The 57,671-nt window shown below is 66.3% G+C and carries 42 protein-coding genes (2 of these 42 cut by a window edge); 23 read left to right on the forward strand and 19 right to left on the reverse strand.

Annotated features, from left to right (window positions below):
- From AC5FRV_RS18900 to glmS, 3 genes are all read right to left on the reverse strand, one after another.
- On the reverse strand, positions 1–94 hold the beginning of the coding sequence (locus AC5FRV_RS18900; RefSeq protein WP_493562644.1) for a helix-turn-helix transcriptional regulator. The gene continues 1,664 nt to the left of window position 1, outside the view; only the first 94 of its 1,758 coding nucleotides appear in the window; its start codon is at positions 92–94; its stop codon lies off the left edge, out of view.
- Positions 95–522: 428 nt separating this feature from the next.
- Positions 523–2,268 (reverse strand): asparagine synthase-related protein, encoded by a 1,746-nt coding sequence (locus AC5FRV_RS18905; RefSeq protein ID WP_493562645.1) that lies wholly within the window; start codon positions 2,266–2,268, stop codon positions 523–525.
- Between the two features lie 12 nt (positions 2,269–2,280).
- The gene (gene glmS, locus AC5FRV_RS18910; RefSeq protein WP_493562646.1) at positions 2,281–4,098 is read right to left on the reverse strand and encodes a glutamine--fructose-6-phosphate transaminase (isomerizing); all 1,818 of its coding nucleotides are present in this window, start codon (positions 4,096–4,098) and stop codon (positions 2,281–2,283) included.
- Positions 4,099–4,730: 632 nt separating this feature from the next.
- Between glmS and AC5FRV_RS18915 the strand changes: the two genes are divergently transcribed.
- The 4 genes from AC5FRV_RS18915 to AC5FRV_RS18930 are packed head-to-tail and all read left to right on the forward strand — an operon-like array spanning position 4,731 to position 8,922.
- Positions 4,731–6,086, forward strand: a complete 1,356-nt coding sequence (locus AC5FRV_RS18915) for a nucleotide sugar dehydrogenase (protein ID WP_493562647.1) — start codon at positions 4,731–4,733, stop codon at positions 6,084–6,086.
- Positions 6,087–6,926, forward strand: a complete 840-nt coding sequence (locus AC5FRV_RS18920) for a glycosyltransferase family 2 protein (RefSeq protein ID WP_493562648.1) — start codon at positions 6,087–6,089, stop codon at positions 6,924–6,926. It abuts the gene before it with no gap.
- Positions 6,923–7,963 carry a DUF354 domain-containing protein gene (locus AC5FRV_RS18925; protein ID WP_493562649.1) on the forward strand — a complete coding sequence of 347 codons (1,041 nt, stop codon included), beginning with the start codon at positions 6,923–6,925 and terminating at the stop codon, positions 7,961–7,963. Before AC5FRV_RS18920 ends, AC5FRV_RS18925 begins: the two co-directional genes overlap by 4 nt.
- On the forward strand, positions 7,960–8,922 hold the full coding sequence (locus AC5FRV_RS18930) for a glycosyltransferase family 4 protein (RefSeq protein ID WP_493562650.1): 963 nt from the start codon (positions 7,960–7,962) through the stop codon (positions 8,920–8,922). Before AC5FRV_RS18925 ends, AC5FRV_RS18930 begins: the two co-directional genes overlap by 4 nt.
- 24 nt (positions 8,923–8,946) lie before the next feature.
- On the opposite strand, the gene AC5FRV_RS18935 is transcribed toward AC5FRV_RS18930, so the two are convergent.
- Complete coding sequence (locus AC5FRV_RS18935) at positions 8,947–10,410, reverse strand: hypothetical protein (protein WP_493562651.1); 1,464 nt, start codon at positions 10,408–10,410, stop codon at positions 8,947–8,949.
- Positions 10,411–11,479: 1,069 nt separating this feature from the next.
- Here AC5FRV_RS18935 and AC5FRV_RS18940 point away from each other — a divergent pair.
- Entirely contained in the window at positions 11,480–13,465 is a 1,986-nt protein-coding gene (locus tag AC5FRV_RS18940) for a hypothetical protein (RefSeq protein WP_493562652.1), read from the forward strand.
- Between the two features lie 10 nt (positions 13,466–13,475).
- Here AC5FRV_RS18940 and AC5FRV_RS18945 read toward each other — a convergent pair whose 3' ends face one another.
- The 4 genes from AC5FRV_RS18945 to AC5FRV_RS18960 form a co-directional block, all read right to left on the reverse strand.
- Complete coding sequence (locus tag AC5FRV_RS18945) at positions 13,476–14,045, reverse strand: metal-dependent hydrolase (RefSeq protein ID WP_493562653.1); 570 nt, start codon at positions 14,043–14,045, stop codon at positions 13,476–13,478.
- A gap of 5 nt (positions 14,046–14,050) precedes the next feature.
- Entirely contained in the window at positions 14,051–15,082 is a 1,032-nt protein-coding gene (locus AC5FRV_RS18950) for a DUF1616 domain-containing protein (protein WP_493562654.1), read from the reverse strand.
- A gap of 61 nt (positions 15,083–15,143) precedes the next feature.
- On the reverse strand, positions 15,144–16,124 hold the full coding sequence (locus AC5FRV_RS18955) for a glycosyltransferase family 2 protein (protein WP_493562655.1): 981 nt from the start codon (positions 16,122–16,124) through the stop codon (positions 15,144–15,146).
- 93 nt (positions 16,125–16,217) lie between these two features.
- Positions 16,218–18,620 (reverse strand): lipopolysaccharide biosynthesis protein, encoded by a 2,403-nt coding sequence (locus tag AC5FRV_RS18960; RefSeq protein WP_493562656.1) that lies wholly within the window; start codon positions 18,618–18,620, stop codon positions 16,218–16,220.
- Between the two features lie 472 nt (positions 18,621–19,092).
- On the opposite strand from AC5FRV_RS18960, the gene AC5FRV_RS18965 reads away from it, so the two are divergent.
- Positions 19,093–20,019, forward strand: coding sequence for a polysaccharide deacetylase family protein (locus AC5FRV_RS18965; RefSeq protein WP_493562657.1), 927 nt, complete (start codon positions 19,093–19,095; stop codon positions 20,017–20,019).
- 42 nt (positions 20,020–20,061) lie between these two features.
- On the opposite strand, the gene AC5FRV_RS18970 is transcribed toward AC5FRV_RS18965, so the two are convergent.
- The 4 genes from AC5FRV_RS18970 to AC5FRV_RS18985 all read right to left on the reverse strand — a co-directional run bounded on the left by AC5FRV_RS18970 (position 20,062) and on the right by AC5FRV_RS18985 (position 25,729).
- The gene (locus AC5FRV_RS18970) at positions 20,062–21,525 is read right to left on the reverse strand and encodes a right-handed parallel beta-helix repeat-containing protein (RefSeq protein WP_493562658.1); all 1,464 of its coding nucleotides are present in this window, start codon (positions 21,523–21,525) and stop codon (positions 20,062–20,064) included.
- 566 nt (positions 21,526–22,091) lie between these two features.
- Positions 22,092–22,874 carry a helix-turn-helix domain-containing protein gene (locus AC5FRV_RS18975; protein WP_493562659.1) on the reverse strand — a complete coding sequence of 261 codons (783 nt, stop codon included), beginning with the start codon at positions 22,872–22,874 and terminating at the stop codon, positions 22,092–22,094.
- A 102-nt stretch (positions 22,875–22,976) separates the two neighbouring features.
- Complete coding sequence (locus AC5FRV_RS18980; RefSeq protein ID WP_493562660.1) at positions 22,977–24,668, reverse strand: bacterio-opsin activator domain-containing protein; 1,692 nt, start codon at positions 24,666–24,668, stop codon at positions 22,977–22,979.
- 62 nt (positions 24,669–24,730) lie between these two features.
- Entirely contained in the window at positions 24,731–25,729 is a 999-nt protein-coding gene (locus tag AC5FRV_RS18985) for a hypothetical protein (RefSeq protein ID WP_493562661.1), read from the reverse strand.
- 247 nt (positions 25,730–25,976) lie between these two features.
- Here AC5FRV_RS18985 and AC5FRV_RS18990 point away from each other — a divergent pair, with 247 nt between their 5' ends.
- The 4 genes from AC5FRV_RS18990 to AC5FRV_RS19005 are packed head-to-tail and all read left to right on the forward strand — an operon-like array spanning position 25,977 to position 29,444.
- Positions 25,977–26,852, forward strand: coding sequence for a DUF4129 domain-containing protein (locus AC5FRV_RS18990; RefSeq protein ID WP_493562662.1), 876 nt, complete (start codon positions 25,977–25,979; stop codon positions 26,850–26,852).
- Positions 26,849–27,505, forward strand: coding sequence for a DUF7269 family protein (locus AC5FRV_RS18995; protein ID WP_493562663.1), 657 nt, complete (start codon positions 26,849–26,851; stop codon positions 27,503–27,505). Before AC5FRV_RS18990 ends, AC5FRV_RS18995 begins: the two co-directional genes overlap by 4 nt.
- Complete coding sequence (locus AC5FRV_RS19000) at positions 27,502–28,758, forward strand: DUF58 domain-containing protein (protein ID WP_493562664.1); 1,257 nt, start codon at positions 27,502–27,504, stop codon at positions 28,756–28,758. The genes AC5FRV_RS18995 and AC5FRV_RS19000 overlap by 4 nt, the downstream gene beginning before the upstream one ends.
- Complete coding sequence (locus AC5FRV_RS19005; RefSeq protein ID WP_493562665.1) at positions 28,755–29,444, forward strand: DUF7519 family protein; 690 nt, start codon at positions 28,755–28,757, stop codon at positions 29,442–29,444. The genes AC5FRV_RS19000 and AC5FRV_RS19005 overlap by 4 nt, the downstream gene beginning before the upstream one ends.
- A 39-nt stretch (positions 29,445–29,483) precedes the next feature.
- On the opposite strand, the gene AC5FRV_RS19010 is transcribed toward AC5FRV_RS19005, so the two are convergent.
- On the reverse strand, positions 29,484–30,452 hold the full coding sequence (locus AC5FRV_RS19010) for an AAA family ATPase (protein WP_493562666.1): 969 nt from the start codon (positions 30,450–30,452) through the stop codon (positions 29,484–29,486).
- Positions 30,453–30,786: 334 nt separating this feature from the next.
- On the opposite strand from AC5FRV_RS19010, the gene AC5FRV_RS19015 reads away from it, so the two are divergent.
- From AC5FRV_RS19015 to AC5FRV_RS19050, 8 genes are all read left to right on the forward strand, one after another.
- Positions 30,787–31,686, forward strand: a complete 900-nt coding sequence (locus AC5FRV_RS19015) for a hypothetical protein (protein ID WP_493562667.1) — start codon at positions 30,787–30,789, stop codon at positions 31,684–31,686.
- 3,234 nt (positions 31,687–34,920) lie between these two features.
- On the forward strand, positions 34,921–35,466 hold the full coding sequence (locus tag AC5FRV_RS19020) for a gluconate 2-dehydrogenase subunit 3 family protein (protein ID WP_493562668.1): 546 nt from the start codon (positions 34,921–34,923) through the stop codon (positions 35,464–35,466).
- Positions 35,459–37,126 carry a GMC family oxidoreductase gene (locus AC5FRV_RS19025; RefSeq protein WP_493562669.1) on the forward strand — a complete coding sequence of 556 codons (1,668 nt, stop codon included), beginning with the start codon at positions 35,459–35,461 and terminating at the stop codon, positions 37,124–37,126. Before AC5FRV_RS19020 ends, AC5FRV_RS19025 begins: the two co-directional genes overlap by 8 nt.
- Before the next feature lie 65 nt (positions 37,127–37,191).
- The gene (locus AC5FRV_RS19030) at positions 37,192–38,376 is read left to right on the forward strand and encodes an alpha-1 4-glucan-protein synthase (RefSeq protein ID WP_493562670.1); all 1,185 of its coding nucleotides are present in this window, start codon (positions 37,192–37,194) and stop codon (positions 38,374–38,376) included.
- Positions 38,369–39,799 (forward strand): extracellular solute-binding protein, encoded by a 1,431-nt coding sequence (locus AC5FRV_RS19035; RefSeq protein WP_493562671.1) that lies wholly within the window; start codon positions 38,369–38,371, stop codon positions 39,797–39,799. Before AC5FRV_RS19030 ends, AC5FRV_RS19035 begins: the two co-directional genes overlap by 8 nt.
- The gene (locus AC5FRV_RS19040) at positions 39,799–41,430 is read left to right on the forward strand and encodes an ABC transporter permease (RefSeq protein WP_493562672.1); all 1,632 of its coding nucleotides are present in this window, start codon (positions 39,799–39,801) and stop codon (positions 41,428–41,430) included. Before AC5FRV_RS19035 ends, AC5FRV_RS19040 begins: the two co-directional genes overlap by 1 nt.
- A complete protein-coding gene (locus tag AC5FRV_RS19045) occupies positions 41,423–42,568 on the forward strand; it encodes an ABC transporter ATP-binding protein (protein WP_493562673.1) in 1,146 nt (381 codons plus the stop codon). The genes AC5FRV_RS19040 and AC5FRV_RS19045 overlap by 8 nt, the downstream gene beginning before the upstream one ends.
- Positions 42,565–44,658, forward strand: a complete 2,094-nt coding sequence (locus AC5FRV_RS19050) for a DUF7846 domain-containing protein (protein ID WP_493562674.1) — start codon at positions 42,565–42,567, stop codon at positions 44,656–44,658. The genes AC5FRV_RS19045 and AC5FRV_RS19050 overlap by 4 nt, the downstream gene beginning before the upstream one ends.
- A 27-nt stretch (positions 44,659–44,685) precedes the next feature.
- Here the strand turns inward: AC5FRV_RS19050 and AC5FRV_RS19055 are convergent, their stop codons facing one another.
- The 3 genes from AC5FRV_RS19055 to uvrB all read right to left on the reverse strand — a co-directional run bounded on the left by AC5FRV_RS19055 (position 44,686) and on the right by uvrB (position 50,752).
- The gene (locus AC5FRV_RS19055; protein WP_493562675.1) at positions 44,686–45,384 is read right to left on the reverse strand and encodes a dolichyl-phosphate hexose transferase; all 699 of its coding nucleotides are present in this window, start codon (positions 45,382–45,384) and stop codon (positions 44,686–44,688) included.
- A 1,001-nt stretch (positions 45,385–46,385) separates the two neighbouring features.
- A complete protein-coding gene (locus AC5FRV_RS19060; RefSeq protein WP_493562676.1) occupies positions 46,386–47,165 on the reverse strand; it encodes a hypothetical protein in 780 nt (259 codons plus the stop codon).
- 1,529 nt (positions 47,166–48,694) lie between these two features.
- On the reverse strand, positions 48,695–50,752 hold the full coding sequence (gene uvrB / locus AC5FRV_RS19065; RefSeq protein ID WP_493562677.1) for an excinuclease ABC subunit UvrB: 2,058 nt from the start codon (positions 50,750–50,752) through the stop codon (positions 48,695–48,697).
- A 409-nt stretch (positions 50,753–51,161) separates the two neighbouring features.
- Here uvrB and AC5FRV_RS19070 point away from each other — a divergent pair, with 409 nt between their 5' ends.
- Positions 51,162–51,515, forward strand: a complete 354-nt coding sequence (locus AC5FRV_RS19070; RefSeq protein WP_493562678.1) for a hypothetical protein — start codon at positions 51,162–51,164, stop codon at positions 51,513–51,515.
- 39 nt (positions 51,516–51,554) lie between these two features.
- Here AC5FRV_RS19070 and AC5FRV_RS19075 read toward each other — a convergent pair whose 3' ends face one another.
- On the reverse strand, positions 51,555–52,439 hold the full coding sequence (locus AC5FRV_RS19075; protein ID WP_493562679.1) for a DUF106 domain-containing protein: 885 nt from the start codon (positions 52,437–52,439) through the stop codon (positions 51,555–51,557).
- Between the two features lie 110 nt (positions 52,440–52,549).
- On the opposite strand from AC5FRV_RS19075, the gene AC5FRV_RS19080 reads away from it, so the two are divergent.
- Entirely contained in the window at positions 52,550–52,732 is a 183-nt protein-coding gene (locus AC5FRV_RS19080; protein WP_493562680.1) for a hypothetical protein, read from the forward strand.
- Between the two features lie 41 nt (positions 52,733–52,773).
- Here the strand turns inward: AC5FRV_RS19080 and AC5FRV_RS19085 are convergent, their stop codons facing one another.
- Entirely contained in the window at positions 52,774–53,370 is a 597-nt protein-coding gene (locus AC5FRV_RS19085; RefSeq protein ID WP_493562681.1) for a rubrerythrin family protein, read from the reverse strand.
- A 327-nt stretch (positions 53,371–53,697) separates the two neighbouring features.
- Between AC5FRV_RS19085 and AC5FRV_RS19090 the strand changes: the two genes are divergently transcribed.
- The 3 genes from AC5FRV_RS19090 to AC5FRV_RS19100 all read left to right on the forward strand — a co-directional run bounded on the left by AC5FRV_RS19090 (position 53,698) and on the right by AC5FRV_RS19100 (position 57,086).
- Positions 53,698–54,669, forward strand: a complete 972-nt coding sequence (locus AC5FRV_RS19090) for an aldo/keto reductase (protein WP_493562682.1) — start codon at positions 53,698–53,700, stop codon at positions 54,667–54,669.
- A gap of 106 nt (positions 54,670–54,775) precedes the next feature.
- On the forward strand, positions 54,776–55,816 hold the full coding sequence (locus tag AC5FRV_RS19095) for a zinc-binding dehydrogenase (RefSeq protein ID WP_493562683.1): 1,041 nt from the start codon (positions 54,776–54,778) through the stop codon (positions 55,814–55,816).
- A gap of 49 nt (positions 55,817–55,865) precedes the next feature.
- Positions 55,866–57,086, forward strand: a complete 1,221-nt coding sequence (locus AC5FRV_RS19100; protein ID WP_493562684.1) for an FAD-dependent oxidoreductase — start codon at positions 55,866–55,868, stop codon at positions 57,084–57,086.
- Here AC5FRV_RS19100 and AC5FRV_RS19105 read toward each other — a convergent pair.
- Positions 57,083–57,671: the 3' portion of a lipopolysaccharide biosynthesis protein gene (locus AC5FRV_RS19105; RefSeq protein ID WP_493562685.1), read on the reverse strand. It continues 962 nt past the right edge of the window; the window shows 589 of its 1,551 coding nt (coding positions 963–1,551); its start codon lies off the right edge, out of view; its stop codon occupies positions 57,083–57,085. The two genes, AC5FRV_RS19100 and AC5FRV_RS19105, sit on opposite strands and share 4 nt — an antisense overlap.

Raw genomic sequence — 57,671 nt, forward strand, 5'->3', positions numbered from 1 at the left:
CCGTCTGTTCCCCGTGACCCGTATCGGTGACTGAGCCCCCCTGATGTACACCTGCTGCTGCGGCCGCAGTGAACGGCACGATGCTGACCCCCATCAGCACCAGTAGCAGCAGCGGGAATACAGGGTTCATCACCCCCCTTGGTATTCTCATCGGTCTCAGGTATCAGCACATCACCACATAATATATAGCTTTTTACTCCGTAATCTGATATTAAACCCAGGAGAGTGTTATTAGTACCAACATACGTCCCAGATAGTCCATCGCCGGCTCTTACAGAGTAGCTCCGGCGTTTTTCGCCCAGATTACGCGATCCGAAGATCCAGGAAAATGAGCGAAAAATGCCGAATCGTCGTATATTAATGTTTGGACCGTTTCGCCGAATTGAGTTGAGTTTCGTATCTGATCGCTTATACAACGGCGATTAATACGATATTGTCAGCCGGGCGTCTGACGGATCGGCGCGCCGACCGGGTCAGGAGTCACCGACGAGGACGACCGTACACCGCAACGGCTGACAGCAATCAGCCGGTCAACCAGCCAGTCAGTTCGTGTTCGTCCCGCTTGCCGTCGAGGAGTTCGACCGGACGGACCGGGCAGTGGGCCGTCGCCGAATCGAGCCACGTCGTGATGTCGTTGATCCGGAGCTTCAGCCGCCACGGGAGCTTCTGGACCACCGGGTCCTCGCCGAAGTTCACGCGGTCCAGATCCGTCTGGTCGTAGAGGGCGCCCCGATCCGGCCATGGCCCCTCGTAACCGGAGACGAACGGGAGCTTTCGGCGAACGAAGTTGGTGATCTGGTTGATGGTGAACGAGTCGGTGGGCCTGTCCGGCGGGCGGTGCCGCAACATGTCCTCGTCGAGTTTTCGAAGCGCCCGCAGAAACGTCCGCGTGTTCCGATGCTCGGGGGGCGTCGCGAGGTGCCACTCGATCAGTTCCGCGTCGAGCATGACGCAGGATTCGACGAAGTGGTCAGCGAGGTGGTAGCGAAACGACCTGGTCGGCTGGTTCTGGACGCCGATCAGTGCCATTCCGTTGTAGGGGTTGTCGAATCGATCGCCCCACTCTTCGTAGAGTTCGCGTATGCGGCGCCGGACGAGCGATTCCCTGGATTCGTCGTACCGGTCGTTCGTCGCCGCCAGGTGCCGACACTCCCCGAGGAACCCGAACGTCTCGATCAGATGGTCGACCACGTTCGGGTCCTGTGTCAGGCGATAGGGCGGGAACGTGTGGTCGAGGAGGTCGATGCCGTCGACCGGTAGAAAGTGGCCGTGGAGGAGTGAATCGGCCATGGCGCCGTGGTAAATCGTCGTGACGTCCATCTGGTCGACGTAACTTGCGTGGTGGGCGTGAAGGGACTCTACTATCCCGTAGCCGTACTGGATGTCGTCGATGTCCGTGTTCAGGTACGACTCGTCTGGAACGAGCGTCGCGTGAGAGACGTCGTACTGGTCAGCCAGCGCCGCCGCGACGCCGACCTCCGCGTCGTCCCGCCCCCCGAGGGTGAACGCCGATTCGATGTCGGGGATCCCGGCCAGAACCGCTCGCGAGTCGTACCCGGCACTCAGGAGCATCCCCTTCCGCCCGGGAAGACGAGCGCGTCTTTCGAACGCCCGCTCCAGCCTGTTCGCCAGTTCGCTCACGTAGTCGAACTCGCGTGGTTGATAGACGAACCGCTGGAGCGTCTCGGTCGACGTTGCCGTGATATAACCGTCGAAGGGGACCCGCGACAGGCCGTCGAGGGTCGTTCGGTTCTCGAAGACGAAGCCGAGAGCGAGAAACTCGTCCAGGGGCTCGGCGGCCACCTCCGGTGACGGGATCGTTCGCGCGACCGTCGCCGCGTCGGTCCCGAAACAGCGCGTGGCGGACGCGTCCGCGTAGTAACACTCCCAGCTCCGGACGGGATCGGTCCCGACGATCGCCTCACGGTCGACGTGGTCGACGACGGCCAGAAAGGAGCCGTTGAGACCGGCGAGCGCGTCCGTCCCGCGACGGCCGAATGCGTCGAGCAACCACGCGGCGGGGTCGGTCTGGTCGGTGTTCCGGAGGTACACCTCGCCCCAGATGACGCAGACGCCGTCTTCGTCCTCGACGGCCGCCGAGCGCCCGTACATCCCGAGCGCCGGGTCGCGAATGCCGACCGTCACGCTCGGCCCCTCGAGTACCCGGTCGAATGCCGACGGCTGCCGGTGTCGCTCGAACGTCGACCGGGGGCCGAACGTCCCGAACAGCTCCTTGTTCGGGCGCGTGGACCCCTGCGAGTGAGACATTACAGACACACCTCACTCGACGGTGACACTCTTCGCCAGGTTGCGAGGTTTGTCGATCGAACGACCGAACCTGTCGGCCGTGTGATAGGCCACGAGCTGGAGCTGGACGTTCGCGAGCAGCCCCTGGCAGACGGGATGGGTATCCGGAACAGTGAGATGTGCGTCGGAGATCTGCACGCCCGCACTGTCCGGGGGCCCGACGGCGATGATCTCCGCACCCCGGGTCTGGGCCTCCTGGGCGTTCGTCACCGTCTTCTCCGTCTCCTCGCCGGTGAACAGCGCGAAGATGGGCGTCTCGGGAGTGACGAGCGCGAGCGGGCCGTGTTTGAGCTGACCCGAAGCGAAGCCCTCCGCGTGCTCGTAGGTGATCTCCTTGAACTTGAGCGCCCCTTCGAGGGCGACGGAGCGCGCCAGGCCCCGGCCGATGAAGAAGTACGACTCGTAGTCGATGATTCGGTCGGCGAGCCGTTCGGCCTGGTCCAGTTCCATCACTTGCTCGACGTCCTCTGGAAGCCGTTCGAGAGCGGCGAGCAGGTCGGCGAGGTCCTCGCGCGGCGAGGCGCCGTCGATCTCACCGGCCACGACCTGGGAGAGGAGCGTCAGCGTGACCGCCTGCGAGGTGAACGTCTTCGTCGCGGCGACCCCGATCTCGGGACCGGCTCTGATGTACAGCGTCTCGTCGGCCTCGCGTGCTGCAGTCGACCCGACGACGTTCGTCACGGCCACCGTCGGTGCGCCGTGAGCGCTGGCCTCTCTGAGCGCCGAGAGCGTGTCCGCGGTCTCGCCGCTCTGGGTCACCGCGACGGTCAGCGTCCCGCCGGCGATCGGACCCGCCGATTCGACGTACTCGCTGGCACGGATCGCTCGCGACGGCACGCCCGCCTCGTTCAGCAGTCGGGACGCGTAGAGGGCAGCGTGGTACGACGTCCCGCAGGCGACGAAGTGGACCTGCGTGACCGGGTCGAGGACGTCGAGGTCGAACTCCTCGAACGTGATCGCCCCGTTACGGGCGTCGACGCGGCCCCGGATGGCGTTCGCGAGCGAGGTCGGCTGTTCGTGGATCTCCTTGAGCATGTAGTGGTCGTAGGCGCCCTTTCCGGCCTCTTCGGGGTCCCACTCGACCGTCTCGACGTCGCGCGAGACCGGCTCACCGTCGGTGTCGGTCATCGCGACGCTGGTCGGCGTCAGGACCACGACGTCGCCGTCCTCGAGGTAGACGACACGGTCGGTGTGCTCGAGGAAGGCGGGGATGTCGCTGGCGAGGAAGTACTGCTCGTCGCCGACGCCGAGCACGAGCGGGGAGCCCTTCCTGGTCGCGTACACGGCGTCCTCGCCCTCGAACATCGCGGCGATGGCGTAACTCCCCTCGAGTTCGTCGACCGCCCGTCGGAACGCGGCCTCCGGGTCGGCGACTTCGTCGCGGTAGTAGTCGATCAGGTGGGGGACCACTTCCGTGTCGGTCTCGCTCGTGAACTGGTGGCCCGCATCGACGAGCCGGTCCCGGATCGCCCGGTGGTTCTCGATGACGCCGTTGTGGACGACGGCGACGTCACCGGAATGGCTCGTGTGCGGGTGCGCGTTCTCGTCCGTCGGCGGGCCGTGCGTGCTCCAGCGGGTGTGGCCGATCCCGACCTCACCGGTCGGTGCAGCGGACTGGATCTCCGATTTGACCGCCGAGATCTCGCCCGCCTGCTTGTGGACCGACAGGCCGGATCCGTTCTGGATAGCGAGCCCAGCCGAATCGTACCCGCGGTATTCGAGCCGTTCGAGGCCCGTGACGAGGTGGCCGACAGCGTCGTCGTGGCCGACGCGGGCGATGATCCCACACATCAGCCCGACACCTCCACGCACCGAGTCGGTACGCGCCCCGTCGCTATCGATCGCCTGGCCGTCCGTTCGGCTGCAATAGTATTCTTCGCGCGCGCACGCGAAAGAAATTCCGATTCGCAGTCGCCGTGGTGGATATGTGTGGTGGCCATTGGTCTCTCAGTGTCGCCGCAAGGGCGGCAGTGTCACAGTTAACATCGTACCGAACCATACCTAATGACGGTCTAATCGGACGATACACGCCGTCGGCGGTGACGGAGTCAGCCCAGTTCGGGACGTACTGGTCCAGGCACCGGTGCCGCCAGAGGGCGCCCGCCCGGGAATCCAAACGGCGAACGTACCGGGTGGCAACCGACCATCGATCGGTCGGTGAAACGGTCTTAACAGCGTGTTAAACCCGGGATCAACTGTTTCTCGGGCACGCGACCGTTCGCGAGACGGACGAATGCCGCAAAAATTGGTGTATAGCACCCCCTTCGCCGGAAATTCTGGCTTATCCGCTGTATAGGAATGGGTCGGTACGCCTCAGGAAGTAACGAGTTCGGCCCGGCCGCGGACTGCCACAGCCGCAACCCAGGCGACGACCGGCGCGGCGACGTGGTCGTGTCCCAGCCGGCCGACGAAGACCAGACACCATGAACTCCCTCTCAGAACCGGACGACGGACTCGAAGGCATCGAAACGGAACGCGAGAACCAGTTGCTCGACCCGACGGCGACCACAGTCGCCGTCGTCGGTCTCGGCTACGTCGGCCTCCCACTGGCGGTGGGCTTCGACGACACCGGTTTCGACGTCGTCGGCTACGACGTCAGTCAGGAGACCATCGCTGCACTGGAAGCGGGGACGGACACGACGGGCGACCTCGGTGACGAGGCCATCGTGGAGAGCGAGGTGTCGTTCACGACGAGCCCGGACGCCATCTCACGCGCCGAATACGTCGTCGTCACGGTTCCGACGCCGGTCGACGACGACGACCGCCCGAGCATGGAGTACGTCGTCGCGGCGGGCGAGGAGGTCGGACAGCACATGACCCGCGGGACGACCGTCGTCCTCGAATCGACGGTGTATCCCGGTGCGACGCGCCAGGAGTTCGCGCCGGCGATCGAACGCGGCTCGGGGATGACCTGTGGTGAGGACTTCTTCGTCGGCTACTCACCCGAGCGGGCCAATCCCGGCGACGAGGAACACGGCCTCTCGAACGTCATCAAGGTCGTCAGCGGCCAGGACGAGACCGTCAGAGAGGACGTGGCGGCACTGTACGACCTGCTCGTCGACGCCGGCGTCCACCGGGCACCCTCGATGGAGGTGGCCGAATCCGCGAAAGTCATCGAGAACGTCCAGCGGGACCTCAACATCGCGCTGGTCAACGAACTCGCGACCGTGTTCGAGGAACTCGACGTCGACACGCGCGCCGTCCTCGAAGCCGCGGGGACCAAGTGGAACTTCCACGAGTACGAACCCGGACTGGTCGGTGGCCACTGCATCCCCGTCGATCCGCACTTCCTCGCGTACCGCGCTCGCCAGGCGGGAGCCGAGCCCGAACTGATCCAGACCGCCCGCGCGGTCAACGAGTCGATGCCCCACCACGTCGCCGACCTGATGGTGAAGGCGCTGAGTGAGGCGGGACACCCCCTCGGCGAGAGCCGCGTGCTCGTGCTCGGGCTCTCGTACAAACCCAACGTGGGCGACCTGCGAAGTTCGAAAGTCGCCGACGTCATCGCCGCGCTCGAGGAGTACGGGATCGACGTCGTCGGCCACGACCCCTACGCCGACGACGAGGCGATCGAGGCGCAGTTCGACGTCGAAGCACAGGCGACCCTGTCGCTGGAGGGATTCGACGGCCTCCTCCTGGCGACGCCCCACGAGGAGTTCCGCGACGTGGACCCGCGCGTCCTGGCCGACCGACTCGACGACGACCCGGCCATCGTCGACGTCGACGGGACGGTCGACCGGTCGCTCCTCCCCGAGTCTGTCAGTTACCGGAGGGTGTAGATGTACCGCGACCACACCGTCGGGGTGGTCGTTCCAGCGTACAACGAGGTCGAACACGTCGGAACGGTCATCGAGAAGGTGCCGTCGTTCGTCGACCGGGTCTACGCCGTCGACGACTGCTCGACGGACGGGACCTGGGAGGTCATCTGTGACCACGCGACCTGTGAACCGACGGCCGAAACTGCGTCGTCCGCGGCGACGGCGACCAGAGCGACGCCCGTGGCCGACGGAGGGACGTTGGGTACGACCGTTGTCCCCATCCGCCACGACCAGAACGCGGGCGCCGGCGGCGCCCTGAAGACCGGCTATCGCCACGCGCTGCTCGACGGGATGGACGTCACCGTCAGCATCGACGCCGACGACCAGATGGATCTCTCCCGGATGGATCGGCTCCTCGACCCGGTCGTCGAGGGAATGGCCGGGTTCGCAAAGGGGAACCGGCTCGCAGACGCGAGCACCCGCGAGGAGATGCCGACCTTCCGCCTCGTCGGGAACGTGATCCTGACAGGCCTCACCAAGATTTCGAGCGGGTACTGGCGGATGCGGGACCCCCAGAACGGCTACACCGCCATCTCCTACGACGCCCTCGCCGCGATCGACCTCGATTCGGTCCCGGACGGCTGGGGATACCTCAACGACCTGCTCGCGCGGCTGAACGTCGCCGGCGTGGCCGTCGCCGACGTCAGGATGCCCGCACGGTACGGGGACGAGGAGAGTACTATCGACTTCTGGCAGTACGTTCGGTACACGTCGCTGTCGCTGCTCCGGATGTACCTCTGGCGCCTGCGAGAGACGTACGTGCGACGCGGCGGTGACTCGACGGAGGGCGAATACGGATGAGAGTCGTCGTCACGATACAGCACGCGGGCCACGTCCACTTTTTCAAACACGCGATCGCGGCCCTCGAGGACGAAGGGCACGACGTGTTCGTCTTCGCCCGCGAGAACGCCATGTCGACCGCACTGCTCGAGCGCTGTGACATCGACTACGAACTACTGGCCGGCGAGTCCGATTCGATCGTCTCGCTGGCGCGGGCCCAGTTCGTCTACGAGGCCCGGCTACTCGGTCGCGCACGCGAGATTCAGCCGGACGTGATGACGGCGGTCGGCGGGGTGGCCGTCTCCCACGTCGCCTCGCTCGTCGGCGCGCGGAGCGTCGTCTTCTACGACACCGAGCACGCCTCGATCATCCGGAACCTCTCCTTCCCGTTCGCGGACGTCATCTGCACCCCCGAGTGCTTCGAGGCGGACCTGGGCGACAACCACCACCGCTACCCGGGCTACCACGAACTCGCTTACCTCCACCCAGACCGGTTCACGCCGGACCCGGACGTGCGCGGGGCCGTCGACGTCGCGCCCGACGACCAGCTCGTCGTCCTCCGGCTCGGCGACTGGGGAGCGTCCCACGACGTCGGCGAGGGCGGCTTCGACGACCATCGATCCGTCGTCGAGCGACTGGAGGCCGCCGGGGCGACGGTCCGCATCACCGCCGAGGGGGACCTCGACGACGACCTGACGGACTACGAGCTATCGGTCCAGCCCGAACGCCTCCACGACCTGCTCGCCGCCGCCGACCTCTACGTCGGCGAGGGCGCGACGACCGCGGCCGAATGCGCCGTCCTCGGGACGCCGGCCATCTACGTGAACTCGCTCCCGCTCGGCTACCTCACCGAACTCGAAGCGGAGTACGGACTCGTCCACGCGTTCACCGACGACGACCGACACGTCCGTGCGGTCAATCGGGCCACGGCGATTCTGCAGGAAGGCGGAGAAGGCGAGCCGTGGCAGCACCGGCGCGAGCGCCTGCTCGCCGAGAAGTGCGACGTGACGGACGTCGTTCTGGACCAGATCGGTACCGCGGCACCAGTCGAACCATGAAGGTGCTACAGCTGACGACGACGCCGCGATCGTTCTTCGAGAACCAGGTGACAGCGCTCGAACGACAGGGAGTCGACTGCACGACGCTGGCCATTCCCGGCAGCCATCGCCCGGACTCGCCGCGAAGCGTCGGCGACTACCTGAAGTACGCGCCCGCGGTCCTCGGCCACTCGCTCGACGGATACGACGTCGTCCACGCCAACTACGGACTGACACTCCCGTTCGCGCTCGCGCAACCGACGCGTCCCGTCGTGTGCACGCTCTGGGGGACCGACCTGATGAGCGACCGCCGGTGGCTCACGGCACTCAGTCGGTTCGGTGCTCGGCGCGCCGACGGGGTCGTGGTGCCCAGCGACGCGATGACCGGCGAGCTGTCCGTCAACAACGCCGTCGTCCCGTTCGGCATCGACGCGGATATGTTCCGACCGATTCCCAGGGACGAAGCCCGTGAGCGCGTCGGGTGGGACCTCGACGGAACCTACGTCCTCTTCCCGTACGAGTCGACGCGCCCGGAGAAGGACTACCCGCGGGCCAGGCGGATCGTAGAAGGGTGCACCGCGGACGCGGAGTTGAAGCAGGTCAGCGGCGTCGACTACGAGGAGATGCCATACTACATGAACGCGAGCGACGCCCTGCTCGTCACCTCGCGACGCGAGAGCGGCCCGATGGTGGTCAAGGAGGCGGCGGCCTGTAACGTCCCCATCGTCTCGACCGACGTGGGGTTCGTCGAGCGAACGCTCACCGACGTCGACAACTCGTTCGTCGCCGACTCGGACGCGGCGCTCACTTCCTCCCTCGACGACGTACTCGCGAGCGACGCGCGCTCGAACGGCCGTGAGGTGCTCGACGGACTCGGCCTCGACGCCATGGGCGAGCAGTTGCTCGGTGTCTACGAGCGAGTGCTCGACGAGCGAGGGGAACGGGCCTCGCTGCCGTCACCGCGATCGGTCACGCGGTAGCGGTGCGTCGGCGGGGAGCCGCTCTCAGTACTCGGTACCCGTCTCGACGACGTTCGTCGCTCCCCAGTCGCTGACGCCGTCCGGGAACGTATTGTTCTTGAGCCGGACGTCGTTGGCCGTGTCGTACAGCCGAATCGAGTTCACGTCGCGCGTGGAGTTGGAGTAACAGTCCTGGATCCAGACTTCGTCACCCTTGACAGTTATGCCGCGACCAGACGTCTGGATGTCGCAGTCGTACACCAGGCTATCCTGGCCGAGCAACGCGATGCCGCGGCGTTGCTCGCCGGCCGTCTGGTCGATCGTGACCGAGCGAAACGACGCGTTGTTGCGTTCACACCGTATCGCGTGGCGCATCAGATTACCCTCAGCGTCGCCGGTGATAGAGACGTTCTCGACGCCAATTTCGCCGGCGTCGTCGCCTTCGGCCAGGATGGCACAGTTGCTGTCGTTCATCTCGAACTCGGTGTTGACGATGTAGGTCGGCCCGGCACTGGGATTGATCTCGACACCCAGGAACGCCGGCGTCTCCATTCGTATCGACGAGTTCTTGATGGTCGTCCCGTCGACGTCGTTCTGAACGTGGATCGCTTCGCCGTGGGGCTGGTCCATCTCGATAGTGACGCCGTCCACGATGTGCCAGTCGCCGTACTCCAGCCGGATCCCCTCCTGGTTGATGTCCCAGGGCTGATCGTCGACGAAGACCGTCGCGTTCCTGACGTCACCCCGGCTCGCACCGATACGGATCGACGCGGTTCCGCTATTGTAGTAGCGGCCGCCTTCGACGATGACGCGACCCGTTCCGCCCGACGCGTAGAGCCCGTTGTCCGGAAACGCGCCGAGTTCGCAGTCTACGAACCGTATCGTTCCCGCGTGGCCCTGGTTACAGAGGATGCCGTTCGGGCCGACGTACCCGTCCCCGGGCGAGTTCTCGACGAGTGTCCCGCCACCGTGTGCGCGGAAGTCCTTGACGAGCCCGTCGCCGTCGGGGTCCGTGACGACGAACAGTCCGGGCCCCCACGTCCCGCTGTCGTGTCGCCCGACGACGTTGATATTGCGGACTTCCAGGGTGTCCGAGGCGTACGTCTCGAACGCGCGGATACCGGTGTCCTCGGCCGTCTGGTCGACGGTGAAGTGTCCGATGCGGAGGTGCTTTCCGGGAGCGTAGTGCGTACCGAGGCGGAAGAGCCGGTACTGCGGCCCCTCGAAGTCGTACCAGTTCGCCGGTACCAGTGTGGCGTCGTTCCCCCGGAGGCCCAGGTTGTCGAAGTCCGTGAAGCGGACCTGTTCGTCCATGTAGTACCGGCCCGGCGGGAACTGGAGCAGCGTGTCGTCCTCGATGACGTCCCTGATGACTGGCGTGATGGACTCGTTGCCCTCGTTGTCCGCTCCGGCGTCTACCACGTCGACGACGGATCCGTAGTGGTCGGTGCTGACGTCGGCTGCGGCGGTCCCCGTCGTCGCCACCGACGCCGCTGCCGTGGCAGTCACCCCACCTGCGAGCGACGTTAGATACTTCCGTCTGCGAATCCCCCGTGTTGCCTCCTGCTTTGCCATAGTTGAAGCTAACCCCCTGGGGCATATACTATACGGGCCGTAGTCGGAGATATTTCGATATTAAGTTCTGGAAAGGCCGGCTATCGAGTCGGCGAGAAGTCGCTGGTCCGACGGGACTGGTCGTCTGCGTGAGAGCGAATCCGCGACAGTCCAGATTCCAGCCGCTTCGAAACGCGTTCCGTGACTGTCGATCTATCCGACACTCCGGTGCGTACACGAGTCACGGGCCCAATCAGAACCCAGTGCCTCGGGAGCGGCCGTTCACACTGACGGGCCCCCTTTCCCGGCTCATCTTGGGTTGGCAGGATATCGTGTCGGCCATGGTCTCGCTACACACGGGCTGCGGTGACCGCCGAGACTGCGCGCGAAATTCACCCGTGAGCACACAACTCGTCGAGCGCGTCGCCCCGGTCGGCCACGGTGACGACAGTGTCAGTATATTCGATCGATCCCCGAGAAATCGTCCTCGTCGCTGTTCGTCTCACGACGGACCCAATCGAACGCCGCCCAGTCGGAGCCGAACGTCGCCCCGTCGTTCGTCGAACTCGCCGACGAGGGTCGAAGCTGCGCGCAGCGTCCGAGGAACGTGCACGAATGGCCCGTATTCGTTCAGTGAGCGGAATCGGAGCGTGTTTAGCAATGTCATAAGCCCGCAATCGGCCGCCGGAGAGCGGTCCCGTCGCCGGCCCGAACGGGTGGTTAGCAGCTGTGTAGTAAGGGAAACGCAGAGCGTGAATCCCGTATCCCCAGCCGCGCCCATGACGAAGACGACACGACGGCCGTCACGGTCGTCCAGGCGTGGTGCACCAGCGGGCCCAACTGCCTCGACGATCTGTCGTCTCTCTCGTCTGAGGACGTACGCCCGATGGCGAACACGGAGGAGACTTCCACGTGAACAAGGATCATCTGCGACCGACGACGCGCATCGACGGGCCAACCCAGCTGCGGTCGGTTCAGGGACCAGCGCACCGACTGGCAACACGCGGCCGCTGGAGGGGCACCGATGAGTAGCGCGCTCCGTCACCGGGTCGCGACGGCGCGATTCGACATCGTCGCCGCGGCCGTCGGACTCCTGATCGCACTCGCCCTGTTCCCGCTTCGCTTCTTCGCCTCGCAGATATACATCCGGACGATACCGATCGTCCTCGGCAGTTCGTGTATCATCTACCTGCTGGCGACGTATCGATCGTCCCCCCGCATTCAGGAGTTGCCGACCCTCTCGAAGGGGTTCAGGCGAGCGCTCCCGTCACTGGTGTTTCTGTGCCTCGCCGTTCTCGTCGCGCTGGCGGTCCAGGACGGCCAGCGTTCGCCCCGGTTCCTGGTCGTCGCTGGACTGACCGGGACGCTGATCTTCCTGCAGATAGCGTTCGTTCGCTCCGAGGGGTTCAACAGGACGCGCGTGCTGGTACAGATCGTCGCACTGGCGGCCGTCGTCAGGTTCGCCGCGCTGTACACGACACCGGGACTGATCGGTATCGACATCTGGACGCACATCACCGGGCTGGCGGGGGACGTCTTCGCTGCCGAATCCCTGGAAGCGATCAGCGACAACAAACACTACACCTCACCGCTGTACCACCTGCTCGTCGTCGCGACGGCGCTACTCGGAGACGTCTCGCTTCGCCTCGGCCTCTACCTGTCACTCGGAGTCGTGATGCCGGTCTCCGTGCTCCTCGTCTTCGCGTCGGCGAACCTGCTCGTCGACGAGCGGTGGGCCGCCTTCGCCGCGATGCTGTACTCCGTGGGCGATTACGTCATCGAGTGGGGGATCCACCTCATCCCGACGAGCATGGGGCTGGTGCTGTTTCTCGGGCTCTGTTACTGGCTCGTCCGGACGATGCGGACGGGTCAGGACAGAGTCGCACTGTCGTTCATGTTCGTCCTCAGCATCGCCATCATCCTGACCCACCAGGTGTCCTCGTTCATCACGCTCGTGATGCTCGGCGGCGCGTTCCTCGCGTACCTCTTCATGGGACTGGACGTGTTCCGGCCCTCTATCCTCGACCCAGACGTGTTCCGCATCAACCAGCCGGTCAACATCGCCGGCCTCATCGCGTTCGACCTCGGCTTCAGTACGTTCCTCTGGTCGATGACCCCCTACAAGGGAGATACGTTCCTCCTGACGCTACTGAGCTACCTCCGGCAGACGCTGATCTCGAGCGCGGGCGTGTTGAACCTCGCTGGCCCGAGCTCCGCGGACGGCGCAGCCTCCGAGGGTGCCGACCCGACGCTGATCGACGTCCTCGTTCCGTACATCGACACGCTCGGCTTCCTGCTCCTCCTCTTCGGGACCTTCCTCGGCTGTCTCTACGTCGTCAACCGAACGCGGGCCCGCCAGTCGACGTTCACGCTGCTGTTCAGCGCGGCTATCATGCTCGTGTTCGTCCTCGGACTCCCCATGTTCGGCATCCGGAGCTTCATCCCCCAGCGCTGGTTCGCGTTCCTCTACCTCCCGCTCGTCCTGCTGACCGTCATCGGCCTCCGCCACCTCGAACTATCTCTCAATCGACGCATCGTCGTCGTCGTCCTGCTTCTCTTCGCGGCCGCGTTTCCGACGGTGATGATGGTGTCGGCGAACGGGACGGTCGACAACCCGGTGTTCGAGGGACAGGGTGCACAGCTCGCCTACAATCAGCAGGAACTGGCCGCCGTCGACACCATCGGGCGGATCACCGGATCGCCGGACAGCGCGAACATCCTCCCGGAACAGTTGCTCTACACTGACCACCCCTACCAGACGGTGTTGAATCGAAACGGGGCGTATCCGTCCCGGACTGCCGGGATCAACGGGACCGACCCGGTCGACCACGAGATGGTCGTCTACCGGCAGGAGCAAGCGAGAGACACGACGTTCTTCGAGAACAGTCAGGGGTTCGGCGTGAGTCGTGACGTCAACGAATCCGCGGTCTGTCGCCCGGAGATGGCCGTCGTCTACACCAACGACGAAGTCCGCATGTGCACGCAACCGCCAGCGGCGACGACGACGTAAGAACGGTTCGTCACCGGAGGTCCGTGACGGCACCCCTGGACGGCACGCCCGGACAGCCGTCCCGGAACCATATCCAGGCAGTGAACGACAGCAACAGGAGCTCCAGCGACAGGAACGCCAGCCCGCGGTCCGTCGTGAGGAAGAACAGGAACCGAAGCGCGTAGTACGCGACGTTGTCGAGGAAGCCGCTGCTCGCGGAGGGGGCCGCCTCGACGAGCGGCCAGAAGAACGGTCGGAGTTTGATCTGTCCGTCGAACACCGCCCCGTACACCGCGTCGGCGGGGAGGTGGGAGAGGTAGCCGACGACGAACGCCGCGCCGAGTTTCGGCCGTCCGACCCGACGAGTGAGGGCGACGACGACGGCCGAGAGCGCGACGGCGGTGAACACCGAGTGGGCGACCGAGACGCCACCCTGGAAAAGGTCCAGCAGCCACCCGAGCGGTTTGTCGACCAGGTCGGGGAACTGCGTCCCGAACGCGACGACGACGAACGCCGCCGTCGTCGGCGGGTTACCGGACCAGTATCGCGTGAGTGCCGAGTAGAGGAGGTAGCCGACGGCGAGGTGTTCCCAGGGCCACATCCGACTCAGGCACCCCCGGCGTCGGCGTCGGTCGTGACGTCGATCGGGAGCCTGAGGGACCGGTAAGCCGAATCGATAGCGGGATCCGCTGGCGGACTGTCTTCGTACAGCAGGACGACGAGGCGGCGGTCGGTCCCGGTCCCGGTCGGTGAGACCGACAGCGGGAGGACCGTCCGCTCGCCGTGGTCGAGCGCCACCGTTCGCCGGTCGAGTTCCGCCTCGGAGCGCACCGACGCGTTCTCGCCGGCGCCGTCCACCCGCTGTTCGAGGACGACCAGGTGGTAGTCGACGGACCGCTGCTCGTGGTTCTCGATTCCGACGGGCAACGTCCGGGTCTGTCCGGGCGCGAACTGCGAGGGATACGTCGACTCCACGTCACCGGAGATGTTCTCGGTCTCGACGTAGAACTCGGTGAATCCCGCCGCCTTGGTCTCCTGTGGCGGATTCACCGCGGCGTAGCCGAGGCTCGTCGCGAACACCAGAATCGAGAGTCCGAGCGCGACGTCGAACATCGTCGAACGGGACTCGTTCCCCCACGACGCGGACGGGCCACCGGAGAACCGGAGTGCGGAGACGAGCCCCAGCGGTCGGGGAACGTATCGCTCCGCCGGGTCGAGCCGAACCCGGCGGACCAGCGCCCCCAGCGTCCACAGCAGCGTCCAGCCGGCAACGCCGAACAGGATCGGGACGACGCTGACGCCCCAGGGAGTGAAGTTCGCGATCAACGCGACCACCGCCACGACGACGACGCTCAGGAGGACCGAGAATGCGAATCGCTCGGCCCCGTCGACGCCGGACTTCGTGGGCATCGGGTTCTCGAGCCCGCTCTCGTTCCGGTCGAAGGGATACGTCCGGTGAGTCCCTCCCTGCGGGAACAGGGTGGCGAGGAGCGTGTAGCCGGGAAAGAGCGTCACGAACGGGACGATCGCCGCCGCGCGTAACCAGCCAGTCGCCCCCTGTGAGACGAGCGTGACAGTGAAACAGGTCCAGAGTACGACGAACGCCAGATCGAGAAACCAGCCGAACCTTCGGGTCATCGGCCAAACCTCTGGACCGCACGACCGTTATTATCTGTTGGTTAAGCCCGCGTGTCCCGGCTCATTCCAGGGATCTGACCGCCGTGACCACGCCGTACAGAACGGTGACCGCCACGAGTCCGACCACGACGGTCGCCGGGGTGGAGGCGCGATGTCGGAACCCAGAGACGCCAGCCCAGGCGAGTCCCGGCCAGTGGCGCGCCGGGACGTCGGCTCGCAGGAGGTGGGCGCCGGCGGGCGCGAACTTCCCCTCCTCGAGGAAGCGCATCCCGAGCAGGAGTTCGTGAGCCTGCCGGACGCGGTAGCCCTGGGACTCGACCTCCCTGACGAGCGCGTCGTGCTTGGCCAGGTACTCCTCGTCCGCCCGGCGTATCGTCTCCGCGTCGGGCGTCGCCGTCTCGTAGCGAACCACCAGCGGTTCGTCGACGTAGGCCAGTTCCCCTTCCTGGATGACGCGCAACAGGAACTCCGGGTCCTGGAACCGGTCGAGTTCCTCGTCGAAGCCGCCGATGCGGCGGGCGACCCCGGTCTCGACGAGCAGTGTCGACCCCGCACCGGAGTGGAGGTTGTCTGCGAGGATCTCGCCGGCCAGTTCCGTCCCGCCCTCCATGGGGACGTCGCCGTCGGCCCTGGCCAGCAGCGACGCCACTGCCCCGATGACGCGACCGCCGAGGCCGGAATGCGAGCGCTCGGAGTCGCAGTACGCGGCGACGTAGTCGCTATCCCGAACGCGGTCGAGCTGACGCTCCAGCTTTCGGGGGTGCCACTCGTCGTCGGAGTCGAGGAAGGCGACGTACTCGCCCTCGGCCTCCCGGATACCCGTGTTTCGCGCCGCGTTAGCCCCCTGGTTCGTCTCGTGTTCGACGACGCGCAGTCGCTCGTCGTCGTACGCTTCGAGGAGCGCGACCGTCCCGTCGGTCGACCCGTCGTCGACGACGAGCAGTTCCAGGTCCGTGACGGTCTGGTCGAGGACGCTCCCGACCGCCCGTGGCAACACGTCGGCCCGGTTGTACGTCGGAATGACGACGCTGACGGTAGTCATAGTACACGAGATACCCCGCTCCTGAATTACTAGTCACCGGGTAAACGGCCAGGTGCCGGCGGGCCTGGGCCGGAGGCTACGGGTGCGGTCCGGTTAGAAACTCGTCGGGAACCGTACCAGCGAGAGGATCCCGCCGGATCCCGAGTCGTCCGTCGATTCGGTCTCGTCGCCGGACGTCGTGTCTGTCGTCGACCCGTCTGTTTCGGTATCGTCAGTCCCAGTCCCGTCTGTCTGGGTCTCGGTGGCCGTGTCCTCCGGCGTATCAGTCTCGGTATCCGTGTCGGTCTCGGTCGCGGTGTCCGTCTCGGTCTCCGTCTCGGTCTCCGTCTCGGTTTCCGTGTCCGTCTCCGTGTCAGTGTCCGTCTCGGTCTCTGTCGGGCTGTCCGTCTCGGTATCCGTGTCCGTCTCGGTCGCGTTGTCCGTCTCGGTGTCGGTATCGGTCTCCGTCTCGGTTTCCGTGTCCGTCTCCGTGTCAGTGTCCGTCTCGGTCTCTGTCGGGCTGTCCGTCCCGTTTTCCGTGTCCGTCTCGGTCGGGGTATCCGTCTCGGTCTCCGTCTCCGTGTCGTCGGAGTCATCGGAACCGTCGGACCCACCCGATGAACCGGACCCGTCCGACCCACCGGAGTCGTCCGAAGAGTCGGACCCGCCGGACGAGCCGGATCCACCGGTGTCGTCGTCTCCGTCGTCCGCGTCGGTCCTGATGTCGATCGGTGTGACGCTATCGCTCTCGCGCTGACCCCGGTCGACCGTTCCCGTCCCGTCCGACGACGACGAAGCAGTGGTCTCGCTGTCCGAGGCCGTCGTCGGACCGGGCGTCGCGTCGGTCGGGATCGGCGTCTCGGTGCCGTTCATCGCCGTCGATTCGTTGCCGCCGTCGTCCAGCACCGCCGTGGCGAGCGCGAACCCTGTCCCGGCCGCGAACAGCAGGATACCGAGGACGGCGAGCCAGCGCTGGCCGTTGACGACGGCGCGTTTGCTCATCAGCGCCGGCCGGTCGGGGTCGCGTGCGCGGGCGACGAGTCCGGGAACCGGTCCAGGGAACGCCGAGAGGAGGTCCCAGCACTCCTCGACGTCGAGTGCCCCCGTCGCGAAGGAGAGCGCGAGGAAGACCGCGAGGCCGACGGGCGGAACGACGACGATGGCGACCCAGCCGGACAGGACCGTCGGGAGCAGGAAGATGGGGACCGCCGACAGCCCTGCCGTCACGGCGATGCGGGCGAGTCGCGAATCACTCAGCGGGTTGAAACCGAGCTTGCGAGCGCTCCAGACGTGGAAGAGGAACATCGACCCGTAGCCGACGCTCGTCGCGACGGCCGCGCCCCGCATCCCGGCGACGGGGATCAGTATCGCGTTGAGGACGAAGTTGATCCCCGCCGCAGCGCCCGTCGCGTACAGCGAGTATCGCAGGTTGCCGTGGCCCTCCTCGATGGCGAGCGTCGGCCGGACCGCCGCGAAGCCGAGGGCGCCGGGGAGCAAGAACAGCAGGGGCGTAACCACCGGCGTCGCGTCCTGGCCCCAGTATATCGGAACCACTGTCTCGGCGAGTGACGCCAGCCCGAGACACATGAGACACGTCAACAGGAGCGTGTACCGCGTCGTCTTCGAGGCGATGTTCGCCACCCGGTCTAACTGCCCCTTGGACCACATCTCGGATGTCGAGTGGATGTACACCGACTGGATCGTCGCCGGGACGAACCAGAGGAACTCGGCGAGTTTGAGCGCCGCCTTGTAGTGGCCGACCATGTCACCCCCGCGCAGATTCTGGAGCATGATGACGTCGACGTGGTACAGCGACAGCATCAGGAACGACAGGGCGATGGCGCTCGTGTTGTAGGTGAATATCTTCTCGCGCGGGAACCCCGGGTGGGGGTTGCGTACGAGTGCCCGGACGCCGACCTGTCGGACGACCAGAAGCATCCCACCAATTGCGGCGATCAGCGTCCCGAGCATCTGCCCGGCCAGTGCGCCAACGACGCCGTATCCAAGCGAGACGAATCCAAGCGCGAGAACGCCGAAACCCACCCATTTGACGATCATCAACGGCTCGGAGTGGCGCTCGAGACCGAGACCCATCAGTCCCCGCCGAGCGAACGACCAGGTCTGCGAACTCACGACCGCAGCGATCATGATCAGGAAGTACGTCTCGAACGTCGGGTCGTACAGCCACGCTATCACCCCGAACCGAACGGCCAGGAAGTACACGAGCGCCCCGGCGGTAGCGAGCGCGACTGCGAGACGAAAGTAGAACCCCACGACGTGTGCTTCCCAGTCGGGCAAATAGCGGTCCTCGGCGACGTACTTCTGGACGCCACGCGTGATGCCCGAGCTGACGAAGATCATGAGCAGCGCGTGTGTCGAGAGGACCGTCGCGTACTCCCCGAACTTTGCTGGTCCGAGCATTCGATACAGGAGCGGCGAAGCCACGAGACCGATGACCAGCGTGACCACTTTCGCCGAGACGACCGAGAGGACGCCGCTGACAATGTTCCGTGACATATGATATAGCAGCTGCCCGTTTCCGACCCACCGCATCAGAAGACAGGGAACGCGTCTGTTCCCTGCAATACGTCGCGGAGAGGCGGACCCCGTCGAATATGGATCGCGGGCGGACAGTTTGCATAGATAGTCGGCCCTCACTGGAATTATTATACACCAGCTATCCGAGCGCACGCTCGCGTTCCGGCCTCAGGTGACGAGGATGCCTGCCGCCAGGGGCGACTGAGTAGGCGGTCGAAAAACTCCGGCATGCGCTCAGATACCGCGCCCGATCGGGCCGGATTCGGCGATGGAGACGTAATTCGCGTGATATGTGCCAGGTCGGACGGCCTCGTGGCAAAGCCGCATACGTCTGCGTCGGCTCCGTCAGCCGTTTCGCCGAAATGCGGAGGGCCAACACGGGTGAAAGTCCCGCACTGACGCCGTTTTATCACATCCATAACCTTGGCCGGCGGCGTGGTCGGATCCGATAATGGGATCAGTCGTTATCTCTCTCGACGCCGAGCTCGGGTGGGGGTTCCACCACGAGCGGCCACTTCCCGCCGCGCGAATCCGTGACGCTCGGTCCGCGTGGACCGACCTCCTCGGACTCTTCGACGAGTACGAGATTCCCGCGACGTGGGCGGTCGTCGGGCACCTGTTCCTCGAAGACTGTGCAGGCGGTCACACCAACCATCCGGCCGGATCGCAGTGTTGCGTCGACACCCCGGCCGGCATTCCGAGGGACGACGCGTGGTTCGCCAACGGACTGGTCGACCAGATCGCAGACGCCGACGCCGACCATGAACTGGCGAGTCACGGCTTCAGCCACGTCCACTTCGCCCACGAACGCATGAACCGGGACCTGGCCGAGTCGGAGTGTGCGGCCGCTGCCGAGACGCTCGCACCGTACGCTAGCGAACTACGATCGTTCGTTTTTCCGGTGAACGAGGTCGGGTACCGCGAGTTACTCGCGGAACATGGATTCGCCTGCTATCGGGGATCGGCACCTGCCGAGCGGGGGCCCGTCGAGAAGCTCTGGAACGGTCTCAGGACCCGGAACTCGCCCCCGATCGTGCGACCGGCCGTCGACGAGTACGGGCTCGTGAACGTCCCCGCTTCGCTGTATCTATTCTGTTTCGAAGGCCTCGTACGAAGAATCATCGAGGGGGTCCACGACGACCCCATCGTGGATGCCGTCCGCCTGGGGGTCGACGCGCTCCGGGAAACGGACGGTCTACTCCACCTCTGGCTCCACCCCCACAACGTCGTCGACGAGCACGACCGGGAACGGATGGAACGGGTGCTCGCGACCGTCGACCGCGCCCGTCGAGAGACAGACGTGACCGTCGAAACGATGGGGGACGTCGCTCGGCGAGTCAGAAACGACGAGCCAGCGAGCAAGCCGTCGATCGTCTAGTGTCGTGGTTCGGGTCCGACGCTACTGTGAGGAAAAACCAGTCTAGAACTCGTTGCCGACCAGCTTCAGCCCGGCAGATCCGGCGTCCCTGATACCGCCCCGGAGGCGGTTGTTCTTCAGGTAGACGTCCGCGCTGTCGTCGTGGAGCACGATGGCCTCGTGGTCACCGTAGGAGTTAGCGTAGTTGTCCTCGACGTGGGTCCCGGTGCCGGCCTCGAGCAGGGGGTAGTTCGCGGTCCGGACGTTCGACTTGTACACGAGGCAGTCGTCTCCGAGGTTGACCAAGCCGTAGCGCTTCTGGCCCCCGGGCTGGTCGATGGAGACGGCCCTGAAATCGACGTCGTCGCGCGTGTTCCGGATCGCTGCGCGGGCGCCCTCGTCCCCCACGTCACCGACGATGTCCACACTCTCGACGTGGGCAGAGGCCGACGCATCGGGCCCCTCGAAGACGATGCCGTATCCACCGGGTGCGCTCATGTCGATAGTCGACCTGTACACCGTCGTCTTCCCCGCGTCGGGGGAGACCGAGATCGCCGTATTGCCGACCGACGAATCGACGGTCACGTCCACGTCTTCGATCCAGACCGTCCCGGCCGAACCGGGAACGTGGATGGCGGTGACCCCCTGGTCGACCCGGACGTCGACCGTCGTCTGCAGAATTTCCGCGTCGGCGGCGTTCTGCAGGCGGATACCGCGCTGGTCGTCGAACCCGACGGCGGGCGTCTCGTCGACCGTCACCGTGACGCCCCGCACGACGGCCTTCGCCCCGCCGACCCGGATGTTCGGCGCGTTGCTGTTCCGGTAGTGACCACCGTCGACGATGATCCGGCCGGACCCGCCGGACGCGTAGAGACCGTTGTCCGGGAAGCCACCGAGTTCGCAGTCCTCGAACCGGAGCGTGCCCGCGGTCATGTTCGCGAGGATACCGGTCGGCCCGCGCCAGATGTTACCGGCGTTGGGCGTCTCGCTCTCCCACTGGCCACCGTCGGGAGCCCTGAACCGCCTGACGAGACCGTCCCCCCCAGCGTCGAGCACGTTGAACCGACCCGGACCGAACGTACCGCTGTCGTGACGTCCGTCCACGTAGACGTCCTCGACGTGCAGGCCGTCGTCGACCACCGCGTCGACGACGCGGATTCCGGTGTCCGGTGCGGTCTGGTCGACGGTGAATCCCACGACCAGCAGGTCCGTCCCGGGACTGTAGTGGGTCCCGAGACGGAAGAGCCGATACTGCGGCCCGTCGAAGTCGTGGAAGTTCGCCGGCACGAGCGTCGCGTCTTCCCCGACCAGTCCGACGTTGTCGAAGTCAGTGAAACGGACCTGCTCGTCCATGTAGTATCGACCAGGGGGGAACGCCAGCAGCGTGTCGTCGTCCAGGTGTTCCTGCAGCACGGACGACACCGATTCCTGGCCGGAGTTGTCCGCGCCTGCGTCGACGACGTCGACGACGGTGTCGAACCGGTCGGCGTACTGGCTCGGGTCTGCGGCCGCAGCTGCACCAACCAACCCGCCGCGCTGAACGAGACCACCAGCCAGTCCAGCTGCGCCCAGTCCCCGAAGATAGCTCCGGCGGGAAAATGTCGTAGTACTGTGATCGGTCGGTGCGTCCATCTCGCGAGTTTCCGAACTCCGGTTGTCTTCCTTCGTCACGGCATGTGACCCTTGTGTACTTTCTCGCAATACCCTTGGCCTGTCCCACTCCAGTGTTTAAGAAGTCATTAAGCCAAGTAGGGATCGATTAGTTATCGTTTAATCGTGGAAAACTGACGTAACCGAGAGCACCTACATCCCGGAATTGCCTAATTATTTCTAGTAACACCAACACAAAAAAGTCCCGCCGGTAAACTCGCTTCCTTTATTTCCCGATCGCAGTCTCACCAGCTTCGACTGGACGCCGAAAGACTCGCTCCGCTCGTCTTTCGAGCCCCGCTTCGCTGGCGCTCAACGGGACGCCATGGGATTCGCGCTGCGCATCGGATGAGCCACGCTCACTTCGTTCACGTGGACGCCGATAGACCCGCTCCGCTCGTCTTTCGAGCCCGGCCTCTCACAGTTCGGCCGACGCCCGGTAGTCAAAACCGAGTCCGGAACCTGGAGGACGCCAGCGTCTCGGCGAGCAACTGGTTCGTCGCGCGACGGATGCGCTGGGAGACGGCCGACGGCGAGATGTCCAGCTGCCCGGCGAGTTCCTCCTGTGTCGCACCGCGGGGCACCTCGAAGTAGCCCATCTCGTGGGCGGTCGAGAGCGTGTCCCACTGGCTCGCGGTCAACCCGAGGTCGTCGCCACGCGTGTGCTGTTCGTCCGCAGAGAGTTTGAAGAGCCGAAGTGTCACTTCGTGACTCGAACAGTAGTTCCGGAAGGACGCGAACGCCTCTCGTGACGGAAAGCGGACGTGAAACGACCAGCTTCGACCCGCCGTCCGGACGTCGTACAGGAGCGCCCCGAGCTCGGCGAACACCGGTGAGAACTGCAACGCCTCGGAGCTAAACCGAACGCGGTACGTGCAGGCGTCGTCGGTTCTCGCCAGGAGTTGCGGGTCGCGGACGGTGTGGTCCGTCGGCAGCGCCGCGTCGAACTCGACGATAGATTCGCCTGCGGCGGTAAACACGAGGACGGCGTCGCCGTCGTCGGTCGTCCGGTAGTTCGGTTCGACCGTGACCGACGGCGCGGCACGGATGGCCTCGCCCAGCACGACGTCGCGGTGTGAGACGGCAAGTTTGGCGACGACCGGGTCGTCGTCCCGGGCACTCCCGAGCGAACACAGGACCACCTCCGAGTCGGTCGGCCCGTCACGCCGGTCGGCGTCGTCTGCCCTGGCGTCGGAATCCATCGGATCGCCGGCAGAGTTCCACATGGGACCACATGTGGATTCCCTGTAATGGATTTTCTCGCTACACTGTTCGTACCAGAAGCGATCGACTACGCTAGCATGCTAGCTTCCGAAGCGATCGTGCCCTCAGGACTGTTCGGCGACGAATAGCAGCGACAGTAGCTTGCGCTCGGCGGTCCGGAGGTGGCGACTGAACGTCGGTTGTGAGATGTCCAGCAACTGGGCGACTTCCTCGCCCGTGCTCTCACGGGGCCACTCGAAGTAGCCGCTCAGGTACGCCGTCCGGAGCGTCTCCAGTTGCCGGTCGGTGAGGGACTCCTCGAGTTTCGCCCAGACGTGCTGCTCGCGGGCGACCGGCCGGGTCCGCTCGCGTCGCGACCGGAGACCTACCTTGTCGTACCGCCGTTCGAGCGAGTCGACGAACCCCTCGACGTCCGCGTCGGTCGGAAGCGTCAGGACGACGCGCGTCCCGTCCGCGGTGGCCTCCACCGACTGGGGAACCGCGCCGGCCTCGACGAAGTGCGACAGGAGCCACTCCTCGCGCAAGAGCACCTCGAGGCAGTCGGCGTCGTCCCGGCGCACCGGTTTCACCGAAGCGACCGCCGGATCACCGGCGAGCGTGGATTCGACCGAACCGTCGCCACGGCTGCCGGTCGTCAGAAACAGAACGAGCTGGCCGTTGCTCGTGGTCACCCCGTCGAGTCGGAGGTCGGTCTCCGCCGCCCGGGCGACCCGTCCGAAGACGTCGTCACCGCCGACCAGCTGTAACTCCAGTTCGACGACCGCGTCGGAGAGCAACGCCCGTTTGCGGTCGAGAGACCCGACGGCGTGGGTGACGACCGCTGCGACGTGGTCCAGCGTTCGCCGCCACAGGTCGGTCCCGGCGCTGTCGTCTGCCGAGTACACCGCGAGGACCCCGGCGAACCGGTCGTCGACGGTGAGCGGAACCGCCTGGGCCGACTGCACGTCCCGGGCGAGCGCTTCGCGCCGCCACGACGCCGACCGGCGTCCGCTGGCGACGGTACCGACGGTCGTCGCCTCGCGGTCGCGGGCCGCGAGGACCGCCGGCTCGGAGTTCGACGACGTGAGCGTGCGGTCGACCGCGTCGAGGTAGCCCCGCTCGCGGCCGGCGGTCGCCGCCGGGACGACCCGTTCGTCGTCCGGGCCGACGTGGCCGATCCACGCGAAGGCGATCCCTTCGCTCGCCGCGAGCCGTTCACAGACTGTCCGTTCGATGTCCGCCCGACTCGTCGCGGCGGTCACCGCACGTTCGAGCCCGAACATCACGTCGGTCACGTCGTCGAACCGGGCGAGGCGGGCACTATCGCGCTGGCGGTCTCGCGTACACCGGCGAAGCCCACGCTCGCATTCGATCCGTTCGAGTCGGTGCGTGGCGACCGCCGCGAGCGACGTGAGAAGCGTCCTGGATTCACCATCGACGGTGGCCCCACTGGTGACGGAGACGAGGGTACCGTAGCCGCCGAGCGGCTCGATGGTCGCGCTGGCGGCCGTCCCGCTATCGGTGTTCAGTTCGGTACAGACGACCGGGTCGCCGTCCACGTAGGCGTCCCGGGCGATGGTCCCGATTCCGTCGACCAGTGACCGGTCGTCCCGGTCGAACGTGCTGGCGGTCTCCCGGAGACTGCCCGCCGTCCCGTCCATCAGGAACGCTGCGGCACCGTCGATTCCGCGGATGGCAGTCACTACCTCGACAAGCACGTCCGCGACTGCCTGCGGCGAGGCCGCGGCGGAGAGCGCCTCGCTCGCGGCTCGGACGCCGCTCGCACGTCGTCTGGGGGCTTCGTCGCGGTCAAGCATCCTCGATAGCCCGACCGATGTGGCCGCTTTCGGCGCCAGGACGCATCGTCACCGACCCCGGATCACCCCGTCGTTTCGACGACGATGCGAACCGAGTCGCCGTCCTTCATCACGTACTCGTCCATATCGACCGGTTCGTCGTTGACGGTGACCTCGACGGTCGTGTCGTCGTCCGCGGGGTCGTACGTCGTCCCGTTGTACTCGACGACGCCGTCCGCCGCGTGGATCCCCTCGAGCGTGGAGAGCGCGTACGAAAGCGTGATCGACGTGGAGTGGGCGTGCCAGATCTCGCCGTCCCCGTGCTCGTAGTGGAAGTGCCGGTGGCCCGCCTGGTACTTCTCCTTCGAGAAGTCGACTTCCTCGTCCTCGACGACGAAGCTCATCTCGCCGTGTGCGTGCTGCTGGGCGGCCTTGATGTAGGTTCCCGGCCCCGACACGATCGTCTCCGCCGTGGTGACGGTTATCCAGACCATGTCGGCGTCTTCGAGGACGTAGGCCTCGGGGTCGACCGACTCGCCGTCGACGCGGTAACTGACCGTCGTCCCCTCGGTCGACTCGGTGTACCGCTCGCCGTCGACCGCGAGTGTGGACTCGGTTGCGTTCACGTCGAGACGCGACAGGGCCGCCGCGAGCGTCAGATCGGAGTCGTTGGCGGCCCAGGTGTGCTCGTCGGACTCGGCGACGCCGAACGCGTCACCGTCTCGGTCCCGGTCCTGGAGGTCGAGTTCGGAGCCGTTGACCGCGATAGTCATCTTGCCGCCCAGTTCCGCCAGCGTCGCGTTGGCAGGGGCGGATTCGGCGTCCGCGTCGTCGCCGGTGTCGTTCCCGGCCTCGTCACCGCCGTGGCTGTGGCCGTCGTGGCTGTGCCCGTCGTCCGAGGTCGATTCGCTCTCGGTGGCCGTCGCCACGGTTCGGTCGTCCGTGACGTTCTCGGCCGTTCCCTCGGTCGATGATGCACCGACGTCGCCGTCACCGAGACCGATCCCGGAACACCCGGCCATGAGGACCAGGGCGCCTGCGAAGACGAGCGTCACGACGGTGCGCGTCGAAGTCGTCTGCATAGTGTTCGCTCACTCCCACGCGACCATCGGGGATTACTATCCATCGGGTATGCCCCGCTTACCCCCCGCATAAGTACGGTATCGGCGGCCAACCTGTCGGTTAGATGACCGACGGACGCCGTTCGGACTCCGAGGGGGACGGACCCACCGAATCGACGGAAGAGGGGTGGTGGGGCCGTGGGGCGACAGTATCGACGGACCGAACAGGGATCGATGCGGGCCGACGAGGACCGGCCGAGATGGAGCGATGAACCGCGAGCGAGTGGTCGTCGTTCTCTGTGCGGCCTGCTGTTGCTTCGCGCTGGTGACGCTTTCCTCGTCGCTCGACGCCACCGTCTCCGGGAGCCCGGAAGACGAGTTCGACGTCGGCGCGGACGAACTCCCGCTCTCCGATGACGACACCGGCGAACTGAAAGACGCGTACCAGTCCGGCAGCGGATCGGAGGGAGAGTCGTCGAGCAGCGACCAGGACGGGGAGGGTGCGCCTGCCGCTGCGGAGAGCCGGAACTCGGATACGGGAGAACAGGATGGCGACCCGAGTAGTGACGCCAGTAGCACGCGGACGGCGACGGACCAGGCGGCGGACCGATCGGCGGCCCAGTCGGCCGACGCCAGCGACAGTGGATCGAGCCAGTCCGGCGAGGGAACCGGACCGACGACCCAGGACGAGCAACGCGACTGGCTGGCGACGGCACGGGACCTATTGTCTGGCGTGCTGGGCCTCGGCGTCGTCGGCGCGGTGGGTGCCCTCGGGTGGCTTGCGGTCCGTTACCGGGAGCGACTCCTCGGTCGGGTAGTCGGCGACCAGGGCGGCGAGGAGCGATTCGGTACCGCCGGGTCGACGGACGGACCGGCGTTCGAGCCGCCGGCGAACGAAGTCGAACGGGTCTGGGTCGAGATGGCCGATCGTGGCGACGTCGCCATCGACCCCGGCATGACGCCGAGCGAGTGCGCAGACCGGCTCGAAGCTGACGGGTTCGACCGCGACGCCGTCGAGGAACTCACCGACCTGTTCCAGCGGGTCCGCTACGGCAGCGCCGTCACGACGACCGAACGCGTCGAGCGGGCCCGCGAGTGCCTGCAGCGGTCGGTGCCGACGACGGACGGAGGAGAGCGACAGTGACGGCCGCTCCCTCGACCGAAAACCGCGTCGCGCCCGTCGGCCGGGTCCTCCTGGGACTCGCCGGTATTCTCGTCCTCGCCGTGGCCGTCGTCGCCGACGGTCCCGTTCGCGGGACAGTGAACGCGCTCCTGACGCTGTTCGGTAGCGAGTACCTGCTGGTCGCGGTCATCGGCCTGGTGGCGTTCGTCGTCGGCGTCGCCGCGTTCGTGACCAGCCGCGAGGCGGCGACCCAGGCGGCGCCGCCCGACCCCGAGCGGGCCGTCGCAGTCCCCGCCCCCGGCGAGTCGTTCGACGAGATGGCGGCCGACTGGCGGTGTCTACTCCCGGGTGCGGGTCGCGAACACCGGGCAGCAGTCCAGGAGCGGCTCCACCGGACCGCCGTCGAGACGGTGGCAGTCAGCGACGACTGCACCCGGGAGACGGCCGCTCGGCGTGTCGCTGAGGGAACCTGGACGGCCGACGACGTGGCGGCGGCGTATCTCGCCGAGCCGACGGACGCGACGGACGAAGAGGGGTGGTTCGAACTGCTAGTGGGCCGCCAGACGCCGACGCAGTACCGCGCAGAGCGGACCGTCTCGGCTATCGCCGACGTCGCCGGCGTCGCCCAGAGGGACGAGGGGGCCAGGGAGGGATCCGAGGAGGCCGATCGATGACTGACCCCTCGCCGACCCACCGGTGGCGCGGCGTGCTCGCGGTCACGCTCATCGCAGGCGGACTCGCTCTGGTCGCAAAGCGGCCTGCGCTCCTGTCCAGCGCCGTCGTCGGCGTCGTCTTCGTCGCGTACGCGCGCGTCACGTCGCCACCGTCGCCGGCGCTCGAACTCGACCGGCGCCTCGACGAGGCAAGCCCCAGCCACGGCGATCAGGTCGACGTGCGCACGACCGTCAGGAACGTCGGCGACCGGACGCTGTTCGACCTGCGAATCGTGGACGGCGTCCCGCCCGCGCTCGCGGTGGTCGAGGGGACGCCGCGCCACGGGACGGTTTTGCGCCCGGGTGAGGCGACCACGTTCAGCTACACCGTCGCGGCACGGCGCGGTCGGCACCGTTTCGAGCCGGCGACCATCGTCGCGCGCGACGTCGGCGGGTCCTGGGAAGTGGAGGTCCAAATCGACGACGGGACCACGGTCGACTGCACGACCGACGTCACGGCGGCGCCGTTACGCGGTCGGACGCTCGAAGCCGTCGGCCGCGTCCTCGCCGACGACAGCGGCGCCGGCACCGAATTCCACCAGACCCGCGAGTACCGCCGCGGCGACGCGCTCAGCCGGGTCGACTGGAACCGCTACGCGAGCACGGGCGACCTGACGACCATCGAGTTCAGGAAGGAACAGGCGACCCGCGTGATCCTCGTCGTCGACGCCCGGCCGGTCGCCTACCGGGCGCCCGAGGGAGATCCCCACGCCGTCTCGTACGCCGTCGCCGCCGCCGGCCAGCTCGCCAGGGCCATCGTCGACAACCGGAACCACGTCGGTCTCGCGGCCTTCGGCCGGGAGCCCTGCTGGCTCGAACCGGGAACCGGGCGCAACCACGCGCTCCGCGTCCAGCAACGGCTGGCCGACCACGCCGCCTTCGGGGCCCGGCCACCCGACGACGCACCGCCCGTCGTGGACCAGGCGAAGGCCCTCCAGGCCCGGCTCGAGAACGGCGACCAGTTGCTCGTCCTCTCGCCGCTGCTGGACGACGACGTCGTCGAGACCGTTCGCCGGTTCGAAGCGGAGGAGACGCCCGTCAGCGTCCTGTCGCCGGACGTTACCGACGCCGATGGCGGCGGGCGGACGCTGGCCCGTATCGAACGCGACCACCGCCACCGAACGCTCCGCCGTGCCGGCGTTCGCGTCGTCGACTGGGACCCCGAACGGCCGCTGTCGGTCGCGGTCACCGACGCGATGGGGGCTCAGCAGTGAGCACACAGCCCGTCCGACGGCGGCCGGCGACATCGAGCGGAACCCTCGCGGTGCTCGTCGCCAGTGGCGTCGCCCTGGTACTCGGCAGCGGTGCGGTCCGGACCGGGCTGGCGATAGAACTGGCCGGACTGGCCGGTATCGCGACCGGTTTCACTGTGTGGCGTCGGGAGCGGAAACGGTGGAGTCTCGTGCTGGCCGGCCTCGGATTCGTGGGCTGCCTCGTCGGCGTCGTCGCCTTCCTGGGCCGGGCACCGGGGCCGAGCGCGGCGATACAGTCCCTCCCAGCCATGCTCGGCGTGCCGGTGCTCGCGGCGGCGCTCGTCCCCGTCCGCGGCAGTGGGTCGCGAACCCTCGTCAAACTCGGCGTGGGATCGGTGTTCCTCACCGTCCTGCTGGCCGGCTTCTTCCGCTCGGCCACTCCGGACGTCCTCCTCGGTGCGACGGCGGCCAGCGTCGTGGCCTGGGACGCCGGCGAGCAGGCCATCGGCCTGGGCGAACAGCTGGGCCGGTCGGCGACGACCTGGCAGCTGGAACTCGTCCACGTCGGGGCGACCGGGCTGGTCGCCGTCGCCGCCGTCGGCGGCGTCTACGCCACTCGCACCGTCGCGACCGGAACGCCGTCGTTCGCGGGCTTCACCGCGACGGCGGTCGCCCTGCTCCTGCTCGTCGTCGCGCTCCGTCCGTGACCGTGCGCTCGCCGTACGTGACCGGGTGTGCGTTCTACCCTACCGCTGTCCCTCGGGCGTGGGCCGCGGAACCGTCACCTGCTTGAGGAGGTCGGCGACGACGTCGGACCGCGTCGTGTCCTCGACGGTCGCGTCGGGCGTCAGCACCAGCCGGTGGGTGACGACGGCCGGCGCGACGGCTTTCACGTCGTCGGGCGTCGCGTACTCGCGCCCGTCGAGGGCGGCCCGCGCCCGACACACCTCGAACAGCCGCTGGCACCCCCGGGGCGAGACGCCGACCGACACCCGCGGGTCCTCGCGCGTCGCCCGGACGAGGTCGACGAGGTACGCCTTGACATCGTCGGCGACGCGGAGGCGCTCGGGAACCCGCTGGAGCAGGAGGACGTCGTCCCTGCTCAACACCCGACCCGCAGACGGCGTCGGCTGGTCGCGCGCCTCGCGCCGGTCCAGGAGCGACCGCTCGCCCGCCTCGTCCGGGTAGCCCAGGCCGGTCTTCACGAGGAATCGGTCTTTCTGTGCCTCCGGCAGCGGGAAGGTCCCCTCGCCCTGCTCGACCGGGTTCTGGGTCGCGATGACGACGAACGGTTCCGGGAGGTCGTGAGTCGTGCCGTCGACGGTGACCTGGCCCTCCTCCATCGCCTCCAGCAGGGCGGCCTGGGTCTTGGGCGAGGCGCGGTTGATCTCGTCGGCCAGGACGACGTTGGCGAACACCGGCCCGCTGTTGAACTCGAACTCTCGCTCGCGCTCGTCGAACACGTACGTCCCGGTCACGTCGGTCGGCAGCAGGTCCGGCGTGAACTGGATCCGGTTGAACGAGAGTCCGAGCGCCGTCGCGAAGCTCCGCGCGGTCAGCGTCTTCCCCGTCCCCGGCACGTCCTCGAGCAACACGTGCCCCCTGGCGACGACCGCAGTCATGATCGTCCTGAGCACGTCCTCGTCGGCGACGACCGCGGTCGAAACCTCCTCGAGTACCTCTTCCCCCAGTGAACCCGCCGTGGTGACGTCCATGGTGGCCGCCCGTCCACGGACAAGTTAACTATACGACTGGTAGCCGGAGCGCACGTCGGACCAGATAGCGGTGACACCCGCGCACCGACGCCCACGGCCCCTGTAGTATCGATCGACGGTTCCTGCCACCCCGAACAGGATTGCGTACCGGTCACGGCCTGCGACACCTGCGAGTCGAACCGGGACTTATCCGGTCGATAAGGGGATCGGACGGGCGAGATAGTCACGAGAGGGAACGGAACTGCCGACTGGCCCGCCGTTCCGATGCGACGTGTCGACCCGCCGTAATTACCACCCCTTTAATAAGGACCGCTCCGGTCCGAGTGGGCCGCGTATGGGATCACACGCTCATCGAACGTACGGGATCGCGATCGTCGTCGCGGTACTGGTGGTGATGGCCGGCTGCTCCGGGCCGTTCCAGTCCAGCGACGCGTCCACCGACGATCCGACGGAGACGACCGAACCGACGGTCACGACGACTGCAGCCACGGAAGCCGGCGATGCGGACGACGCGTCCGCGACGAACGAGACCGGGTCGGCGATAACCGGTCGAATGCTCCTCCTCCTCGACGGAAGTGACACGCACGTCGACCCGTGGACGTCGAACCGGGCCGACGGCGTCTGGATGAACGACACCCAGACCCACCGGTGGCACGTCGAGAACGACTCGACGACCCTCGCGGCCGCACTGGGCGGGCTCGGTGTCGAGGCCACGGCCGACTCGCTAGCCTACGACGGCGAGACGTACAACGAGTCGACGAACGGGACGACGGTGGCCTACCGCGTCGACGGCACCGTCGTCGAGGACCCCAGCGAGTACCAGCTCGAAGACGGCGACGAAGTCCACGTCCTGGTCCACACCGCGAACGTCTCCGTCCCGGGCCGGGAGTACAGTTCGAGCCACCCGCACGCCCACGGCACGTTCGAAGCGAGCATCGACGGTGAGGAAGTGAACTTCTCGAAGGAACGCTACGTCATGAACGACGACTACTTCCACTTCCACGGGGACGAAGATGGCAGCCGTTGGCACGCCCACTCGACCAACCTGACGGTGCGCTACGCCATCTCCTCGTTCGACGAATTCGACGTGGCGAACGGGTCGATAACGATCAACGAGACGACCTACGACGCGGACCAGACCACGTTCCGGGTCAACGGCGAGTCGGTCGACCCCGCCCGGTACGTCCTGAAGGACGGCGACCGGCTCGAACTCGTCGTCGACGAGAGCGGCTGAGCTTTCGGGAACGGCTCGAACAGGGCGACTAGTTTTGCAACACTTCCGGACTGTCCGCATTCCACGACGACGGTCCGAGTTCGAGATTTCTTCTCGGCCTCCGTGCAACCGATCGAACCGCGCCCAGTACCCGGCAGCACCTGAACGGGTATCACGGCGGCCAGCGATACCTGTCTCGATCGAGTTCGGTCGCTATTGAACCAGCTGTTGAGCAGATGTGTGTAGTTAGTGGATAATTCTCGTTTGAACGAGTGGGACGAACACCGACAGCAACATCAAGAAAGCCCTCGGCGGGGTCGGGTCGCGGGGACCACCCTGCGCACCTCGTGGTTCGAGAGAGCTTCGCTCACGAGGACACCAGGTCAGCACCGCAGCCCTGCCCTCCCCCTGGTCGCGCGAGCCTCGCGGCTCGCGTGTCGCTTCGCTCCCGCTCGCCCATCCGGCGGCCCTCGCTACGCTCGGCCCGCCCGCCGCTCGGCCACTCGCTCCCGGCCGACCGCCGGGCGGTTGCTGAAGGACGCGTGATTCGGCGCGAAGGCGCCGAATCCGGGGAGGAGTGGTGGTAATAATCGCGAGCGCAGGAAGGCGCTGAGCGAAGCGAGGGGCCTTCTGATGAGCGAACGGGGAGCGTAGCGACCCGTGAGCCCGTGCCGAAGGCCGCGCGAAGCGACGCTGAACCTGGTGGATGAAAGGGCGAGGCGGGGTCGCGTGGGCTGAGCGGGCTCTATCCGAGCGACGGAGGAGCGAGGATATCCCGCTCAGCGCGCGTCGAGCGCGCCGAGGGCTTTCGAGGTATTGCTGGCGGTCTCTGTTCCGACTCCAGAGAGCGCGCCGAGGGCTTTCGAGTTCTTTGAATTCGTGGTCACAGTAGCTCGGCCAAATCGAAACGTAGTTTATCTGTATGGACCGGGGAAGAGAGACACCGATCGCATCAGACCCAGAAATTTCAACGATACTCACGCCCCACCAGCCGATCGGTAATATATTCATCTGAATAGTGCCACAAACATTCCATTCTTTCGTAACGTCCGACTTTCGAAGGCACTTGATCGGTTCGAGCCATCGAATTGGAACCGAGTAGAACCAACCCAGCCGATTTCTATATAGCGATATCTAGTTTATCGTCCGATCCCACCGCTATTCGTCGTAATTGAATAATATCGGCCACACAAGCCCTCTAGGCAAATATTTCTAGTTTTTATTATTAAAACTATATTTAAATATTCGAGATTTATTATCGTCCCTGGCGACAACTGTAATCGAGCGGGATCCGTCGAGAGAAGGGTGCCGTCAGCAGGTACACCAGTGATCTCCCCGAAACAGGGCACCGTCCACTTCGGGGGAGATCGTGCACGACGTCGACGGTCGATTCTACTCCACAGATCCACAACTCCAACCCACACGAAACACGAAAGCTCGTCAGGTTTCCGAACGAACGCCATGGACGCGCCAGAGACCGATCCAGCCTCGAACGAGACGGCACCACTCCAGGAAGGGCTGGAAAGCGTCTGAACCCCGGGTTCGAGACGGGAACGCAGCGGTGCAACGAGAAAGAGTCGGAACCAGATACTCGCAATTCGACGTCAGGCCGTCGCGCTGACTCTCAGCTCGATACGCGAATCTGGACTACCCAGAAAGACGGAGCAGGAATCGAATCGACGAACGATGCCCATACAGTGGTATGCAACAACACCCCACACCAGCCACTGCCGTAATTCGGCACGAGAGACAGTCTACCAGCCAACTACCGAAGAAGGTAGTCGGTACGACGGATCGCGGTATATCGCATTTCGCGATACTAAATCGAAGATCGCGACCCGAAAACGGCCACAGATCGAGTGACGAAGACGGCTCGCAGTGACGAATCGTCGGACTACGAACAGAAGCACACGTCGCAGAATTCAGGCCGAGGACTGATTGCTACTAGTCACGCATCGGGGAAACGCAGTCTGCAGTTTGGGTGCCGTCCGGCGCCGACTACACCGCGACTGCATTCGATCGCCCCGGCTAGCGGTTTCCGAGTCCACATATTCCGTCTCGAAGCGGGGGTTCGTGGCCTGAACGGCGCCCTCCAGGCTCCGTGCAGGCGCCGCTTACTTAAAATCTGGAAATGTTATCATACAACACACCATATAGACTCTCGGGCAAACAACATCGATCTCCCAAGAGAAATCGCGTAGCGATCCACCCGTTGCACCAGAAAATCGTGACCGCAGAACGCTGGACGGTGACAGGCGGAATCGAGAAACTGCTTTCCAGAGAACCAGAAGCCACGGGAGAGACTCGATCGAGTTTCCGCACAACTGGAGAGAACTGGGCCGCCGATTCGACCGGTTAGAGCTGGGGCCTGCGAACATTCGAAAGACGGCGGTTTCCGGCAAACGACGGGCCGAGACCTCGAGAATTCGAGACTGTCAGACAACCGAGAACGGCCAAAGGAGTGAATCCGGCCCTGCGGTGCCCTCGGACGGCGGAATCGACTGATAGTGGTCGTTGTAAGCCCATACCGGCGTTCGACGCGGACGGTACCGGCGAACGACGGTAAAAAGTTACAACGACCACTATGACACGAGTACGAGTTCTCGTTGCGCTCGTTCACGCGTGCACGCAATCAGGACCACCCCCATCATCGACGCGGGGAGATCTGCGTCGAGCCCGTGCCCCAGTTCTGGACCGGGACAGGCCCGGCGACCCACATCGCGGACGGGAACCATACCTCCGGACGCTTCCGGCGTAAAGTCGGACGAACGTTCCCGAAAGTCACCCCGTGCGCTCGTGTGGCTGCCAGCCCACCCGGTAGCGGGCCAGGGCCCGGATGCCGATCCCTCGTTCCTCGGTACCAATTCGAAGCTTCGGAGCGATCGAACCCGTTCGACGCGACGTCGAGCGTTCGACGAAGGAGAGCCTCGGAGTGTCGAGCGTCAGAGAACCGGGAAGGCGGCCAAAATCCCAGCGAATGCTCGATAGAAGGGTTCTCCGAGAGAAATTCTGTGTACACCGCGTTCCGAGCGAACAGAGTAGTGAATCGTATTTCGCTATATAGAATGTGAGTTACTGACTACGTATCCGGACGGGCCGAGCTGTCGAGATCGGTCGATATAGTGCCCAAATCAGCCGATACCGAGCACCATTTATAAACAGATCCAGCTTCTGTCGTCCAGCAGGTGAACCACCGGCGCCGTCGGCACACAAGCACAACCGTTTTGTTTAGGCTGACCTAATCGCCGGCAATCCATGGAACTGACGCGTCGAGACGTGCTCGGAGCGCTCTCCGCGGCCGGCGTCGGTTCCGTCAGCGGCTGCTCGGACCTGCTCGAGGACGGGGCAGTAGGTGAGAGCCCGACCGAGGACGACCCCATCACGGACCACGACGTCGAGACGCTCGTCGCGCTGGCCGAGGTCGTCTATCCCTCCGGCGTGACGGAGATCGAATCGTTCGTTCGCGAGTACTCCGTCGTGCGCGTCCGGGAGGACCCAACCTACGCCCGCGGCGTCCGCGAGACGGTGGCGCGACTCGACGATTACGTCGCGGAGTGGCACGACGACGCGTACGCCGATCTATCTGCATCAGCGCGTGCGGACGTGCTGGAACAGATGGCCGTGGATACGGCCGATCCGGACCCGGACGGCGTCGCCGGCGAGCGGATCCGGTACTACCTCGTGAACGAGCTACTGTACGCCTTCTACGCGTCGCCCACCGGCGCCGGGCTGGTGGGCCTGGAGAATCCCCCGGGCCATCCCGGCGGGACGACGTCCTACCGGGAGGGGCCACATGAATAGCCAGAGCGGAGCCGATCTGGACCGGACGCCGGCTGACTCCCGCAGGTCGTCACCCGAGCCCGGTCGAACTGCGTTCGACCGGACGCCATCGGACCGCGTCGACGTCTGTATCGTCGGCGCGGGGCCCTCCGGCGCACTGATCGCGGCGGAGCTGTCAGCGGCGGGCCACGACGTCGTCGTCCTCGACGCCGGCCCCCGGTTCGACCCGGCGGACCGCGAAAACGAGATGGAGAACCACCTCCGGCCGGGGAACCCCGAGCCGCTGTGGGGGATGGGCGGCGAGCGGGACGCATACAGCTCGTCGGGTGACCGCCACTACCCGCTGAACGCGGCCCGCGTCAAGGGCATCGGCGGGAGCACGCTCCACTGGCAGGGGATGGTGATGCGGCTCCACGAGCAGGACTTCGAACTGGACAGCGCGGTGGGCCTGAGCGCGGACTGGCCCATCTCGTACGACGACCTTCGGCCGTACTACGCGGCCGCCGAGGAGGCGTTCTCGGTCGCGGGCGCGTCGGACAACCCCTTCTCGCCGCCCCGTAAGGAACCCCACCCCCTGCCAGCATTCCCGCCGTCCTACAGCGACTCGCTCTTCGCGGAGGCCTGTGAATCGCTGGGCATCACCACCCACTCGGTGCCGAACGCGCGCAACTCGGAAGCGACAGACGAGGCCGGTGCCTGCGTCGGCTACGGGACCTGCAAACCGGTGTGTCCGTCGGGAGCGAAGTACGACGCGACGCGCCACGTCGACGTCGCGGAGGCCAACGGCGCCCGCGTGCTCGACCGGGTTCCGGTCCAGCGTCTCGAACACGACGCGTCGGGCGAGCGCGTGACGGCCGCCGTGTACGCGACGCCGGACGGCGAGGAGCACCGCCAGGAGGCCCGCGAGTTCGTCCTCGCCGCCGGTGGCGTCGAGACGCCTCGTTTGCTGTTACTCTCGGAGTCCGAGCAGTATCCGGACGGCCTCGCGAACTCCTCGGGACTGGTCGGGCGGTACTTCATGGACCACCTGTTCGCCGGCGTCGGCGGGCAGCTGGACGAGCGGACGCGCCAGAAACACGTCGGCTTCATCACGAGCGAGAGCCACCAGTTCTACGACCGGCCGGACGACTCGCGGACGGCGATCAAGCTGGAGTTCCTCAACTACGCCGGGCCCGCACCGGCCGACGTCGCGATGACTGCGGACTCCTTCGGCGACGACCTGCTGGACGATATCTGGTCGGCGTACGGGAACCACGCCGCGATGGGGGCGCTGGTCGAGCAACTCCCCCGCAAGGAGAACCGCGTGCGGCTCGATCACTCGCGGACCGACGACCACGGCAACCCCGTGCCGGACGTCGTCTGGCGGCTCGACGACCGGACGCGGGCGACGATCCGCCGCGCGAACGAGATACAGCGCTCCGTCCTCGAAGAGCTGGGGGCGGAGATAACGTGGACCGTCGGGCCGGACGATACGGGGCCCGCGTTCCACCACATGGGGACCACCCGGATGGGGACCGATCCGTCCGAGAGCGTCGTCGATCCGCAACTGCGCACCCACGACCTGGCGAACCTCACAGTCGCCGGCAGCTCCGTCTTCGTCACGGGCGGGGCCATGAACCCGACGCTCACCATCGCAGCGCTCTCACTGAAAGCCGCAGACCACCTGGCGGCACGGCTGTGATTGGAGGATTTAGGCCGGCCGAAATATCGTCACACTTTAGGCACCCCTAAACGACTGTCCTCGTAATGAGTACGCGCCAGGACGTCTGCGTCGTCGTCCCGACGATTCGGGAGTACGAGTGCATGCGGGAGTACTTCGAGAACGCCCGCGAGCACGGCTTCGACACCGATCGGCTGTTCGTCGTCCTCGTCACGGAGGACTTCTGTGACACCGACGAGATGGAGCGGATGCTCGTCGAGGAGGGCGTCGACGGCGCTGTGTTCGACGGGACCGCTCGCGAGGAGTGGTTCCGCGCGCAGGGCATCGAAGGGTACAGCCATCTCGTGCCCGAAGCGAGCCACGCCCAGACCTCCTTCGGCTTGCTGTACCTCTGGGCCCACGAACGCTTCGAGTACGGCGTCTTCATCGACGACGACACGCGACCCCACGCCGACCAGGACTTCTTCGGCACCCACATGGCGAACCTCGACCACGAGGGCCCCGTCGAGACCGTCGAATCGGACGAGTCCTGGGTCAACGTCCTCTACCAGAGCGAGCACGACCTGTACCCACGCGGGTACCCCTACGCCGCGATGGACGAGACCGTCGAGACCGACACCACCGAGGTCGACTCCGTCGTCGCTTCCCAGGGCCTGTGGACGAACGTCCCCGACCTCGACGCCGTGCGCATCCTGATGGACGGCGACCTGCAGGGCCAGGCCCAGACCCGGACCGCGGTCGAGGACTTCGACCGTGACTTCGTCGCGGCCGAGGGCAACTATCTCACGGTCTGCTCGATGAACCTCGCCTTCCGCCGGGAGGTCGTCCCCGCGTTCTACCAGTTCCCGATGGACGACAACCGCTGGGACGTCGGCCGCTTCGACGACATCTGGTCGGGACTCGCCCTCAAGCGGGCCTGCGACGTGCTGGACAAACAGGTCTACAACGGCGGCCCGCTCTGTCACCACGACAAGGCGCCCCGCTCGACGTTCGACGACCTGGCCAACGAGGTCGCCGGCCTCGAACTGAACGAGCACGTCTGGGAGGTACTCGACGACGCCGCCGCGGACGCCGATTCGTTCGCCGAGGCCTTCGCAGACATGGCCGACGCCCTCGCCGAGGGCGAGTTCGGCGAGTGGAACAACGGCGCCTTCCTCAACCACTGCGGCGAGTACATGCGCGACTGGCTCGACTGCCTCGCGACCATCGACCCGACCGGGATGCCAGGCCACGCCGGTGCCGAGGCCCCGGAGGTGGTCGCCGATGACTAGCGAGGGGCGTGACGAGAGCGAGGCCGAACAGAGTGAGGTGGATCGAGACGACTCGTCGTCTCGTCATGCCGAAAATCCCCGATTTTCGAGCACCTCGGAACGGCGAACGGAGAACGAAGTGAACCGTGAGCCGAGTGAGGAACGGCCCTCGGAAAAGGCAAGCGGGGAGAGGGAGGCGCGCAGCGCCTCCAACGGCGAGCGGGGAGGGACGACCCGCGAGCGAAGTGACCCGCGAGCCAGTGAACGCGGCCAGTCCACTGAAACGAGTCACCTGCAGGGTCGCCGTCGGTTCCTCGCCGGGCTCGGGGCCGCCGGTATCGGTGGGCTCGCAGGCTGTAGCGGCCTGCTGGGCGAGGACGGATCGGACGGCGGCGGAGCGGGCAACGAGACCAGCGCCGGCGAGGCCGGCTTCGGCGAGTTCCGCGGCTCCGGCCCGCTGGCCGAGGACCGCGAGGAACTGCAGGGCACCCGCATCGCCGACCTCCCCGACCTCTCGGGCGAACTGACGATCTACCTGGGCGGCGGCGAGGGCGGGCTCTACCGCGACCTGCTCGCGCGCTTCCAGGAGATATACCCCGAGTTCACCGTCAATCCCCGCGAGTCGGGGACCGCAGACGCCGCGAACACGATCATCAGCGAGGGCGACGCGACGCCGGCCGACGTGTTCTGGTCTGTCGACGCCGGGTCGCTGTCCGCGGTGGCCAACGAGGGGCTCACCGCCTCGCTTCCTTCCGAAGTCGTCGACCCGGTCCCGGAGGAGTTCCATCCCGACGACGCGTGGGTGGGAACCGCCGGGCGCGCTCGCGCAGTGCCGTACAACACGAACGAGCTCTCGGCCGACGACGTGCCGGACACCGTCATGGACTTCCCGGAGACCGAGGGGATGGCCAGCGCGATGGGGTGGGCGCCGACCTACGGCGCCTTCCAGGCGTTCGTCACCGCGATGCGGCTCATCGAGGGCGAGGACGCCACCCGCCAGTGGCTCCAGGACATGGTCGACGCGGGCGTCTCGGAGTACAACAACGAGTTCCTGGTGTCGAACGCCGTCGCGGACGGCGAGTTGAACGCCGGCTTCGCCAACCACTACTACGCGCTGCGCGTACAGGCCTCGCGTCCCGACGCGCCCCTCGACCTGGCCTTTACCAGCGGTGACGCGGGCGCGCTCATCAACGTCGCCGGCGCGGCCGTCCTCGGCGCGAGCGAGAACACCCAGCTGGCGAACACCTTCCTGCGCCACCTGCTCTCGGCCGAGGCCCAGGAGTTCTTCGCCACCAGGACGTACGCCTACCCGATGGTCGAGGGCATCCCGCCGGTCGGCGGCCTCCCCTCCATCGACGAACTGAACCCGCCGTCGATCGACCTCTCGGAGCTCTCTGACCTCCAGCCGACGCTCGAACTGATGCGGGAGGTGGGCGTCCTCTGATGGCCGCCGGGAGTGACAGTGCGGCCACGGCCCGTGACCGCGTCCGCGGAATCGTGCGCGACGACGACGGCCCGAGCGTCGCGCTCGTCCTGCTGGCGGGCGCCGTCGCCGCGGCCGTCCTCACGCCGCTCCTCTGGCTCCTGCTGCGTGCCTCGACCATCGAACCGTCTGAAGCGCTCTCCTTGCTGACCTCGCCGACGGCGACGGAGGTGCTCGCCAACAGTCTGGGCCTCGTCGCGCTCGTCACCGCAGCGTCGGTCGCGCTGGGCGTTCCGCTCGCGGTGCTGACGGTCCAGACGGACCTGCCCTTCCGCCGGTTCTGGACCGTCGTCGTCGCGCTGCCGCTGGTCGTCCCGAGCTACATCGGCGCCTTCGCCTACGTCTCCGCGTTCGGCCCGAACGGGGCGCTCGCCGACCTGCTCGCGCCGCTCGGCATTCCGGTGCCGACGGTGTACGGCCTGGGCGGGACGGCGCTGGTCCTGACGCTGTTCGTCTACCCCTACGTCTTCCTCACCACCCGCGCGTCGCTGCTCTCCTTCGACGAGAGCCAGCTCGAGGCCGCGCGCACCCTCAACCACGGCTACCGGAGCGCGTTCAGGCGCGTCATCCTCCCGCAGATAGCGCCCGGCGTCACCGCCGGCGCGCTGCTGGTCGCGCTCTACACGCTCTCGGACTTCGGGACGCCCGCCATCATGCGCTTCGACGTGTTCACCCGCGTCATCTACGTCGAACTGAACAGCTTCGGCATCGGCCGGGCGAACGCGACCCTGTTCTCGCTGGAACTGCTCGCCGTGACGGCAGTGATCCTCGCCCTGGAGTCCCGCGTCGGCGGCGACGGCGGGTCTGGCTACGGCGCGCCCGCGTCGGCGAACGCGGTGGTCCCGCTGGGCCGGTACCGCTGGGTCGCGGCGGCGCTCCCGGCGCTCGTGGCGACGTTCACGCTCGCGCTCCCGGTTGGCGTCCTCGCGATGTGGCTCGTTCGCTCCGGACCGGGCTACGCTGGCGGCGGCCTCGCCTTCCAGCCCGAGTTCGCGTTCAACTCCGTCTACGTGGCGGCGCTGGCGGCGCTGGCGACGGTCCTGTTCGCGCTCCCGGTGGCGTACTACGCCGGCCGGTCGAATGGATGGCTCGCCCGGGCCACCGAGCGGGCGACGTACCTCGGCTACGCGATGCCGGGCGTGGTTCTGGGCCTGGCGCTGGTGTTCTTCGGCATCCACTACGCCCCGGCGGTGTACCAGACGCTCCCGCTGCTCGTGTTCGCCTACGTCGTCCGCTTCCTCCCGCAGGCGGTCGGGTCGACCCGCTCGTCGGTGCTCGGCGTCGACCCCGAACTGATCGGGGCCGCTCGCGTCCTCGGCGCACCACCGAGGCGAGCCTTCCGCCGTGTGACGCTGCCGCTCATCGCGCCGGGACTGCTCGCCGGGGCTGCGCTCGTGTTCCTGACGACGATGAAGGAACTCGACACGACCCTCATCCTGCATCCGACAGGCTTTACGACCCTAGTGACCTACATCTGGCGAGTACAGGAAGCGGGCTACTACGGCCGCGCGGCGCTGCCGGCGCTCGTGCTGGTCCTCGTCTCGGGACTCTCGATGATACCGCTACTACGCCAGCAAGGTGACGATGCATAACGACGTTCGAATCGACGACCCGACGGCCGAACACTTCGAAGCGGCGCCAGCCACCGGTACGGACGCGGACGCGGGCGACCCGGTCCTCGAACTCGACGGGGTCGGCAAGCGATACGGCCCCGAAACCGCGGTCTCCGAGCTGGATCTGACCGTCCGCGACGGTGAGTTGCTCACCCTGCTCGGCCCCTCCGGCTGTGGCAAGACGACGACGCTCCGGATGATCGCCGGCCTCGAAGACCCCAGCGAGGGGACCGTCACCGTCGCCGACGAGACGGTGGCCGGCGACGGGGCTATCGTCCCGCCCGAGGAGCGCGACGTCGGCATGGTGTTCCAGGAGTTCGCGCTCTTCCCGCACCTGACCGTCGCCGAGAACGTCGCGTTCGGCCTGGATGACCCCGACAGCGAGGCGGCCGAGGAACGAGTGGCGGAACTGCTCGACCTCGTGGGCCTGGGTGAGTACGGCGACCGGACGCCCGGGGACCTCTCGGGCGGCCAGCGCCAGCGGGTCGCGCTCGCGCGCTCGCTCGCGCCCGAACCCGACGTCTTACTGCTCGACGAGCCCTTCTCCAACCTCGACGTCCGCCTCCGCGTCGCCATGCGCGAGGAAGTGCGCCGGATCCTCGACGAGGCCGGCGTCACCGCCGTCTCCGTCACCCACGACCAGGAAGAGGCACTCTCTATCTCCGACCGGGTCGCCGTCATGCACGACGGTCACGTCGAACAGGTCGGCAGCCCCGCCGAGGTGTTCGAACACCCCGAGTCGCGCTTCGTCGCCAGCTTCCTCGGCCAGGCGAGCTTCCTGCCCGCGGCGGTCGGCGAGGCCTCCGTCGAGACGATCATCGGCTCGTACGACCGGGACCTGCTGGAGGGAATCACCGAGGAGTACACCGGCGCCGACGTCGACGTCCTCGTCCGCCCGGACGACCTGCGGGCGACGCCGGCCAACGAGACAGAGGCCGACGGCCACGTCGTCCGCCGCCAGTACACCGGCCCCTCCTTCGTCTACCACGTGGAACTGGCCGACGGGACCGTCGTCCGCTGCCTGCACAACCACGCCGAGGACTTCGACGTCGGCGAACCCGTCGGCGTCACCCTGGTCGCCGACCATACCCTGGCCTGGTACCCCGCCGAGCGATGAAGGAGTGGGTCCGTTCGGGTGGTCTCCACTGGCGACCGGCCGAGGTGGACCGCTACCGCGTGGCGACGCTCGTGCTCGCCGCCATTGCCGCCGTCGTGGCCGTCCTCGTCGCCACGCGCGTCTTTCCGTACCACTCGATCAACCACGACGAGGGCGTGTACCTCCAGCAGGCCGATCTGCTCCTGGCGGGCGACCTCTTCCTCCGACCACCCGTCGAGGACGCGTTTCGCCCCTGGTTCTTCGTCGAGGACGGCGACCGGCTCTACCCGAAGTACTCGCCCGTCCCGGCCGCGGCCTTCGCGCTCGGGAAGCTCCTGGGCGGGTTCCCGGTCGCGCTGGCGGGCGTCGCTGCCGCGGTAGTCGGCCTCACGGCCGCCCTCGGCCGCGAACTGTTCGACGGTCGGACGGGCTTGCTCGCCGGCGCGCTGGTGCTCGCCTCGCCGCTCTTCCTCGTACAAGCGGGGGTCTACCTCCCTTACGCGCTGACGGCGGCGCTGAACCTCACCTTCGCGCTGGCGTACCTCCGGGCCGAACGTCGGGGGAGCCTTCGCGCCGCGACGGTGGCCGGCGCCGCCGTCGGCCTCGCCTTCTTCGCGCGACCGTACACAGCGGTGCTGTTCGCCGTGCCGTTCGTCGTCCACGCCTGCTGGACGCTGGTCCGGTCCGGTGCGTGGAAAACCGCGTTCAGATCCGGCGGCGACGGGAACAGCGCACTCCTCAGGCGGCGAGTGGCGACGGCGAGCCTCGGCACCGCCGGCGTCGTCGTCGCGCTCGCCTACAACTGGGTCGTCACCGGCGACCCGCTGCTGTTTCCCTACGAAGCGTTCGCGCCACACGACGGCATCGGCTTCGGCCACCGGGAGATCCTCGGCCACGAGATCGACTACACACTGGACCTCGCGAGCCGTGCGAACGGGCAGGTCCTCCGACGACTGTTCACCGACTGGGTCGTCGCGGGCCCACTCGGAACGGCGCTCGCAGCGGTCGGCGTCGGGGCACTGGTCCGCGACTGGAACTCGCCGGCCACGACCCGCCGTGCGCTCCTCGCCGGACTCTTCCTCACGATTCCGCTCGGCAACCTCGCCTTCTGGGGGAACTTCAACGTCCTCGGGAACCTGGCAGTACGAGGCGACGGACTGATCCACTACCTGGGCCCGTACTACCACTTCGACCTGGTGGTCCCGACCGCTATCTTCGCGGCCCACGGCGCGCTCACCGGCGCCAGCCGCCTCCGGACGGCGCTCGACGGCCACCTGCCGGCCGCCCGGGCCCGCCGGGTTTCGGCCGCAGTGCTCTTGCTGAGTGGCGTCGCCGTCGGCGCCGTCGCCGTCGACGTGGCAGCCGACCCGCTCGAACGGAACGCCGACGCGAGCGCCGAACTCGCGGCGGGGTACGAACCGTTCGCCGACGGCGCCCCTTCGAACGCCGTCGTCTACCTCCCCGACGACTACGGCCCGTGGCTGAATCACCCGTTCCAGGAACTCCGGAACGACCCTTCGTTCGACGGGGAGACCGTCTACGCGCTCCGGGACGGCGACGAACTCGCCGTCGCGTCGGCCTATCCGGACCGGGCGCTGTATCGCTACGTCTACGCCGGGTCGTGGTCGCCCACCGACGGCCAGCGCGTCGACGCCCGACTGCAACCGGTCGACCGCGTCCAGGGCGAGGCGGTCCGGGTGAACACGAAGACGACACTTCCGACAGGGACCGACGGAGTCACGCTCCGGCTCTCGACGGATACGGGCTCGACCTACGTCGTCGCGAACGGGACGGAGGAAACACTGGACCTGACAGTCACCGTCGACGGAGACCGGGCGACGCTCTCGGGCCCGAGCGTGCCGTCGGCCGCGAACGCGACCGTCGCGGTAGAACGGATGGACGAGGTGACTGTCGAGGCATTCGTCGCCACCGGCGGCGCCTCCGGGTTCACGTACCGGATCGATTTCCCCGTCGCTACCGGCGACGGACGGGTTCAGGCGCTCTCGCCGGCGAGCGAACGCTGTCAGGTCCCGACCCGGTGTACGCCCGCCGGCATCGGCGACGTGCCCGCACAGAGCATCGAGACGACGGTCCAGAACGAGAGTGGCTGAGAACGAGCGGTCGGCAGTGTCAGATAATTACAGCAGGTCGCGCTCTTCCAGGCACACCGTCACGATGGATTTGGCGATTTCCGCGCCACCGGAGAAGGGATCTAGTTTCGTCTCGCCGAGTCGCTCGTCGTACTCGATGGGCTCCTCGCGAACCGCGTAGCCACGCATCACCGGTCGTAACAGGAGTTCGGCCGAGAGTCCGGTGTTTTCGGTCCACTCGATGGACTCGATCAGGTCCCCCCGGTAGGCCCGCATCCCCGTCGTCACGTCGTGGACGCGTTCGGCCATCAGAGCGCTGGCCAGCGCCGCGAAGGCGTGGTTCCCGTACCGATTGAGCGTTGGCATCGTCCGCGCGCCGTGATAGAGCCGGTCCCCGCTGACCACGTCGTAGCCGTCGTTGATCAGTTCCAGGAAGTCTGGGATCCGCTCCAGCGGGTAGGTGCCGTCGCAGTCCGTCGTCACCCGGACCGGGTTCGTGGCAGAGAGCAGCGCCTCGCGGACGGCGACGCCGTAACCCTGGGGCGGCTGTTCGACGACCGTCGCACCGTGGTCCCGGGCCAGGTCGGCCGTTCCGTCGGTGGAACTGTCGACGACGACGACCTCGGCCCCGCCGTCAGTGGCGTCGTCGATTTCGTCCAGTACCGGCCCGATAGCCTCGCGCTCGTTGTAAGCCCCCATCACCACGCTGACGTCGTCGAGGCCGTACTGGCCGTCGGTTTCGCTCATTACCGGACGTTCAGAAAGGAGGTATTTTAGGCTTGCCAAAAACATCCAGTGATGGTCGTTTCAGCCCCGTTTGGCGGCGGTTTCGATCAGGAAGAATTACCGATGATTCGGTGGCGAATCTGTGGCCCAGAGATCACGCGGCGCGCCAATTTAGTATAGCGAAATAAGATTCATTACCGATCAATCCGCCAAATCAGAAATACCCTAATAATGCGCGCAGCAAGCCCCTAAAGCATGCAAATTCGGCGCTCGTGAGGGACAGGACTGTCGAAGTACTGCCACATCACCGAAGAAGGCCGAGTGTCGTTCCGCGAGGAATCCCGACACCCCACATGCGCCACCCACCCACTCGTCAGTACGACCGATCGGCCCGAGATTGACGACACCGCATGAGAGGCCAGCCCCCAAATCCTCACCGACACCCCTACTATGGGAGATACTGTCTGGCACCAACCCAGCTCAAGATACGGCGCTTGACAGAGCGAGCAAGCCGGACGAATACGACGCGACGATCAAGCGGACTCGTCGCCGATTCCCGTTTGACCCATGCCATGGAGGATCGCAGACGAGAATTCCAGGCGAAGCACCGGAAAGCAACCCCTCTGGCCCCGTTGATCGCTGAACGCAGGAATCGCCGTAGTCAGCCGTCGCTACTGCCACCCAGTGACCAGGAGCTCGTCGGGAGACACCGACAGCACTCAATCGAGATGGTTGTGTGGAGAACGACTTTTTTCCAGATCGTTCACAACGTACTTTGCACCAGCGAGCAGTTTTCGAGGCAGCGATAGAATCGGACCCGATCGGCGCCATGAACGTCATTCCGCTATACTAAATCAGGTCAGCACCGCCGATCGCACGTGAGAACGTGACGTACGAAGCCTGCAAACCGAGAGTGTAGATCGTGAGACCGGCTTCGAAAGGCGGTCGCCCGGCTGGCAGGCCGCCGACCGAGGCGAAAGATGGACAGATTGACGGATGGCCGGGGAAAAAGAATCAAGCCGCTACCCCTCGAATCGTCGGTCCGGAACGTCCAGGAGCACGGTGTCGCCGTCGTGTCTGACTTCGACGAGATCCGGTATCGACGACGTCTCGACCGACAGTTCGTAGTTGTAGGTTCGGAGCTGTGAGACACAGACCTCGGACCCGTCCTGAAGCACGGTTTCCACCTCGACAGTCAGTTTCTGTCCGTCGAACGAGACGTCTCCGAGAACGGGAGTGTGACAGGTGCCATCGGGGAAGATCCAGCCGTCGACGACCACATCTGACTCTGGGACACTCATCACCGCCGTGTTCCGCGTTCCGGACTCGGTGCCGACCTCCGAGAAGGAAGTATCGTCGACCTGGGGCTGGTTCCGCTGCCGACTTCGACCGCGGAGCTCGACCCTCGTTCGATCACGCCAGAACTGGTCGCCGGATTCCGCGTCGACGTACCTGATATCGATCGAGCGCGGTCTCGTCTCGAGGCCCGAGAGCGTACCGCGATACTCCACGGCGGTGAGTGCCTGCGTACACACCGATCCGCTACTCGTGCGTTCGACCGTGATGACCGGGACGTCTTCCTCGAATTCGACGGTTCCCGCGCGCGCGTCGACACACCCGTCCGGCCCCGCCAGGGAACCGACCAGGACGAGTTCGCCATCGCGGTACGTTGCGCTGACTTCGTTGCGGACGTTCGCGGATCGGGTGCCGATCGTTTCGAAGGTGAAGTCGGTGTCACCACGCCGACGCGACCGTGCACTGGCAGGTCCGACACCGGCCAATAGCGCCGATCCGGCGGACACACGCCGGAGGAAGTTACGCCTGAGCATACATATTATTCAATTTGCTTATTCTGAAAATGGATTACTATTCTATAAAATATGTCGCTAGTGGCCCGGAGTGACCACTCCGCCCAGAGGCAAGTAGGAGATGGCTGCTGAGCTATCCAGGAAGGCTAATCGAAGTCTTCGACTGCCGGATTAGAGAGCGTCGAATCAGTTCGTAGCCTGGTCGACCCGAAGTGCCTGTGCGAACCGTCGCAACGGGGTTTGCTGGTAGAAGGTTACTCCGTCTGGTAGCCAAATTCGTCAGTTCCGGTCGTTCTGGCAGAAAACGGGGCCGAAACGCACAGAAGACACTGATTTCGTGTTCCGGCAGGACCGGGCAGGACGAATTCTATATAGCGAAATACGATATGTAGGTGGAGGCGACAGGTGCGGAGCCGTGGAGAGTATTTTGTCGAAACTAGCGCCAGAAGACTCTATAACAGGTGTTTCGACCGCAGGGAATCCATGGCTCTCTCCACAAACTACGATCTGGAGATATATGTGTGAGCTGCTCGTACCGACCCATCTTCGAGGGCGAAGCTCGTACAGTACGTGAAGGTATTCATCCCGGGTTCGAAGGCCGAAACATCCGGTTGGTACAGATTAGCTACGAAGCGTTTGGTGGGTACAGGGATTGTCGCCCTTCGCACGAAGTCAAACAACCCGAAAGCCCTCGGCGCGCTCGACTCGCGCGGCTCGCTGCGCTCCTCGCTCCGCCCCGGTGCTTGCGTCGCCGTGCTTCGTCGACCCCGCCTCGCCCTTTCAGCCCACCAGAGACTGTGCTGCTCGCGCGGGCTTCGCCACGCGCTCGCGATTGACTCCGCCACCCCTCCCCGGACCCGTCGCGTCCGCTTCGGGCCACGCTTCCTTCCGTAACCGCCCGGCCGGGAGGCCGTCTCGTCGGCCGACAAGGGGGAGGGCAGGGCTGCGGTACTGTGCCATCCTGGAGGACTGAAAGGGCGAGGCGGGCTCCGGGAACCCGGGCGCAGTAAGCACCGGAACGAAGTGAGGAGAGTGGTTCGAGAGAGCTTCGCTCTCTCGTCATCACGAAAATCTCTGATTTTCGGACGACAGCAAGCCCCGGGACTGGAGCGCGCCGAGGGCTTTCTGGGTGTTTGCGGTCTCGTTTCTTTCAGTTCCAACCCAGACGAACCACCCACTCAGTACACACCCCTACGCATTGCTGCGCAAGCCACGTCCCCAGTCTCGCACCTCATCGACGAACGAAGCGAGAGAGTCCGTCGATGCAGAGCGCTAGTGTAGCTTCGATAGGCCACCAGTTAGCGACCGATAGATTTCCCCATTCGAGTTTCCGAATTTTGCAGCCACAGGGCACAGAAGTCGTGTTCACTCGATTTGAGGAAAATCAGGCCCAGACAAGCCATGTATCCTATTTCGCTATATCAAAACTCGCTCAACGTGTTCACCACATTGGATACTATCGGACTACACAGGCGCTATCCGCTCACAATGAACGAAAAATAAGAGCCGTGACCGAAATCCGTTCAGAACTCGTCTGTCGGCGCGGGAACGCCCTCTTCGTCGTCGCCGCCGTGGAGGTCGTACTCCTGTCGGAGCTCCCGGATGCGGTCGCGGATGTCGGCGGCGAGTTCGAACTCCAGGTTGCCGGCGGCCTCCTGCATACGTTCCTCTAACTGCTCGATCTGGCGGGCGGCCTCGTCGGCGTCGCTGGCGCTGGATCCGGCGACGTCGGAGGTGTCGGTCTTGGATCCGGGAAGGGACGTCTCACCGATCTCCTTCTCGATAGTCGTTGCTTCGTGGCCGTGTTCCTCGTTGTACTCCTGCTGGATCCGGCGGCGGCGCTGGGTCTCGTCGATGGCGGCCTCCATGGCGCTGGAGCGCTCGTCGGCGTACAGCACCACTTTGCCGTTGACGTTCCGGGCAGCACGGCCCATCGTCTGGACGAGGGTGGTCTCGCTACGGAGGAACCCTTCCTGGTCGGCGTCGAGGATGGCCACCAGGGAGACCTCGGGGATGTCGAGCCCCTCGCGGAGGAGGTTGATCCCGACGAGGACCTGGATCTCGCCCAGGCGGAGTGAGCGGATGAGCTCGTGACGTTCGAGGGTATCGGTCTCGTCGTGCATGTACGCGACGTCGACGCCCGACTCCTCGAGAAACTCGGTGAGGTCCTCGGCCATGCGCTTGGTGAGCGTGGTGACGAGAACCCGTTCGTCGTCGGGCATCCCGTTGATCCGCTCCATGAGGTCGTCGACCTGGCCGGTGGCCTCGGCGACTTCGACTTTCGGGTCGACGAGGTGAGTGGGGCGAACGATCTGCTCGACGATCTGGTCGCTCTCTTCGCGCTCGTAGTCGGCGGGCGTCGCGGAGACGAACAGCGTCTGGCTGGCCTTCTCCTGGAACTCCTCGAAGGTGAGCGGGCGGTTGTCGTAGGCGGTTGGGAGTCGGAACCCGTTCTCGACGAGGCTGTCCTTGCGAGATTTGTCCCCGGCGTACTGGCCCTTGATCTGGGGGATCGTCTGGTGAGACTCGTCGACGACGGTGAGGAAGTCGTCGGGGAAGTAGTCCATCAGCGTGTAGGGCGCGTCGCCGGAATCACGGTCCGAGAGGTGGACGGAGTAGTTCTCGATCCCGGAACAGTAGCCCGTCTCCTTCATCATCTCCAGGTCGAACGTGGTGCGTTCCTCGATCCGCTGGGCCGCGACCAGGTCGCCCTGGCGTTCGAAGTAGGCCACGCGTTCCTCTTTCAGTTTCTCGATCTCCCGGATGGCCTGCTGGAGGGTGTTCTCGGGGATGGAGTAGTGCTCCGCCGGGTGGACGAGGACGGCCGGTTCCGTGCCCTTGACGTCACCCTGCATGGGGTCGACCTTGAGCATCCGGTCGATCTCGTCGCCCCAGAACTCCACGCGAATCGCGAAGCGGCCGTACATCGGGTAGATCTCGACGGTGTCCCCGCGCACGCGGAAGGTACCCTGCGTGAAGTCGACGTCGTTGCGCTCGTAGTTCAGATCCACGAGCTGTTTCAGGAGTTCGTCGCGGTCGATCGCCTCGCCCTGTTCGAGCCTGAGGCTCATGTCGATGTAGTTGCGCGGGTCACCCAGCCCGTAGATGGCCGAGACGCTGGCGATGACGATGACGTCGTCGCGAGTGAGCAGGGACCGAGTGGCGGAGTGGCGCAGTCGGTCGATCTCGTCGTTGATCGAGGCGTCCTTGTCGATGTAGGTGTCCGTCTGCTCGACGTAGGCCTCGGGCTGGTAGTAGTCGTAGTAGGAGACGAAGTACTCGACGGCGTTGTCCGGGAAGAGGTTCCGGAACTCCTCGTAGAGCTGGGCCGCCAGCGTCTTGTTGTGGGCGATAACGAGGGTGGGCTGCTGGATCTCCTCGATCACCCACGAGACGGTGTTGGTCTTGCCCGACCCGGTCACGCCGAGGAGCGTCTGCTTGTCCATGCCCTGTTTGTAGCCGTTCGCCAGTTGCTCGATGGCGTCGGGCTGGTCGCCCGCCGGGTCGAACGGCGCGTCGACCCGGAACGGGCGGTCGACGTCGGGGCGGTCGACGGACAGCGGGCTGCCGGAGTTACTCATTGGGATCAGCTAGTGCTCGACGAACTTGAGAAATGCGTTCTCGGAGTGAGCGAGAATTCGGCCAGCTGCGCCTGCAAATCGCCATAATTCGACGGAAAGAAGCGTTCTTTCGGCCCACCCCAGATAGTAACGAAAGATCGTGTATAAATTGCATATCGCTATATGAAATGTCCACAACTGCGTTCCAGCTGGCTACTATATGAGCCAAAATTGAGCACGTGTCTGTGACTAACGACGGGTATTCGACCGATACGCACGTAGAACCGTTGTACAGAGCACTGCTCGCCGATTTTGACGAAGTCCGGGTGAAGTTGTGCCCTCGCTGTGACGTCGGAACCGTCCGGACGTTCACGTCCTCCAACGAGACAGTCCTTTTACACCGTCCATTCGAATGACACGATAGTCGCCAATGAAAGTCATCTGCACCGACGGGACGACGTTCACCTGCAAGGGATTCGAACTCACGGAGTACGGCGTCGCCCTCTACGGCCAGAACCTCGCCCAGGAGAAGGAACGGTACGACAACGAACCCGAGCAGACGGGATACGTGCCTCACGACCGGCTGTGGTACATCCTCCCCGAAAGCGTCCAGCCAGAGCTCCCGCCGCCCGGAGCCTCACAGGGCCAGCCCGGCCAACAACCCCCGAACCCGGATCAGCAGCCACCGACGGGTCAGTCGCCGACGGGGCAGCCGCCGATACGGCGGCTCCAGAACCAGCCGCAGCAACGACCGCCCGGTCAGCAACAACCGGGCCAGCGGTAGGCACAGCGGAGAACGCCAAAGAACGACGGCGAACCGATTCTACGCGGCCGTCACGCGGCCGATGGCACGTCGTACCGCGGTGCCCCCGACGAGCGAGCAGACGAAGTACCAGACGGTCCACACCTGGATGGGCCCGAGCAGGCGCGCGGTCCAGACGACGCGGCCGACGAACGGGAACACCGTCGCCGTCGGCGTGATCGCTGCCGCGGGCGCGACGGCGAGCCAGGTGAGCCAGAGGAACACCGGCGCGGTCAGGAGGACGGTGTAGGCCATCGGCCGCAGCATGTCCGTGAACACGAGCAACTGGTCGCTCATCAGCTCTCGTTGCTCGGCCTCCAGTCGTTCGACGGCGGCCTCGTCGTCCCGTTCGCGGGCATCGGAGAGCCGGTCACGGATGGTTCCCATCCGCGACTTGACGCGGTCGGCCCGCTCGGTGTCGCGGAGACGACGATTGAGGACGCCCGAGGCCCCGCCGACGACGACGGCCAGCAGGGCGACGGTGACAGCGAAGGGGAGCGCCGCCTCGACGGGGCCGAGAACGGCGTGCATCGTGCTCCCGACGGCGTCGCGAGCGCCCGGAATCTGGTAGCTCGCCATCAGGGCGAGCGCACCGACGCCGGCGGCTTTGTCCTGGAGCGACCACGAAGGCTCGTCGGCCGCCTCGTCCCCGACGGCATCGGGGTCGGGCTCGACGTCGTCGAGCACCTCGCGCGCCGCGGTCGGGTCGTCGACGACGAAGCACTCACCCGCGTCGACGAGGAGGCCGGTTTCGAGCAGGCGGCCCCACTGTTCGGCCGGGACGTCGTCGGCGACGCCGGGCCACGTGACGGTGCCGTCCGTGGCTTCCGCGTGGTCGAGCACGGTCGAGAGTGCCGCGGCCAGCGCCTCGTCGTCGCTGAGCGTCCGGCGGCGTTCGGAGTCCATATCCCGAAATTGAACGTGGCGGCCGTATGAACATTACCCTTCAGCGTCTCGAACCGGCAGTCGGGTCGGCTTTCACAGCACTTACCTGTCGTTGCAGCGGCCCGACAGGTATGGAAGCGAAGCGTTCGCTCTTCGACCTGGTCGCTGTCGTCGCCATCATCGCCGTCGTCGTCGTGAGTGACGACCTGCTACTCGGAATCGTTGCGATTCTGCTACTGCGGATTCTCGACGTGCTGATAGACATCCGGAATTCGCTCGACGAGCGTCCAGTGAGAGAATCCGCGAGTAGCTGAGTCCTCCGAGAAGAGACGGCAATCCGGTCCGGGCGGGACGCTCAACAGACCGGTTTGGGGTTGACGCCCAGGTCTTCGAGCGTCTCGAAGTACTCATCGTAGGCGTCCTGGACCACCGCGTCGGCGGCCTCGCGGGCGGCGTCCCAGTCGCCGTCGTCGGCGAGCGCGTCGAGCGCCTCGTCCCGCACGTCCTCGACTTCGCCACGGATGGTCCGGAACACCTGCGAGGTCTGTGGATCGGCCTGGCCGGTGAAGTAGCCGGTAAGCTGGCCGGTGGTCTCGCCGACGACGACGGCCCAGCCGACGAGGCCGCCGAGGCAGGCAGCGGTGCCGTCCAGGCCGGCGAGGGTGTCGTAGATGACCGAAGCGTCGCCTGGCTCGTGGTCGTCGAGCTTTCCGACGATGGTGTCGTAGTGCTCGTGTTCGGTGTCGGCCGCGGTGGCGAACGCCTCGTGGTCGTCGGCCCAGTCGTCGAACGTCTCGGCCGCGTAGTACGTCAGGTCGGCCGCGCGCGCGAGGACGACGCCTTCCTCCATCTCGCCCTCGGTCAGCGCGTACAGCGACTTCGAGGAGCCGAGCCGCGAGAGCGCCGTCTCGTTGGCGTCGCGGACCGACTCGGTGAATTCGGACGGGTTCATACCTGCGTGAACGGGGGGTGGGCGTTAGAAAGCATCGGATAGGACGGGCCCGACCGAAGGGAGGGGCCGTCGAACAGGCGAGCGGGGTCCTGGCGAGCGAAGCGAGCCAGGGCTCGGAAGACGAACGGAGTAAGTCTTCCGGCGAACGGTGTGACCCGCGAGCAGGCTGGGCCCTCGCTGTGCTCGGCCCCAGCTATACGGCGAGCGGTGCTACCCAGGGGCAGGTCAGACCCCCCGACGATGAACGGTGCGGACTGTTCGAAAGTACCGGACAGCGGGCTGACAGCAGGGCCCATCCTTTTTGGACTGGCCGTTTAGTCAGGACGTATGGAGTACACCACACTCGGTTCGACCGGGATGGAAGTCTCGAAGATCTGTCTGGGATGCATGAGCTTCGGGGACGAGGAGCCCTGGATGCTCGACGAATCAGAGGGACGCGAGATCATCGACCGGGCCATCGACCTGGGGGTCAACTTCTTCGACACGGCCAACGCCTACTCCGACGGCCGTTCCGAGGAGATTCTCGGGAACGCGCTCGCGGAGTACGACCGCGACGAGCAGGTCGTCGCGACGAAGGTACGGTTCCCCGTCGGCGAGGACACGCCCAACGCCTCGGGGCTCTCGCGGAAGACCATCGAGCAGGAACTCGACGACTCGCTGGACCGGCTCGGACTGGACACGATCGACCTCTACCAGACCCACCGCGTCGACCCGAACACGCCGCCGGAGACGACGCTGCGGGCGCTGGACGATGCCGTCCGGCGCGGGAAGATTCGCCACGCCGGCACCTCGTCGATGTACGCACACCACCTCGCAGAGCGTCTGCGGACGAGCGAGCGCGAGGGGCTGGTGAGCTACGAGACGATGCAGAACCACTACCACCTCGCCTACCGCGAGGAGGAGCGCGACATGCTGCCGCTGTGCGACCGGAACGATATCGGCGTGATCCCCTGGGGTCCGCTGGGCCAGGGCTTCCTGACCCGCCCCTTCGAGGAGCTGGCAGAGACCGAGCGCGGCGACCCGGACAACTTCCACAACCCGACCTCGGAGTACGAACGCGGCGGTGGCCGGGAGATCAACGAGCGCGTCCAGGAACTCGCCGAGGAGGAGGACGTCACGATGGCCCAGATAGCGCTGGCCTGGCAGTTCCAGAACGAGTACGTCGACGCGCCCATCGTCGGGACGACCAGCATGGAACACCTCGAGGACGCCGTCGAAGCCCTGGAGATCGACCTGTCCGACTCTGACGTCGAGTACCTGGAAGAGCCGTACGAACCCCAGCCCGTCGTCGGAATCTGAGGGACGACGAGGACCACGAGCAGCGACGGTCGCGTCGCCCGTCTGAATCCACCGGGACGGATTTCCGAGTCGACCTTTATTGCGGTCGCGGTTGAGCATCTCTAGCATGCAAGCCGTCCAGTTCACGGAGCACGGCGACGTCGACGTCATCGAGTACGGCGAGTTTCCCGACCCGGCAGTCGGTCGCGAGGACGTCCTGGTGGACGTGAAGGCGGGCGCGCTCAACCACCTCGACGTCTGGACGCGGCGCGGGTTGCCCGGGATCGACCTGGAGATGCCCCACGTGCCGGGCAGCGACGCTGCGGGCGTCGTCGAGGAAGTCGGCGATGACGTCACACGGTTCGAACCAGGCGATCACGTCGCCGTGCTGGCGGGCGTGAGCGGTGGCGACGACGAGTTCAGCCGCAAGGGCGACCCGACGCTCGCACCCGACTTCCACATCATCGGCGAGCACGTCCGCGGCGTCCACAGCGAGTTGGCGGCGGTGCCCGAGGAGAACCTCGCGCCCGTGCCCGACGGCGTCGACTGGGAGACCGCCGCGGCCGCGCCGCTGGTGTTCCAGACGGCCTGGCGGATGTTGCGAGACCGCGGCGACCTCAAGGCCGGCGAGAAGGTCCTCGTGCTCGGCGCGTCGGGCGGCGTCGGCCACGCCGCCGTCCAGATAGCCGCCCACGCCGGCGCGGAGGTGTTCGCCACCGCCAGCAGCGAGGAGAAGCTCTCCTACGCCGAGGACCTGGGCGCCGACCACACCATCGACTACAGCGAGGAAGATTTCGCCAGCGAAATTCGCGACCTGACCGGCGGCCGCGGCGTCGATATGGTGGTGGACCACGTCGGCGCGGACACCTGGCACGACTCGCTGAAGAGCCTCGCCAAGGGCGGTCGCATCGTCACCTGCGGCGCGACGACAGGCGGGCGACCCGAGACGGACATCAACCGCATCTTCTGGAATCAGCTCTCCGTCATCGGGTCGACGATGGCGACCCCCGGCCAGGCCGAGGAGGTTCTGGAGCTGGTGTGGGACGGCACGTTCGAGCCGCGCATCCACGAGACGCTCCCGATGAGCGAGGCAGCCAGGGCTCACGAGCTGCTGGAGAACCGCGAGGGCTTCGGGAAGGTTGTCGTGGTGCCGGACAGCGAACGCTAGCACTCGACCGTCGCCAGACACATCCCGCCCCGGGCCGAATTTTCCGGTGATGACCATCGAAACCGACGTCCTCGTCGTCGGCGGCGGTGCGACCGGTGCCGGCGTCGCCCGCGACCTGGCCCTGCGCGGCGTCGACGTGGTCCTGACCGACCGCGGCGGCCTCGCCAGCGGGACCTCCGGCCGTTCACACGGACTCTTGCACAGCGGGGCGCGCTACGCGGAGTTCGACCCCGTCGGCGCCGAGGAGTGCATCGACGAGAACCGCATTCTGCGTGCTATCGCCGGCGAGTGCATCAGGGAGACCAGCGGCCTGTTCGTCCAGCTCGCTGGTGACGACCCGGACTACTTCGAGGAGAAACGACGGGGGTGTGAGGCGGTCGGCATCCCCGTCGAGACAGTCGACCTCGACGCGGCCCGCAAGCAGGTCCCGGGTCTCTCGACGGACGTCGAGCGGGTGATGGAAGTCCCGGACGCCGTAGTGTACCCCTCACGTCTGGTGGCCGCCAACGCCGCCGACGCCCGGGAGAACGGTGCGGCGATTCACCCGCACGCGCCGCTCGAATCGCTGACCGTCGCAGACGGGCGCGTCAGTACGGCGCGGGTGGGCGGGTCGGTCGACGACGTCGTCGAACCGCAGTTCGTCGTCAACGCAGCCGGTGCGTGGGCGGGCGAGGTGGCGGCGATGGCGGGTCTCGACGTCGAGATGCAGCCCACCCGCGGCGTGATGGTCTCGGTCGAGTACGACGACCTCGGACCGGTGCTCAATCGCTGCCGGGACCCCGACGACGGCGACATCGTCGTCCCGCACGAGACGGAGGCCGTCCTCGGGACGACCAGCGTCGCCGTCCAGGACCCCGACGAGTACGAACGCGCCGACTGGGAAGTGGAGAAGACCGTCGAAGAGTGCGCCGCGATGGTCCCCGCCGTCGCCGACGCACCGGTCGTCCGCGAGTGGTGGGGCGTCCGGCCGCTGTACGCGCCCGACGAGGCCGAGAACGAGGGACGCGGCATCTCGCGGGGGTTCTTCCTGCTCGACCACGCGGCGGACGGAGTTGCGAACGCGGCGAGCATCGTCGGCGGAAAGCTGACGACCTACCGCCAGATGGCCGAGGTGACGAGCGACCTCGTGTGTGAGAACCTGGGCGTCGAGGCGGACTGCGTGACAGCGGCACAGCGTCTGGCCGGCGCCGACGACCCCGACCGACTGGACGAGTTCGTCGCCGAGTTCGACGGCCAGGGACCGACGGACGAGGACGTGGTCGGCGGCTAGGAGTTCGTGACCCGAAACCGGACGGCGTCGGCCAGGACGGCGCGATAGCGCGCCGCGAGTTCCTCGAAGACGAGTCGGTCCCGCGGGTCGACCCCCAGCGCGTGGAGGGTACCGGCGTAGGCGACGAGGCCGACCAGTGTTCCGAGCCCCGCCGCCGGGAGGCCGTCGACCGCCGTTCGAACGGCGACCATCGCGACGACCGCGACCGCGCCGGCGGCGAGGGGGTCGAGGAACGTCGCGTCGAAGGGCCATAGCCCCTCGAAGTGCCTGATCAGCAGCACTTGCAGTCCGTTCTGGACGCCGATCGCGAGCGACGTGCCGAGCGCGGCGCCGACGAGACCGAACTCCACGACGAAGGTGTACGTGAGAACGACGTTCAGTGCGGCGAGGAACCAGTCGAGCGCCATCCTGGCGTACTGGTGGTCGGTCATCATCAGGAGCCAGCCGGTCGCGCCGACCGAACTCCCGACGAACACGCCGCCGAGGTAGACCACGAGCGGGACGTACCCCTCGACGTACGTCGGACCGAACACCGCCAGGAGCTCTCGCCCGAACACTGCCAGCACGGCCAGAATCGGGACCACG

The organism is Halomicrobium sp. HArcel3 (genome assembly GCF_058933135.1).

What these genes read in the sequence shown, in the direction of transcription:
- AC5FRV_RS18905 (WP_493562645.1), bottom strand. Translation starts at nt 2,268, where the DNA reads ATGTCTCACTCGCAGGGGTCCACGCGCCCGAACAAGGAGCTGTTCGGG.
- glmS (WP_493562646.1), bottom strand. Translation starts at nt 4,098, where the DNA reads ATGTGTGGGATCATCGCCCGCGTCGGCCACGACGACGCTGTCGGCCAC.
- AC5FRV_RS18915 (WP_493562647.1), top strand. Translation starts at nt 4,731, where the DNA reads ATGAACTCCCTCTCAGAACCGGACGACGGACTCGAAGGCATCGAAACG.
- AC5FRV_RS18920 (WP_493562648.1), top strand. Translation starts at nt 6,087, where the DNA reads ATGTACCGCGACCACACCGTCGGGGTGGTCGTTCCAGCGTACAACGAG.
- AC5FRV_RS18925 (WP_493562649.1), top strand. Translation starts at nt 6,923, where the DNA reads ATGAGAGTCGTCGTCACGATACAGCACGCGGGCCACGTCCACTTTTTC.
- AC5FRV_RS18930 (WP_493562650.1), top strand. Translation starts at nt 7,960, where the DNA reads ATGAAGGTGCTACAGCTGACGACGACGCCGCGATCGTTCTTCGAGAAC.
- AC5FRV_RS18940 (WP_493562652.1), top strand. Translation starts at nt 11,480, where the DNA reads ATGAGTAGCGCGCTCCGTCACCGGGTCGCGACGGCGCGATTCGACATC.
- AC5FRV_RS18945 (WP_493562653.1), bottom strand. Translation starts at nt 14,045, where the DNA reads ATGTGGCCCTGGGAACACCTCGCCGTCGGCTACCTCCTCTACTCGGCA.
- AC5FRV_RS18950 (WP_493562654.1), bottom strand. Translation starts at nt 15,082, where the DNA reads ATGACCCGAAGGTTCGGCTGGTTTCTCGATCTGGCGTTCGTCGTACTC.
- AC5FRV_RS18955 (WP_493562655.1), bottom strand. Translation starts at nt 16,124, where the DNA reads ATGACTACCGTCAGCGTCGTCATTCCGACGTACAACCGGGCCGACGTG.
- AC5FRV_RS18960 (WP_493562656.1), bottom strand. Translation starts at nt 18,620, where the DNA reads ATGTCACGGAACATTGTCAGCGGCGTCCTCTCGGTCGTCTCGGCGAAA.
- AC5FRV_RS18965 (WP_493562657.1), top strand. Translation starts at nt 19,093, where the DNA reads ATGGGATCAGTCGTTATCTCTCTCGACGCCGAGCTCGGGTGGGGGTTC.
- AC5FRV_RS18975 (WP_493562659.1), bottom strand. Translation starts at nt 22,874, where the DNA reads ATGTGGAACTCTGCCGGCGATCCGATGGATTCCGACGCCAGGGCAGAC.
- AC5FRV_RS18980 (WP_493562660.1), bottom strand. Translation starts at nt 24,668, where the DNA reads ATGCTTGACCGCGACGAAGCCCCCAGACGACGTGCGAGCGGCGTCCGA.
- AC5FRV_RS18985 (WP_493562661.1), bottom strand. Translation starts at nt 25,729, where the DNA reads ATGCAGACGACTTCGACGCGCACCGTCGTGACGCTCGTCTTCGCAGGC.
- AC5FRV_RS18990 (WP_493562662.1), top strand. Translation starts at nt 25,977, where the DNA reads ATGAACCGCGAGCGAGTGGTCGTCGTTCTCTGTGCGGCCTGCTGTTGC.
- AC5FRV_RS19000 (WP_493562664.1), top strand. Translation starts at nt 27,502, where the DNA reads ATGACTGACCCCTCGCCGACCCACCGGTGGCGCGGCGTGCTCGCGGTC.
- AC5FRV_RS19010 (WP_493562666.1), bottom strand. Translation starts at nt 30,452, where the DNA reads ATGGACGTCACCACGGCGGGTTCACTGGGGGAAGAGGTACTCGAGGAG.
- AC5FRV_RS19015 (WP_493562667.1), top strand. Translation starts at nt 30,787, where the DNA reads ATGGGATCACACGCTCATCGAACGTACGGGATCGCGATCGTCGTCGCG.
- AC5FRV_RS19020 (WP_493562668.1), top strand. Translation starts at nt 34,921, where the DNA reads ATGGAACTGACGCGTCGAGACGTGCTCGGAGCGCTCTCCGCGGCCGGC.
- AC5FRV_RS19025 (WP_493562669.1), top strand. Translation starts at nt 35,459, where the DNA reads ATGAATAGCCAGAGCGGAGCCGATCTGGACCGGACGCCGGCTGACTCC.
- AC5FRV_RS19030 (WP_493562670.1), top strand. Translation starts at nt 37,192, where the DNA reads ATGAGTACGCGCCAGGACGTCTGCGTCGTCGTCCCGACGATTCGGGAG.
- AC5FRV_RS19035 (WP_493562671.1), top strand. Translation starts at nt 38,369, where the DNA reads ATGACTAGCGAGGGGCGTGACGAGAGCGAGGCCGAACAGAGTGAGGTG.
- AC5FRV_RS19040 (WP_493562672.1), top strand. Translation starts at nt 39,799, where the DNA reads ATGGCCGCCGGGAGTGACAGTGCGGCCACGGCCCGTGACCGCGTCCGC.
- AC5FRV_RS19045 (WP_493562673.1), top strand. Translation starts at nt 41,423, where the DNA reads ATGCATAACGACGTTCGAATCGACGACCCGACGGCCGAACACTTCGAA.
- AC5FRV_RS19050 (WP_493562674.1), top strand. Translation starts at nt 42,565, where the DNA reads ATGAAGGAGTGGGTCCGTTCGGGTGGTCTCCACTGGCGACCGGCCGAG.
- AC5FRV_RS19055 (WP_493562675.1), bottom strand. Translation starts at nt 45,384, where the DNA reads ATGAGCGAAACCGACGGCCAGTACGGCCTCGACGACGTCAGCGTGGTG.
- uvrB (WP_493562677.1), bottom strand. Translation starts at nt 50,752, where the DNA reads ATGAGTAACTCCGGCAGCCCGCTGTCCGTCGACCGCCCCGACGTCGAC.
- AC5FRV_RS19070 (WP_493562678.1), top strand. Translation starts at nt 51,162, where the DNA reads ATGAAAGTCATCTGCACCGACGGGACGACGTTCACCTGCAAGGGATTC.
- AC5FRV_RS19075 (WP_493562679.1), bottom strand. Translation starts at nt 52,439, where the DNA reads ATGGACTCCGAACGCCGCCGGACGCTCAGCGACGACGAGGCGCTGGCC.
- AC5FRV_RS19080 (WP_493562680.1), top strand. Translation starts at nt 52,550, where the DNA reads ATGGAAGCGAAGCGTTCGCTCTTCGACCTGGTCGCTGTCGTCGCCATC.
- AC5FRV_RS19085 (WP_493562681.1), bottom strand. Translation starts at nt 53,370, where the DNA reads ATGAACCCGTCCGAATTCACCGAGTCGGTCCGCGACGCCAACGAGACG.
- AC5FRV_RS19090 (WP_493562682.1), top strand. Translation starts at nt 53,698, where the DNA reads ATGGAGTACACCACACTCGGTTCGACCGGGATGGAAGTCTCGAAGATC.
- AC5FRV_RS19095 (WP_493562683.1), top strand. Translation starts at nt 54,776, where the DNA reads ATGCAAGCCGTCCAGTTCACGGAGCACGGCGACGTCGACGTCATCGAG.
- AC5FRV_RS19100 (WP_493562684.1), top strand. Translation starts at nt 55,866, where the DNA reads ATGACCATCGAAACCGACGTCCTCGTCGTCGGCGGCGGTGCGACCGGT.